Source organism: Kitasatospora sp. NPDC096147 (assembly GCF_044763225.1).
In the GTDB taxonomy this organism is placed as follows: Bacteria; Actinomycetota; Actinomycetes; order Streptomycetales; family Streptomycetaceae; genus Kitasatospora.
Map to the genome: position 1 here is coordinate 492,068 of NZ_JBIWFX010000001.1, position 55,366 is coordinate 547,433.

Here is a 55,366-nt window from a genome sequence, read left to right on the forward strand (position 1 = left end):
AGCGTTGGCCACGTTCGCCCCCCCCCTCCCCCCGTCGCACGCCCGCGCCCCCGCCCTGCCACCCCGCCCCGCCCCGGGCCCCCCCCCCCGGGGGGGGGGGGGCGCCCCCCCCCCCCCCCCCCCACCACGATGGTCAGGACCTCGCGAGCGCGTTCTGGAAGGCCAGTGCGTAGCGGTCGGTCCCGATGCCGTTCGGATCAGCGAGTCCGGGCGCCCCGGCACCTGGGCCGACGGCGGCCAGGCGCCTGGACCTACCGTCCGGCATCCACCGGCGGACTACTCCCGACTGCCCCGGCCGGCAGTGCACCGACCGTGCCCGGAAGCATCGCAGCGGCTGGCAGCAGGGCGATCCACCATGGGCGGCGTCTCATATAGTCCCCCAGTTCCGAATTGTTCGATTCGATCGGCGGCGAACCGGCCGCCGCTTTCCTTGACAGGGACACGGAGACGGTCGCGGTGCGACGTACCGAGCCACCCCCTCGGTGCGCGCCGATCAATCTAGGGGCCATGCCCACTCCGACGCCACACCTTTCGTGCACACTGCACCAATGATTTCCTGACGAACAGTCTGACCAGCGCGTTCACCACGGGCTCCCGGCAAAGCCCGCAAAACGGTCATCGCGACACCATCAGGAGCTACCCCTCCTTTCCGTCCGAGCGGAGCATCGAATTCCGGATGACCCCGAACTACCCCCTCCCCGAGGCGACTTGACAGCGCCGACACGGCCGTGATGAGAATCCGTCCGCCGACCGGGCGCCGCCCGATCGGCACCGTGTGCGATCGAGTAATTCAATGACGAGCAACGGGGGGAATACCCATGACTGTCGAAAGCCTCAGCACCGACCGACCGAAGACCGGGCAGCGGGCCGCACGGGCCCTCGGGGTGGCGCTGGCCCTGTCAGCGCTGGCCATGCCCATGGTCACGGCCACACCCGCCGGCGCCACGACCGTCACCCAGTACGTCTCGGACAATTGCGCCACGGCGGGCAGTTGGGACTGCTACAACGGGATCAACGTGCTGAATGTCCAGTACAGCCCCACGAATTCCGACGGCTCGGGCGGCGGGGCCTGGGCGAAGTTCCTCGGAAACGTCAGCGACTACAACGGCGCCTACGGGGCGGGGGACGGAATGGTCACCTATTACGCCTACCGTTTCGGCAATTACGGCTCCGGCGTGGGCCAGCCCGTGCGGAACAATGCGGCGTCCGCCATGGGCTGCGGTTCACGGGCCAACTACCGGATCTACTACAGCCCCGGATACCAGGGGAGCTCGCAGTACATCGAAGGCTCTTACGGCTGCGAACACGGCGTCAACCTGGCGTCGTGGCTGCGCAACGACAACGCCTCCCAGCACTGGGCCTGACCGCATTTCCGCCGCCGGTCCGCCGAGACGTCATCACGCCCTCCTCGGTGGACCGGCCCGGCTCGTCGACCATTCCGTCGCTCACGAAAGCAGTGGGACTCATGACCGGCACCAACGCGGTTCCCCGATCGGCGCACCGCACCGCCCGGGCGGTGCCGTCGGCACTCCTCGGCTGCCTGCTCCTCGGACTCACCGCGTGCAGCGGCTCCTCCGGTTCCGCCTCCCCCACCACCCCGGCGACCGGCAGCGCCCCCGCCCGGGCCACCCCCTCGGCCCGGGCGAAGGCGACCCGCCAGCCACCCCCCGCCGTCCCGCAGAACGGGCTGGCCAAGGGCCTCTCGCTCCCGCTCTCCGCCTACATGCGGACGTACCCGGAGGCGGTGACCGTCGACGCGGCGATCACCCAGCTCACCCGGGAGTGCATGACCCGGTTCGGCTTCACGCTCGACCTGCCGAATCCGACCACCGGCTACTCGCCCAGCTACGACGACACCAACATGGCCCGCCGCTACGGGATCACGGACCGCGAGCTGGCCGCGAAAGCCGGCTACGGCCTGGGCGACGACGACGCCTCCCCGCCCTCCTCGCCCCGGATGAGCGACGCCGAGATCGCCGTCTTCAGCGGCCACGTGGCCATGAAGCCGGGCGCCGCGGTGGCACCGTCCGCGGCCAACGGAATGCCCATTCCGAAGGACGGCTGCCAGGGTGAGGCGCTCGGCAAGGTCGGCGGCCGGGTGGACAGCACACTGCCTTCGAAGTTGGACAGCGAAAGCCTGAACCGCTCGCAGGCCTCCCCGGCCGTCCAAGCCGCACTGCGCCAGTGGTCGGCCTGCATGGCGGGCCTCGGCTACAAGGTGGACCTGCCGTACGACGCCGTGAAACTCACCTCGAACGGAAACGCGCCGGGCACGGGCGCCTCCGGCGTCACGATCGCGCTCGCCGACATCGACTGCAAGGAGAAGTCGAATCTGGTCCCGATCTGGTTCAAGGCGGATTCGGAGATCCAGCGGCAGTTGATCGAGAAGAACCAGCTGGCGCTGAACGACGTCCGCGCCCGCATCACCGCAGCCGTCAAGTCCGCGACTGCGGTCGTGGGTTGAGCAGCACCCGTGACGGCCAGGAGGAAGGACCGATGAGTCAGGTGCAGGCGAGCCCGCCTCCCCCACAGCCCCTCGTCCGGCCTGACGCACCGTCGGGCCCGCCCTCCGACGCCGGGCGGCGGCTCCGGCGGCGACGGCGGGCGCTGGTGCTGGCCGCGATCGGCGCCGCCCTGGTCTCGGGGGGCGGTCTGGTGGGATCGACCTTCGTGCAGTCGCCGGCCCAGGCGGCGGCGGACACCGAGGCACCTGCGGCGAGCCTGATCACCGCCCCGGTCACCTCCCGGGTGCTGCAGAGCACCGTGGTGCTGCGCGGCACCTTCTCCGACGGCCGGACGGTCTCCGCCACCCCCACGGCGGTCGCCGCGACCGCCGACAATCCGGGCGGGGGCAGCTCGGTGGTGACCGAGGTCTTCGCCAGGCGCGGCGAGCAGGTGAAGGCCGCCGTCCCACTGCTGGAGTACTCCGGTCGGCCGGTCTTCGCCCTGCCGGGGAGCCTGCCGGCCTACCGCGACCTGATGCCCGGCATGACCGGCCGGGACGTCACCCAACTGCGCGCCGCGCTGGAGTCCCTGGGCCACGACTGCGGCCCGGACGCTCCAGGGGTGTTCGGCACCGGGACCAAACGGGCCGTCAGCCGGCTGTACGCGGCGATGGGGTACCCCGTGCCGGTGACCGGCGCGGCCACCGCCGCCGCCGTCAAGGCGGCCCGGCAGGCGGTCGACCAGGCCCGGGCCGCGCTGAAGGGCGCCGAGGCCCCGCCCGTGCCCGCGACCCCTCCCGGCGCCCCTCCCGGCGCCGCTCCCGGCGGAAGCCCGGCCCCCGCCGCCGCCCCCACCGGGCCGGCCACCGGCCGGGCGGCCGGCCCGGACCTGGGCGGCCTCCGCAGGCAACTCGCGGATGCCCAGCAGGAGTTGGCCAAGGCCGAGGCCGCCGACGGCCCCATGCTGCCGGCCTCCGAGGTGGTCTACCTGCCCTCGCTGCCGGGCCGGGTGGTCGCCCTGCCGCTCGCGGCCGGTGACCCGGTGAAGGGACCGGTGGTCACCCTGGCCCGGGACGACATGCAGCTGAGCGGGATGCTCGACCCCGCGCAGGCCGGTCTGGTCGGGGCCGGTGTGGCCGTCCGGATCACGGCCGAGGCCCAGGGGCTCCAGGCGACCGGCACGGTGGAGTCGGTCGGCACGCTGGTGGTCCCCGGCGGCCCGGACCCGGCGGCGGCCGGGCGGACCGACGCACCACCGACCGCGCAGGCCAACGGCGGGGCGCCGTACCTCCCGCTGGCGATCCGGCCCGACCAGCCGTGGGAGGCCGGGTGGGCCGGCCAGAACGTCCGGATCACCATCACCTCGGCGAAGACCTCCGAGCCGGTGCTCGCCGTCCCCGAGGCCGCGATCTTCGCCGGTGCGGACACCCGGACCAACGTCACGGTGCTCTCCCCCGGCGACGGCGGCCAGCGCGTGGTGAACGTGCAGGCCGGTCCGTCGGCGGACGGGCTGGTCCAGGTGACACCGGTCGACGGCGGCCGGCTGGCCGAGGGCGACCGGGTGGTGATCGGCCAGTGACCGTCACCACCCCGACCGGGTCGGCGGCCGGGCCCGCACCGGCTCGGCCGGCGACCGCACCCATACCCGCACCCGCGCAGCCGGTGATCGAGCTCCTCGGCGTGGCCCGGTCCTACCCCGGCTCCCCGCCGGTCCAGGCCCTCCACCCCACCGATCTGACGGTCGGTCAGGGTGACTACCTGGCCGTCACCGGCCCTTCCGGCTCCGGCAAGTCGACCCTGCTCAACCTCCTGGGCCTGCTGGACCGGCCGACCTCCGGTACCTACCGGCTGTCGGGGATCGACCTCGCCGGTCTGCGCGACGCCGAACGCACCGCGCTGCGCGGCCGGCGGATCGGCTTCGTCTTCCAGTCCTTCCACCTGATCGCCCACCGCACCACGGTGGAGAACGTCGCGCTCGCGCAGCTCTACGTCACCACCAGGCGGCACGGCCGCCGCAGCACCGCCGAGGAGGTGCTGCGGCGGGTCGGTCTGGGCCACCGGCTGGACGCCCTGCCCACCACCCTCTCCGGTGGGGAGCGCCAGCGCGTCGCGATCGCCCGCGCCCTGGTCAACGAGCCCGATCTGCTGCTCTGCGACGAGCCGACCGGGAACCTCGACTCCGCCACGGCGCACTCCGTCATGGACCTGATCGACGAGCTCCACGCGGGCGGCGTCACCGTCGTCGTGATCACCCACGACCCGACCGTCGCCGCCCGCGCGGCCCGCCGGATCACCATCCTGGACGGCCGGCTTCAGACCCGGCCCGACGCGACGCGCGAGGAGGCCGCGTGACCGGCCGGTCCGACGGCAGCGGCGGCGGCGCCGACGGCGACCACCGCCGGGGCCCGGTCCCGCTGCGCCGCCGCAGGCGCGTGGTCCGACTCACCCGGCTGGGGCCGCGGGACCTGATCGGCGAGGCGCTCACCGGCCTGATCCAACGGCCCGCCAGATCCGTCCTCACCATGCTCGGCACCGTGCTCGGCGTCGGCGTCTTCGTCACCGTGCTCGCCCTCACCAGCACCGCCACCGGACAGATCGGCAAGTCCTTCAGCGTGCTGCAGGCCACCACCGTCACCGTCACGGACGCCCGGCCCCCGGACCGCAGGGACCCGTCCCCGGCCGACCGGTCGGCCGACCGGGCCCGGACCGGCTTCCCGGAGGACGCCGACGCGCGGCTGGCGGGCCTGAACGGCGTGGTGGCCGGCGGCGTCTGGTGGAGCGTGCCGCTGCGCAGCCCGGTCATCAGTGCCCGGCCCGGCGGCTCGGACCCGGCCCGGCGCAATCCCGGTGCCAGCCTCGGCCTGTACGCGGCCACCCCGGGCGCGCTCACCGCGATGCAGCCCACCCTGCAGAGCGGTGTGCTGTTCAACTCCTTCCACCAGGAGCGCGGGGAGCCGGTCTGCGTGCTCGGTGCCGCCGCCGCACGGCTGCTCGGGATCACCCGGGTCGACAACCGGCCGGCCGTCTTCGTCAACGACACCGCCTACAGCGTGGTCGGCATCATCGCCGACACCCAGCGCCTCCCGGAGACCCTGCTCGGCGTGATCATCCCGGCCGGCACCGCACTGACCGCGTACGGCCCGCCGTCCGACCGGCCCGCCCAGGCGGTCGTCCACGTCCGGCTCGGCGCCGCCCAGCTGATCGCCCGTCAGGCCCCGCTCGCCCTGCGGCCCGACCAGCCGCAGCTGCTCTCCGCCGCACCACCGCCCGACCCGCGCTCGCTGCGCGACCAGGTCGACACCGACCTGTCGGGGCTCTTCCTGCTGCTCGCCGCGATCTGCCTCGCCGTCGGGGCACTCGGCATCGCCAACACCACCCTGGTGGCGGTGCTGGAACGCACCTCCGAGATCGGGCTGCGCCGCTCCCTCGGTGCGCGCTCCCGGCACATCGGGGCGCAGTTCCTGGCCGAGTCGACGGGGCTGGGGCTGCTCGGCGGCCTGATCGGCACCGGTCTGGGCGTCCTCGCGGTCGTCACCATCTCCCTGGCGAAGCACTGGACGGCGGTCATCGAGCCCGCCACCGTCCTGCCCGCCCCGGCCATCGGCGGTCTGGTCGGCCTGCTGGCCGGCCTCTACCCCGCCCTGCGGGCGGCCAGGATCGAGCCCCTGGAGGCCCTGCGCAGGTAGGCGGGGACGGAGGCCGGCGGTCGGGCGGGGCGGCTACGGGACCCCGAGTCCTCTGGGATCATCGCCGCATGACAGCTGACCACCGCACCGAGCCCTCCACCACGGCCGGCGACCGCGCCTCGCTGACCGGCTTCCTCGACTACCAGCGCGCCACCCTGGAGATGAAGTGCCGGGGCCTGACCGCCGAGCAGCTGAAGCGGCGGGCGGTGCCGACCTCCGAGCTGACCCTGCTCGGCCTGGTGCGCCATCTGGCCGGGGTGGAGCGGGGCTGGTTCCGGATGGTGCTGAGCGGGGAGGAGCGTCGGCCGCTCTGGCCCGGGCCGGACGGCGAGAGCACCGACTTCCGGGTGGACGGGGCCGACGTGGACGAGGCGTTCGCCCGTTGGCGGGAGGCGTGCGAGCTGTCCCGGGCCACCGTGGCGGCGGCCGGATCGCTCGACGACACGGCGGAGTTCCGGGGCGAGGTCTTCTCGTACCGCTACGTCCTGACCCACATGATCGAGGAGTACGCCCGCCACAACGGCCACGCCGACCTGCTCCGCGAGGCGATCGACGGCGAGGTCGGCGAGTAGCGCCCGGCCGGGGAACGGCCGGGCGCCGGACCGGCCGCTCAGGGCTTGCGGGCGACGCCTCCGGCGATGCAGCGGCGGCCCGCCGTCCGGGGGCCGTGGTAGGGGGTGTCCGGCCACCAGTCGGCGCAGGGCACCAGGCCGGGGTGCACCATCTCCAGGCCGCCGAAGAGGCGTTCGAGGTCGGCCCGGGTGGAGAAGGTGCCACTGCCCATCATGCTGTGCAGGAAGGCCTGCTCCAGCTTCCGGGCGGTGGCGCCGTACTCGTCCTCCGGGTCCAGGAAGTGACTGATCACCACGTACGAGCCGCTCGGCAGCGCGTCGACGTACGCGCGCACCAGGTCCCGCCGGGGGCGCAGCGCCTCGTCGGTGTAGTGGTGCAGGGTGCCGATCTGGAGCAGGGCGATCGGTGCGGTCCAGTCCAGGGCGGACCGCACCCGCCCGTCCCGGAGCAGCGCCTCCGGGTCGAAGATGTCGGCGTCGACCATCCAGGTGCGCTCCTCGCCCGCCAGCAGGGCGCGGCTGTGCGCGAGCACCGTGGGGTCGTTGTCCACGTACACCACCCGCGCGTCGGGGAGGGTGCGCCGCACCACGGTGTGGGTGTTCTCGGCGGTGGGCAGGCCGGATCCGCAGTCGAGGTACTGGGTGATGCCGGCCCGGGCGGCCAGGAAGCGGCAGGCGCGGATCAGGAAGGCACGGTTCTCCACCGCCAACTCCGCTGCTTCCGGAGCGACTTGACGCACCTTCCGCAGCACTTCACGATCCACCTCGTAGTGGTCGGTGCCGTTCAGGAAGGCGTCGTAGACCCTGGCGATGCTCGGCTTCGTCGGATCGACGGGGGCAGGGACGGGCTCGTCGGACGTCGTGTCGGACATGTCCGGTGACTCTAGTGCGAGGGGGCGGCCAGGCCGGGGTGCCGACGCCCTTCGGCTGCCGAAACCCACTCGTTCGTGGGACGCCCCGATCCCCCGGGCCACCCGGGGGCGGTTAACCGAGCGGTTAACCGAACATACACCCGACCACCCCCGGTTCTTCAGCAGTGATCATCCACCTGGTCACGCGACCGCTGGAGCCTCACCGAGGCGGAATTCTCCCGTCCGATTTCCCGCTCCACCGAGAAAGGCAACCAGGTGGACCTCCCCGGGTTCCGGGTCTCCCGTCGCCGCGCCGACGAGATGACCATCGCCGAGCAGTACGACTACTGGCAGGACGTCAGGAAGAGCGTCACCCGCCGCCGCTTCCTCCAGGCGAGCGCCGTCGGCGCAGCCGCCGCCGCGGTCGGGCCGACCCTGCTCAGCAGCTCCGCGCACGCCGCCCCCGGCGACGCCGTCACCCCCTTCGGCCGGCACCTGGCCTTCGGGAACGACCCCACCCAGCAGATGCGGGTGGCCTGGCAGGTCCCGGCCGCCGTGAGCAACCCCGTGCTGCGGCTGGGCACGTCGGCGAACGACCTGAGCCAGCTGGTGCAGGCCGACCTGCGCTCGCTGCACAGCGAGTACGGCACCGCCGCCCCGCTGGACCAGTTCTACGGCCACGCCGCCCTGGACGGTCTGGCCCCCGGCACCACCTACTACTACGCGATCGGCCACGACGGCCTGGAGGCCGCGTCCGGCCCGGTGAACAGCTTCACCACCGCCCCGGCCGGTGGCGCCGGCTCGCTCAAGCCGTTCACCTTCACCGCGATGGGCGACCAGGGCGCGAGCACCCAGGCCGCCCTGGAGAACGCCCAGATCCTGGCTCAGAAGCCGGTCTTCCACCTGCTGGCCGGCGACATCTGCTACGCCGACTCCAGCGGCCGGGGCACCCTCACCGACTCCTACAAGCCGCTGGTCTGGGACAGCTACCTCCAGCAGATCGAGCCGGTCGCCCAGTCGATCCCGTGGATGGTGGCCACCGGCAACCACGACATGGAGCCCTGGTACTCCGCCAACGGCTACGGCGGCCACGCCAAGCGCCTGGACCTGCCGACCAACGGCCCGTCCAACTGCCCCTCGGTGTACTCCTTCACCTACGGCAACCTGGCCGTGCTCTCGCTCGACGCCAACGACGTCAGCAACGAGATCCCGGCCAACCGCGGCTACTCGGGCGGCACCCAGACCACCTGGCTGGAGCAGACCCTCAAGGGCCTGCGGGCGGACCCGGCGATCGACTTCATCGTGGTCTTCTTCCACCACTGCGCCTACGCGGTGACCACCAGCCACGCCTCCGAGGGCGGGGTGCGCACCTCCTGGACCCCGCTGTTCGACAAGTACAACGTCGACCTGGTGGTCAACGGCCACAACCACATGTACGAGCGGACCGACCCGATCCGCAGCGGCACCCCGACCCGCACCGTCCCGGTCGGCGGCACCGTCGACCCGGTCGCCGACGGCACCGTCTACGTGGTCGCCGGCGGTGGCGGCGCCAGCCTCTACAGCCTGCCCGCCAACGGCCCGGAGAGCTACGCGGGGAACGTCAACGACTCGGCGGGCGTGGCCGGTTACGCCTGGAACGGCTCCGGCGGCAAGAGCACCGAGACGGTCGCCTGGTCCCGGGTCCGCTACCGGGGCCACAACCTGATCGCGGTGGACGTCACGCCCGCCGCGCCCGGGCAGAAGGCCACCCTGACCATGCGCGGCATCTCGGTCGAGGGCGCCAAGACCGGCACCGAGATCGACCGGGTCACCATCGTCCGGACCACCCCCGTGGTGGACACCCCGGCCTTCGGCATGCCGGCCGTGCTGACCGGCACCGCGCTGGCCGCCGGTGCGGGCTACCTGGCCTGGCAGAAGCGCCGCAGCGGTCTCGAGGTGCCGTCCTCCTGATGGACAGTCAGAGTCACGGCCCGGCCGGGGCGCACCGCCCCGGCCGGGCCCTGCGGGCCCACGTGTTCGCGGGCACCCGGCCGGAGATCGTCAAGCTCGCCCCGGTGGTCCTCGCGCTGCGCGCGGCCGGGGCCGAGGTCCGGCTGATCGCCACCGGGCAGCACCACGACCAGCGGATGGCCGGGGACTTCTTCACCGGTCTCGGCGTCGAGCCGGACGAGCGCTGGTCGCCGGCCGGGGACGAGTCCGAGCGGGTCGCCGCGCTGCTCGGCCACGCCCTGGCCCACTTCGCCGCCGACCGCCCGGACCGGCCCGACCTGGCCCTGGTGCAGGGCGACACCTGGACGGTGCCGCTCACCGCGATGGCCGCCCGGCGGCACGGCGTCCCGGTGGCGCACGTCGAGGCCGGGCTGCGCTCGGGCAATCCGCTCTCCCCGGAGGAGTCCAACCGGAAGGTGGCGGCGGCGCTGGCCACCGTCCACCTGGCCCCCACCGAGGGCGCGGGCGCCAACCTGCGCGCCGAGGGCGTCCCGGCGGACGCCGTCCACCTGGTCGGCAACACGGTCTGCGACGTGCTCCGCGCCTCCGGCGTCCCGGCCGTGGCCCCCGCCGACCGCTCCGGTGTCCTGGTCACCGCGCACCGGCCCGGCACCGTGGACACGGCGGAGCGGCTGACCGCCCTGGTCACCGTGGTCCGCGCGCTGGCCGACCGGCACGGGCCGGTGGTCTTCCCCGTCCACCCCCGCACCACCGACCGGCTGGCCGCCTTCGGCCTGACGGACCGTCTGGCCGGGCACCCCGGGATCACCCTGCTGCCGCCCCAGCCGCACCGCCGGATGCTGGAGCTGATCGCCGGCTCCACCCTGGTGGTCACCGACTCCGGCGGCCTCCAGGAGGAGGCCGGCTGGTTCGGCGTCCCGGCGGTGGTGCTCCGGGAGAGCACCCCGCGCCCCGAGGGCGTCGCGCTCGGCCAGGCCGTGCTGGCCGGTCTCGACCGCGGCCGGGCGCTGGCCGCCGCCACCACCCTGCTCGCCCCCGCCGAGCAGCGCCGGATCGCGGCCATGCCCTGCCCGTACGGCGACGGCCGGTCCGCCGAACGGATCGCCGCGCTGCTGACCGACCGTCACCGCCGGGGCCTGCTCGCCCTCCGCGAACCGGGCCGCCCCACCCCCGAGGAGACCTCCGGATGACCCGCGTGCTGGCCGTCGGGGCGCACCCCGACGACATCGAACTCGGCTGCGGCGGCACCCTGCTGCGTGCCCGCCGGGACGGCGCCGAGGTGACCATGCTGGTGCTCACCGACGGCCGGCGCGGCCCGGGCGATCCCGGCCTGCGGGCCCGGGAGCAGCGGCAGGCCGCCGAGTACCTGGGCGCCGAGCTGATCGTCGGGGGCTTCCGGGACGGTGAACTCGCCTGCGGCCCGGCCCTGGTGGACCGGATCGGCGAGGTGCTCGCCGAGGTCCGCCCGGACCTGGTGCTGACCCACGCCCCGAACGACTCCCACCAGGACCACCGGGCCGCCGCCGAGGCCACGGTCGCCGCCGCCCGGCTGCTGTCCGGCGTGCTGCACTACGAGTCGCCGTCCACCCTGGAGTTCCACCCCACCGTGTTCGGCGACGTGACGGGGCTGCTCCCCGACAAGCTGACCCTGCTGCGCCACCACGTCTCCCAGGTGATCGGCGCCGGCCGGGTCGATCTGGAGGCGCTCGCCGCCCAGGCCAGGTTCCGCGGCTTCCAGGGGCGGGTGACCGAGGCGGAGGGGTTCTCGGTGACCCGCGCCCTGCTGGACGTCCGCAGCCTCGCCGTCCCCGGGCCCCGGTACGCCGCCGACGCGGAGGGCCTGGTGTGAGCGGCGACCGGGCGCCGCTGGGCGTCCTGCTGGACCTGGACGACACGCTCTACCCGCAGGCCGAGTTCCTCGCCCAGACCTGGACGGCGGTGGCGGCGGCCGGGGCGGAGCTGGGCCTGGACGGCCCGGCGCTGCGCGCCGCGCTGCACCGGGCCGCCGGAGCGGGCAGCGACCGGGGCGGCCTGATCGACGCGGCACTCGCCGAGCTCGGCGCCGACCCGGCGTCAGCTCCCGCCCTGGTCGGGGTCTTCCGTGCGTTCCGCCCCACCCGGCTGACCCCGTACCCCGGGGTGGCCGAGCGGCTGGCGGCGCTCGCCGCGCTGGTGCCGGTGGTGCTGATCACCGACGGGAACCCCGACCAGCAGCGGGCCAAGCTGGCCGCCACCGGGCTCGGCCCCGCGCTCCGCGCGGTGGTCTGCACCGACGAGCCGCACGGCCGCGGCCACCGCAAGCCGCATCCGTCCGGCTTCCTCCACGGCCTGGCGCTGCTGGGCTGTCCGGCCGAGGACGCGGTGATGCTGGGTGACCGTCCGGAGAAGGACGTGGCCGGTGCGCAGGCGCTCGGCATCCGGGCCCTGCGGGTCCGGCAGGGCGAGTACGCCGACCGTCCCGACCCGGACGGGCTCTGGCGGTCGGCCGCCTCCACCGCCGAGGCCCTGGACCTGCTGATCGCACTCTGCACCCCGGGGGCCGCCCGGTGACCCGGCTGCCCCGGCCGACCCGAACGGCCGTGCTGCGGTTCGGCGTTGCGGCCCTCCTGGTGGTGGTCCTGCTGCTCGCCCCGCTCTGGGTGCATCGGCTCGCGGTGGCCGCGCTGACCGCCGTGTTCGCCGCCTACCTGCTGCGCCACCTGGTCTTCCTGACCGCCGCGCTGCGCCCGGCCCCCGCCGACCCGCCGCAGCCCCAACACCCGCCCCGCGTCACGGTGCTGGTGCCCTGTCACAACGAGGCCAGGGTGGTCGACGGCCTGACCACCGCCCTCGCCGCCCTCGACCACCCGGCCGAGCTGCTCCAGGTCGTCTTCGTGGACGACCGCTCGACGGACGGCACCGGCGACCTGCTGGAGGCCGCGATCGGCGACCGCCCCGGCTGGCAGGTGCTGCGCCGGGCCGCCGACGCGGTCGGCGGCAAGTCGGCCGCGCTGAACGACGCGTTGGAGCTGGCCACCGGCGAGATCGTGGTGGTCTTCGACGCCGACCACCAGCCCGCCCCCGACTGCCTGCGCGAGCTGCTGCGCCCGTTCGCCGATCCGCTGGTGGCCGCCGCCCAGGGCCGCTGCGTAGTCCGCAACCCCGGCGACAGCGTGATCGCCCGCCTGGTCGCGGTCGACTACCTCTGCGGCTACCTGGTCAACATGGCCGGCCGGGCCCGGGTGTTCGGCCTGCCCGCCTACGGCGGCGCCAACTGCGCGGTGCGCACCGAGGTGCTGCGCGAGCTCGGCGGCTGGAACGTCGCCTCGGTCACCGAGGACACCGACCTCTCGGTGCGGATCTGGCTGAGCGGCCGTCGGATCGGCTACGCCGAGCGGGCCCTGGACACCGAGCTGGCCGTCACCGGCCTGGGCGCCTACTACCGCCAGCGCTACCGCTGGGCCCGGGGCCACCAGCAGGTCTGCCGGGACTACCGGCGGCAGCTGCTGCGCACCCCGCACCTGGGCCTGCTGGAGAAGGCGGAGGCCTTCCTGTTCCTCTACGTGTTCCACGTGCCGGTGCTCTGCGTGGCCGCCGTGCTGCTGGCCGGGATCGAGCTGAGCGTGCCCGGCCTGTCGGTGGTCGGCGTGCTCTGGCCGGTCGCCCCGCTGATGGCGGCCGGGCCGGTGCTGGAGATCGGCGGCGGACTGGTGCGGGCCGGGGCGGGCCGCCGCGAGGTGCTGCCGCTGCTGCTCTTCCCGCTGCTCTTCGTGGTCTCCATGCTGCTCTGCACCCGTGCCCTGCTGGACGGTTGGGCGGGCTCCCGGTACTCCTGGGTGAAGACCGAGCGCACCGCGCAGGCCCCGAACGCCCGGGGAGCGGTCACGTGACCGCCGCTCCCTCCCGCCCGCGCACCGCCCGCCGGGTGCGGCTCGGCCACCCGCTGCTGCGGGTGCTGGCGGTCGTGCTGATCACCGTGCTGCTCGGCTGGTACGCGGCCGGTCCGGTGACCGAGCTGGAGGCCGCCGCCACCGCCCGGCTGGCTGGCTGGACCGGGCTGGAGCTGACCCGGGCGGTGCCCGGCACCAACCTGGTCCGGGGCTTCCACGGCCACCAGCCCTTCTACATCCGGGTCACCCCGTCCTGTTCGGCCCTGACGGTCGGTGCGGCGGCGGCCGGGGTGTCGCTGCTGATCCTCGGCGGCAGCCGGCGCCAGCGGATCGGCGGCGCGGTGCTCGCGGTCGCCGTGCTGGCGCTGGGCAATCTGGTCCGACTGGCCGCCGTGCTCTGGGTCGGCCGGGGCGCCGGCCTGCCGGCCATGGTCACCTTCCACGACTGGGGCGGCACGGTCTTCTCGTACGCCCTGCTGCTGGCCGCCGTCCTCCTGCTGATCGCCGTCCGGCTCCCCGGCCGCCGGCGCACCTCCCCCACCTCCCCCGCCTCTCCCGAAGGACCCTGACCATGGACCTGACCGACCGTCCGCTCACCCTCACCGCCGACCCCGCCCTGGCCGGCCTCCGGGTCCTGGTGACCGGCTGCGGCGGCCCGGCCGGCGTCGCCGTGGTGCAGGAGCTGGCCGCGCTCGGCGCGGTCCCGGTGGCCGCCGACTGCGACCCGTACGCGGCCGGGCTGCACCTCGGACACCCGGCGGTGCTGCTGCCGTTCGCCGACGCGGCCGACTATCCGGAGCGGCTGCTCGCGGCGGCGGTCGCCGAGCGCTGCACGGCGGTGGTGGTGACGGTGGCCGAGGAGTTGCTGCGGGTGGCGGGCCGGGAGGCCGAGTTCGCGGCGCACGGGGTGGCGGCCTGGTTCCCGGCGGCGCGGGCGGTGGCCGACTGCCTGGACAAGTGGGCCTTCGCCGGGCGGATCGGCGCGGCCGGGGTGGCCGGGCCGCGGTCGGCCCTGGGCGGTCCCGAGGACCTGCCGGGCCCGTGGATCGTCAAGCCCCGGGCCGGCCGGGGCTCCCGGGACGTCCACGCCGTGGACGACCCGGCCGACTTCCCCACCCTGCTGCGGCGGGTGCCGGAGCCGCTGGTGCAGACCCGCCTGACGGGCCGTGAGTTCACCGCCGACTGCCTGATCGGGCGGGACGGCACGGTGCTCGGCGCCGTCCCCCGGTGGCGTTCGCAGACCCGGGCCGGGATCTCCACCCGGGGCACCACCTTCACCGACCCCCGGGTGGACGAGCTGGTGGCCGGCCTGGCCGCCGCGCTCGGCCTGACCGGGGTCTGCAACGTGCAGGGCTTCCTGGACGAGGACGGCCCGGCCCGGGTGGTGGAGGTCAACCCGCGCTTCTCCGGCGGCCTGCCGATCTCGCTGGCGGCCGGCGCCGACCTGGTCGGCCAGTACCTCCGCGCCACCCTCGGTCTCCCGGTGCACGCCGAGGCCCTGCGGGCCGAGCCCGACGTCACCACCGTCCGCTGGTTCGCCCAGCGCACCGCGCACCCGGCGCCCGTCCCGGCCCTCGCGCACTGACACCGGGTCAGCCACCGCATCGGCCACCGCTCCGAGCAGGCCGCCCGGGACACCGGGCGGCTCCGTCCGGATCGGCGCACGGTCCGGACGGCGGGCCGCACCGGATGTCCCGGCCACCCCGGCGGCCCGCTGCACCGCCTGCGGGTCAGCCCACCGGGACGACCGGGGTCAGCGCGGGGCGGCGGGCGCTGCGGCCGTCGCCGGACGAGCGGCCCCGCAGGCGGCGGCCCAGCCAGGGGCCGAGGAAGCCGGCCGCCCAGCGGAGGTCCGCCGCGGTCGCGCGCAGGCCGGCGGGCAGCGGCTGCGGGGGCAGCGGATCGGCCCAACTGCCGTCGCTGCCCGGCAGGGAGAGCGCCTCGGCGACGGCGTCGGCGATGCAGCGGTGGCCGAGCGGCGAGGCGTGCAGCCGGTCGGCGGCCCACATCCGGGGATCGGTGGACGCCTCCGGCAGGCCGGTCTCGGCGACCACCACGCCGTGCCGGGCGGCAGCCGCCCGGATGTGGTCGTTGATCTCCAGGATGCGCGGGCGCAGCGGCTTGGCGAGCGAGACGATCCGGGTGATGTCGGGGAAGGTCACGGTCGCCACCCGGGCGCCGGCCGCCGTCAGCGCGGCGAACATCTCCTCCAGCTCGGCGGCCGTCCGGGCCGCCTCGAAGCCGGGCCGCAGCAGGTCGTTCACCCCGGCCACCACGGTGGCCAGATCGGGCTTCAACTCCAGGGCGGGGCCGAGCTGTTCGGCCCGCACCTGACCGGCCAGCCGCCCGCGCACCGCGAGGTTGGCGTACTGGAAGCCGGGCTCCAGCGCGGCCAGCTTCTCGGCCAGCCGGTCGGCCCACCCGCGCAGGCCGGTGGTGTCGTCGCCGTCGCCGACGCCCTCGGTCTGGCTGTCGCCGAGGGCGACGTAGCGCAGGTAGGGGCGCTGCCCGGCCGGCTCGATCGGCCCGGTCTGCTCAGCTGTGTTCGGCACGGCTCTCCTCGCGTGCTCGCAGGACGGCCGCGATCCGCAGGCACCAGTCCCTGGTCTCCCGTTCGAACGCCACACCGCGCAGGCAGGTCAGGTACGGCCCGATCCGCTCGCCGTGGCGCAGGTACTCGTCCTCGTCGGCGCCGCCGCGCAGGGTGTGCAGCAGCTCCGTCAGGAAGTCGATCTTCGAAGCGGCCATCTCGGCCCGCTCGTCCAGCTGGGCCAGCACCGCCGCGGTGCCGATCCGGTCGGCGGCCTGCACCTTCACCATCAGGTCGTCCCGGATGAAGGAGGGCTTGGCCACCGTCTCGGCGAAGGCCTCCAGTTCGGCCCGGCCGGCTTCGGTGACCTGGAACAGCCGCTTGTTGGGTCGGCCCTCCTGGAGCACCTGACGGCCCGACACCAGGCCGTCCTTCTCCAGCTTGGCGAGCTCGGCGTAGAGCTGCTGGGGCAGCGCGTGCCAGAAGTTGGCCACGCCGATGTCGAACGCCTTGGCCAGCTGGTAGCCGCTGTACTCGCCGTCCAGCAGTGCTGCCAGTACCGCGTGCCTGAGTGCCATCCGGCCACCCCTTCCGTTCCGAGGTCCGCCACTGCATCATACTCAAGAAAATGACTAGTCAGATCGATGACTATCGAGAGGGCCCCGCCATGCCGCTGCACCCCACCGCCGAACGCTTCCGCGCCGCCGTCGAGAAGAACGACCACGCCGCCCTCCTGGACCTGTTCGGCGAGGACGTGCGCTTCTTCAGCCCGGTGAAGTTCACCCCGTTCGAGGGCCGCCCGCTGGTCCTCGGCCTGTTCGGCGTCCTGCTGGAGACCTTCGAGGACTTCCGCTACCTGGGCGAGTTCGACGGCACCGCCGAGCCGACCGCCGGCGGCGAGCCGGGCCGCTCGGCGATCCTGCCGTTCCGCACCACGGTGGACGGCAGGCAGATCCACGGCATCGACCTGCTGCACTTCGACGAGCACGGCCGGATCGACGAGTTCACCGTGATGGTCCGCCCGCTGTCCGCCGTCCAGACCCTCTCCGCCGCCGTGCTGCGCGGCCTGGTCGCGGCCGGCCTGGTGCCGGACCCCGCTGCTACCGCCTGACGGCCTCCCGGCTAGGGTCCTCCGTACCAGGAGCACGACGACCCCGGGGGGCACCGATGGCCGTGACCGAGCAGGAACTGACGACCCCTTGGGAGGCCCTGCTGGTCGGTCCGGCCGGCGGGGGTGCCGGCACCGGCGCGCTGGTGCTGGGCGGCTCCAGCGGGCGGGTGAACCGCGTCCGGGCCCGGCTGCTCGCCGAGCAGGGGGTGCTGGCCCTGGCCGTCCGCTGGTTCGGCGGGCCGGGGCAGGTACCGGGGGTGTGCGAGGTGCCGTTGGAGACCTTCGTCGCCGCCGTCGACCTGCTGAAGTCGCACGGGGTGGAGCGGATCGTGGTGCTCGGCACCTCCAAGGGCGCGGAGGCGGCGATGCTGACGGCCGTTCACGACCCGCGGGTGGACGCGGTGGTGGCCTTCTCCCCCACCCCCGTGGTCTGGTGCAACGCCGGTCCGGGCCTGGACGGCCGCAACCGCCCGCTGCGCTCCTCCTGGACCTGGCGCGGCGCACCCCTGCCGTTCGTCCCGATCGACGAGGAGTGGCGCCCCACCGAACCCGAGGGCACCCCGGTGGCCATCCTCGGCTGGTACGAGCTCAGCGAGCGCACCTTCGCCGACCGGCTGCCGGCCGCCGCCATCCCGGTGGAGCGCACCCGCGCCGAGCTGCTGCTGATCGCCGGAGCCGCCGACGCGATGTGGCCCTCGCTCCGCTACGCCGGACAACTGGCCGCCCGCCGACGGGAGTCCGGGCTGCCGGCCACCGTGATCAGCCACCCGGAGGCCGGCCACGGCACCCTGCTCCCCGGTGAGCCCGCGCCCGCCCCCTCCACCGTCTACGCCTACGGCGGCACCCCGGCCACCGACGCGGCACTCGGCCGCGCCGCCTGGCCGGAGATCCTCAAGTTGCTGGCGCCGTCCACCTGATCGCGCGCGGTCCGGGCTCCGGCCGGACGCGGTCCGGGCACGGCCCGGGCTCAGGTCGGCTTGCGCCAGACCGAGACGTGCCGGGTGGACTCGCCGGTGAACGGCGTGCCGTCCCAGTCCGCCACCCGGCGCTCCAGCTCCAGCCCGGCGATCCGGGCCATCAGGTCCAGCTCGGCCGGCCAGGCGTACCGGTGCCGGGAGTTCTCCCGGCGGTAGCGGCCGTCCTCGCCGTCCCGGGTGAAGTGGTGCGAGACCAGGATCTGGTCGACCAGGTCGAAGGTGTCGAAGCCGACGTGCTGCCCGGAGACGTCGAACGGCACCGCGATCTGGGTCGGCGGCAGCAGCCGCAGCGGCGGCAGCCCCAGCTCGATCACGAACCGGCCGCCCGGCGCCAGGTGACGCGCGGCGTTGCGGAAGCACTCGACCTGTTCGTCCTGGGTGAGCAGGTTGGTGATGGTGTTGTAGACCAGGTACACCAGGGCGAACTCGCCCGGCACCACGGTGGTGGCCATGTCCCCGACGGTCACCGGGAGGACGCCCTCGTCGGCCTTGCGCCGCAGCACCGCCGCCATGTGTTCGGAGTACTCGATGCCGGCCACCGGCACACCCCGCTCCCGGAGCGGGACACCCACCCGGCCGGTCCCGATGGCGAACTCCAACGCCCGCCCGTCTCCGGCCAGTTCGGCCAGGAAGTCCAGGGTCGGCGCCAGGGCGGCGGGCGAGGAGTTCTCGGCCTCCTCGGCGTCGTAGCGCTCGGCGGTCTCGAGGTCCCACAGTTCACTGGTCGTCACGGGCGGCCACTCTGCCGGGCGCCGGGGCCGGTGTCGACCGGATTACGCCAGATCGGCAACGGCCAGTCCGGCAGCTCGTACGGGGTCACCGCCGGCCCGGCGCAGCAGCGCCTCGACGTCCCACGCGACCCCACCCGCACCCACCCGGAGATCCGGGCCGAACCGCTCCCGGTACACCCCGGCCCCCGACTCGGGTGCCAGCCGCGCGAGTTCGCACACCAGCGCCCAGGCGAGGGCGTCCAGCCTGCCCCGCTGCTCCGGGTCGCAGGCCCGGACCGCCGCGCTGACACCCGGGTCGTCGGGGTCGTAGTCCTCCAGGTACGGCAGCAGTTCGGGGACTCCCAGGATCTCCGCCGCCGCGAAGGTGTGCACGTGCGCACCCTCGGGATCGGCCAGCAGCTCGGCCACCAGGGCGATCGCGCCCGGATCGTGGCGCCGGGCCAGGCCCCGGATGCCCTCCTCCCGGACGTCGGGGAAGTCGTCGGCGGTCCGTTCCCACAGCACGGCGCGGACCTCGACGGTGTCGAGCTCGTACAGGAAGCCGAGGGTGAAGGTCGCCCAGTTCCGCACCTCCGGGTCCCGGTCGCGGGTCAGCGCGATCAGCGCGCGGACGTCCGGTCCGTCCGGCAGGCCGGTGGCCAACGAGGAGAGGGAGCAAGCCACTTCGCGCCGAATCACGGCCTCGGAGTGCCCGGCGAGGGCCAGCACCGCCGGCAGCGCGCGCCGGTCCTCGGTCTGCCCCAGCGCCCGGGGCAGCACTGCCGGCACCGCGTCCGCCGTCTCCCGCCCGGCGAGTGCGAGCAGCACGGTGGCGGCCTCCGCGCCGAGCCCCTTCTCATGGTCGGCCGCGTCCCCCACCAGGGCGGCGCCCACCTCGCGCTCGATCGCATCCGCCGAGCCGGTGAGCTCCCGGCCGAGCGCCAGGGCCGACGCCGCGTCAGCAGCGGCCCGCCACAGGGGCTTCCGGTACTCCTCCCCCGCCCGCGCCGCCGCCAACGCCCACCCGACCACCGCCCCGACCGTCTCCATCCCGGCAGTCTGCCCGGCCGGGCCGCCCGGGCGCACCCGGGTTTCCGCTGCTCAGCGCGGTGCGCTCACAGCACGTCGGCGAGGAACTGCCGCAGCCGCGGGCTCTCCGGTGCGCCGAACACCGCCTCCGGCGGGCCCGACTCCACCACCACGCCGCCGTCCATGAAGGCGACGCCGTCCGAGACCGAGCGGGCGAAGCCCATCTCGTGGGTGACCACGACCATCGTCATGCCCTCCTTCCCCAGGTCGGCCATCAGCGCCAGCACGCCCTTGACCAGCTCCGGGTCCAGCGCGGAGGTCGCCTCGTCGAAGAGCATCACCCGGGGTCGCATCACCAGGGCGCGGGCGATCGCCACCCGCTGCTGCTGCCCGCCGGAGAGCCGGCCCGGCCGGACCTCCGCCTTGTGCCGCAGCCCGACCAGGTCCAGCTGCTCCAGCGCCTGCTCGGCCGCCTCCTCCCGGGAGAGGCCGCGCAGCTTGCGCAACGGGAGGGTGAGGTTGCGCAGCACGCTCAGGTGCGGGAAGAGGTTGAACTGCTGGAACACCATGCCGATCTGATGGCGCAGCAGGTCGGGGCTGCCGCCGAGCACGCTCTCGCCGTCCAGCAGCACGTCGCCCCGGTCGGGCTCCAGCAGCCGGTTGACGGTCCGCAGCAGGGTGGACTTGCCGGAGCCGGAGGGGCCGATCACCGAGACGGTGTGCCCCTTCGGGACATCCAAGTCGACGCCGCGCAGGATCGCGTTGCCGCCCAGCGAGAGGTGCAGGTCACGGGTGGCCAGGCTGACCGGCGAGAAGGCGGAGGTGGTGGTGTCAGGCACGTGCCGCTCCTTCGGGGACGGGGGCCGGCTCGGCGGCGTCGGGCTCGACCACCGCGCGGCCGTCGCGCAGGCGGCGGTCGACCACGTTGACCAAGTGGGTCAGCGGCACGGTGAGCAGGAGGTAGAAGAGTCCGGCCAGCACCAGGGCGGATTCGTTGCCGGTGTTGGCGGCGGCGTCCTGGCCGATCCGGAACAGGTCGCGCTGGTCCGCCATCAGGCCGAGGAAGTAGATCAGGCTGGAGTCCTTGATCAGGGCGATCAGCTGGTTCACCCAGGCCGGCAGCACCCGCCGGACCCCGAGCGGCACGATCACCAGCCGCATCGCCGCCCCGTAGGAGAACCCGAGCGCCCGGGCCGCCTCCAGCTGGCCCGGCTCCACGCTCTGGATGCCGGAGCGGAAGATCTCGCCGAAGTAGGCGGCGGCGATCAGCGAGAGCGCCAGGATGCCGAGCGGGTACGGGTCCGGCCCCCAGATCAGCATGCCCTGCGGGGCCAGCCCGACCCCGATCAGCAGGATGGTGACGGCGGCCGGCAGGCCCCGGAACACGTCCGTGTAGATCCGGGCCGGCCACCGCAGCCAGCGGGTCCGGGCGATCCCGGCGACCGCCAGCAGCAGGCCGAGGACCGTCCCGACGACGGCCGAACTCACGGCGAGGATCAGCGTGTTGGGCACGCCGGTGGTGAGCAGGTCGGGAATCGCGGCGCGCATCGACTCCCAGTTGAAGAAGGTCTCCGCCAGCGTGCCCAGCTGGTCCACGTCAGTCTCCGGTCCTCTGTGTCGTCAGTGGTCGCGGGTGATCAGGAGGCCGGCAGCGGCGGGAAGGCGACCGAGCCGCTGCCCGGCTTGAAGCCCTCCGGGATCGGACGGCCCGGGTAGTACTGCGCCTGGAGCTTGGTCCAGGTGCCGTCCGTGATCACCTCGTCCAGCGCCTTGTTCAGCGCGCCGAGCAGCTCCGGGCGGTCCAGCGCGACGGCGAAGGCGGTCGGCGAGGAGCTGAGCTGCTTCTGCGCCAGCACCACCTTGCCGCCACTGTCGTTGGCGCTCTTCTCGCCGATCTCGGCGGGCGAGATCCACGCCTCGGCGGTGCCGGTCTTCAGCTGGTTGAGCGCGCTGTTGTAGTCCGGGACGCGGACCGGGTCGAGCTTGTTCTTGGTGGCGTAGTCGTCCTGGACGGTGCCCTGCACGACCACCACGCGCTTGCCGGCGAGCTGGTCGAAGCTCTTGATCGGGGAGCCGGCGGGCACGTCGAGGCCGAAGTAGCCGAAGTCGTAGCCGTTGGTGAAGGCCACCGTCTTCTTCCGGGCCTCGGTGATGGTGATGGACGAACTGCCCACGTCGAACTTGCGGTTGGCGACCTGGGAGAGCAGCGCGGAGAAGTCCGTCGAGGCGTACTCCACCTTCAGCCCGGCCTTGGCGGCCACGGCGTTGAACAGGTCGTTGTCGAAGCCGGTGAACTTGCCGTCCTTCAGGTAGACGTTCGGCGGCGCGTCCGAGAGCGTGCCGACCCGGACGGTGCCGGGGGTGGTGAGCTTGTACGGGTTGTCGGCGGCCTTGTCCGAGGACCCGGCGGAGGAGCTGCACGCGGTGAGCGGAGCCAGGGCGAGGGCGGCGGCGAGGGCGGCGACGACGTAACGGCGCGAGGACACGGGGGCTCCAGACATGGCGAAGCGGGGATCGGCAGGAGGAAGACCGCGCGCCGACGGACCGGCCGCGGTCGTGAGCACCGGGGCGGGACGGAGGCAGCGCGGGGCACGCGGGCCCAGACGCGGGCACACGGGTGCGGGTGGTGCGGAGGGGAGGAGGAACGCGGCGGGCGGTCGGCGTCAGCGCCGGGAGTGGGCGCGCGTCAGCAGCTGGGGCGACAGCTCATCGCCGTCACACGGCGCAGGTCGATGTGCCTGCGCGAAACGAGGTATCCAGCCATGCGGGGAACTATGCGTGGTGATCCTCGCCGTAGTCAAATCACATAATCGAAGGCCGTCAGACTCCGTGACCTGGCGATTCCTGACGGACCGTCCTGTCGGAGGCACCTGACAGCATCCCCGGCATGACACCCCTCCTCCTCACCGACATCGAACGGGCCGTCCGCGCGTCCTGGACCGCCGAGACCTGCACGCCCGAGTACCGGGCCCGCTGGACGGCCGAGAACCCGGCCCGCGACCAGTGCGGCGTCACGGCGATGGTGGTGCACGACCTGCTCGGCGGCGAGCTGCTGCGGGGCGAGGTGCTGGTCGACGGCGAGCGGGTGGACTTCCACTGGTGGAACCGGCTCGGTGCCGGCGTCGAGATCGACCTGACCCGTGAGCAGTTCGGCCCGCACGAGCTGGTCACCGAAGGCACCGTGGTGCCCCGTCCGCCCTTCGACGAGTGGCGCCGTCCCAAGCCCGAGTACCTGCTGCTGCGCGAACGGGTGCTGGCGCGGCTGCGCCGCCGCTGAGCCGGACACCAGGCCCTGACGTGCCAGGATGCCGGGATGACCGACACCCTCACCCCCCTTGCCCCTCGCGCCGACCAGCCCGTGCTCGATCTGCCGCCGGCCGGCCCGGCCGTGCTCGGCGGCCCCGAGCTGCGGCCCTGGCGGGCCACCGACGCCGCCGCCCTGCTCGCGGCTGGCCGGGATCCGGCGATCCGGCAGTGGAACCTGTTCGAGGTGGCCACGGCGGACGAGGCCCGTGGCCGGATCGCCCGGATGCAGGACCGCTGGCAGGCCGGGACCGGAGCCGTCTGGGCCATCGCGGACGGCCCCGAGGTGCTCGGCCTGATCGGCTGCAACGACCTCGAACTCGACCACGGCACGGCTGAGTTGGTCTACTGGCTGCTGCCCGCCGCCCGAGGCCGGGGCCTCGCGGTCGCCGCCGTCCGGCGGGTCACCCGCTGGGCGGTGCAGGAGTACGGCCTGCACCGCCTCCGCCTCTGCCACTCCACCGCCAACCCGGCCTCCTGCCGGGTCGCCGAGAAGGCGGGCTACTCCTTCGAAGGCACCATGCGCGGCGCCCTCCGCCACGCGGACGGCTGGCACGACCAGCACCTGCACGCCTTCGTCCTGGGCGACCCGCTCGACGGTGCCCCCGCCTCGTGACGGACCGTCAGCACCACCTCCGCCACCACGGTGCAGCGGGTCGGGGCCGCCCCGGTCCGAGCCGCCGTCGGGGTCCGGCGTCATCACGGCGCGGACGCCCGGACGACGACGGAGCGGTGGCCGACCGGCTCTTCGCCCGAACGGGAGCAGCCGCGCGGCCACCCGGCTCCGGCAGCGGCAGCGGCAGCGGTCCGGCGCTCTCCGAGAAGGGCCACCGGCAGGCCGAGCGAGCCGCCGAGGCACCGGCCTCGCGGGGCACGCTCCAGGCCGTGATCAGCCCGGCACCTGACGACAGCTCCACCGCAGGGCCTGCCCGGGTCCGCCGGTGACCCGCGCGGCCACCCGGCATCGGCAGCGGCAGCGGTCCGGCGCTCTCCGAGAAAGGCCGCCGGCAGGCCGAGCGAGCCGCCGAGGCACCGGCCTCGCGGGGCACGCTCCAGGCCGTGATCAGCCGGGCACCTGACGACAGCTCCACCGCAGGGCCTGCCCGGGTCCGCCGGTGGCAGCGCTACCCGGTGCGCTCCGGTCCGGCCAGGCGGACGACCGCCGTGCCGGCCTGGCACTCGCCGAACTCCCAGCCCGCGACCAGGAGATGGCCCGCCGCCGCCAGCGACTCGGTGGCCGCCGGCCAGGTCTCCGCCGCCCGGTACCGGGCACCGTACGCCCTGGCGTCACGCGCGGAACGGGAGAGGTGGCGCAGCCGTCGCCGCACGGCGGCGTCGGGGACGACGGCCAGGGCGTCCTGCCACGGGTCGGCCGCACTCGGCTCCCGGTCCTCACCGGGGAGTCCGGCCCACTCGGCGGGGGTGCCGGTGGTGAAGGTCGCCGCCCGCATCGCGTCGTCCAGCGTCCCGTCGCAGTCGACCCTCAGCACCACCCCCAGCCAGCCGTTGAGCGCGCCGACGGAGGCCAGCTCGACGCCGTACCGGGTCAGCAGCGCGGCCAGTTCGGCGCCGCGGACCAGCACCTCGCCGCCCTCCTCCGGCTCCACCCCGACGGCCCGGACGGCGGCGCCGAACCCGGCGTCGAACGGCCGGGGTCCCTTGTGGCCGTCCTCCCCCCAGGGGCCGGTGCCGTCCAGCAGCATCGGGTCGAAGCGGAACAGGCTCTCCGCCGGGAGGAACCTCCGGCCCGCCGCCCCGAGGACGTACTCGTCCTCGCCGTAAGGGAGTTCGCGCGGCGCGGGATCGGCGAGCACCTCCGCCCGGCACCACGCGTTCGGGAACAGGAACTCATCCAGCGAGTCGTCGGCGTGGAACACCGCGTACTGCGCACCGAATTCCACGCCGTCACCGCTGCCGCCACCGAGCAGGACGGCGAACGCCCCCGCCAGGACCGCATCGAAGCGGGCGGGGGCGGGGGCGGAAGGATCGGCGGTCATGGGGGCGGACTCCTCGGGCCGGGCCGGTGCGGACACCGGGCACTCTACGGCCCGGGCCCGACGGCCTTGCCCCCGGCCCGTCCTGACGGAGCGTCAGACCGGCGCGGCCTGCTCGTCCGGGGCGCTGGAGCGCAGGCCGATCGCCGAGCGGAGCGCGCTGTCGGCCTCGCTGTTGGCGCTCTCGCCGAGGGCGTCGTAGGCGTCGTAGAGGGCGTCCACGTCCTCGTCCTGGGTCTCGTGGAGCTTCCTGCCCTGGGCGATGACCTCGTCCAGCTCGGCCAGCAGCTCCACCATCGGCTGCCGGTTCGCCTCGCTCCACACCACCTTGGCCAGGCCCGACTTGGCACCGGTCGCGGCGGCGGAGACCTTCCGGCCCCACTCCTGGTACTCGTCGACGGCATCCTCGACGGACAGTGTCGGCTCCGCGTCCAGGGCCATGTCCAGCTCCCGGGTCGCCGCCAGGTAGCCCGACTGCTCGGCGGTGAAGCGGGACTGGTCCTGCCGGAGGGTGCCGGTGCGGGTCTGCTCGGAGTCGAAGAGGCAGATCGCCCGCTTGGTGGCCGCCCAGGCCTTCTGCTCCGGGTAGACGGTGGTGGACTCGACGCTGCGCGGCACGCTGAGGTAGTCCGGGGTGTAGGCGTACTGCGGGCCGATGCACTCCAGCGCGGAAAGCTGCTCCAGCCGGGCGGTCCCGGGGTAGTCCGCACCGGGCAGGTGCGCCACGCCGAACACCTCTCCGTGGTGCGGCTCGCTGCACGGCACCAGGGTGAAGCGCGGCCGGACCTGCCGGTCTCCGGTCGGCTCCTTCATGCAGTCGCCGGCCTTGAGGTCGAAGACCGCGACCCGGTCGCCGGCGGCCAGGCCCTCCTTGAAACCCTCGTACACGTACGGGCTCAGGGCCAGCGTCACCAGGCCCCAGCAGGTGGACAGCACGATGCCGGCCACCGCCAGGCCCCTGCCCCGCTGCGGTCGGCGTCTGATCTGGCGCAGCGCCGCGATGCCGAGCCCCAGGCCCACCGTCCAGGCCAGGCAGAACAGGCCGAGCACCCCGACCACCAGGGAGGCGATGGCCATCCCGTTGGTCCCGGTGGCCGGCGGCACCGGTCCCTGCCAGTACCCGCCCCCGCCGTACGGTCCACCAGGATGGGGAGCACCGCCGTAGGGAGCACCGCCATAGGGAGCGCCGTACGGAGCACCGCCGTACGGCGGGCCCGGGTACGGGGCGGCACCTGACGGGTCGTGGGACGGCGGGGCGAAGGGATCGACCACCCGGGGCGCGGCGAACGGGTCCGCGGCCTGCGGCGGCACGGGGGCGGCCTCGGCTGCGCCTGCGGCGGTGGGGGGCGGGCTCGGCCGGTCGGGCTCGGACGACAAGGGGCTCTCCCTGAAGACGTGGTTCCGTCGACGGGGACGGCTGCGCGAATATAGCCGATCGTCAGATCGTCCTCCCAACAGGATTCCCGATCACCGCCAATGCTCCCCCCGGACCCGCCGGACCGGTTGTCGGTGCCGGGCCGTACGCTCACGTCCCATGGACGGGAACCGGGCGGAGCAGGGCTGGACGGCGACGGGGCTGCGCTGGCGCGAGGGCGTGCCGCGGCTCACCGCCGCCCGGGGCGCGGAGGTGCACCACCGCGAGGTCGGCGCGGGCACCCGGATCGGGTGGGAGCTGACCGGCCCGCGCCGCTGCACCGGCATCCGCACGGCACAGCGCCACCACCCCTGCCCCACCTCCGCCGAGCTCGACCCGGCCGGGAAGGCCGGGCAGTGTCCGGCCTGTCAGGACGCCGACCAGGGCCTGGCGCTGGCCCGCGACCGGGTGGTGGACGACGGCCGCACCTACCACCTCTACCTGGCCTGGTTCGGCCCCGGCCTGGCCAAGATCGGCCTGACCGCGGAGCAGCGCGGCACCGCCCGCCTGCTGGAGCAGGCCGCCCCGGCCTGGACCTTCCTGGCGCGCGGGCCGCTGCCGGGCGTGCGGCGGGCGGAGCGGACGGTGTCCCAGTCCGGCCTGGCCCGGGAGCGCTTCACCACCAAGGCCAAGAACCAGGGGTGGTGGCACCTGCCCGGTCCGCGCGAGCGGGCCGCCGCCGTCCGGGCGCTGCGGGCCGAGGTGCTGCCGGTGCTGGCCGGGCACGCGGTCGAGCTCTTCCCAGAGGGGCCGGTGGTCGACCAGGTGGCCCTGTTCGGCCTGGCCGACGGGCCACCACCGGCCTACCGCGAGGTCACCGCGCTCTCCGACGGGGCCCGGATCAGCGGCGTGCTGCGCGCGCCGGTCGGCCAGCAGCTCTTCCTGACGCCCGATCAGCTCCCCGCCGCTGCCACCACCGCCACCGCCACTCCCCCCGAGGTCCCGCTGCTCCTCGACACCCGGCTGCTGACCGGTTGGACGCTCCGCCCGTGCGCCCCGGGCCCCTGCACCGGCCTCACCGAGCGCCCGCACGTCCGCCCGGCGGAGCAGGCCGCCCTCTTCTGAGACCGCCTGACCACGCGCGCGTCCCGCCGCACCGGCCGCCCGCGCCCCCGTGCGCCCCGGCGTACCACCGCCCGTACCCCGGCGCCGTTGTGACGGGGTGACGGCACCGGGAAGCATGTCCCGGGTCTGGACCACTCCCGGAGGCCCCCGAACATGCGCATCGCGTACCTGCACGACGGCAGCATCCCCGCCGAGCACGCCGCGGGCGTCCGGGCCGTGCGGATGTGCGACGCCATGGTGGACGCCGGTCACCAGGTGATCCTCTACGCGCGCCCCGGGTCGGTGCCGGCCGACGACCTCTACGCCTACTACGGCACCCGCAACCGCTTCGAGGTCCGCGTCCTCCCCCAGCCCGCCGTCCCGCTGCTCGGCCCCTGGCTGCGCGCCCGCCGGGTCCGGGCCGAGCTGCGCCGACGGGCCGAGCCGGACCTGCTCTACGGGGACGACCGGCTCGCCCTGCTGGCCTGCGCCGCCGTCGCCCCGATGGTGCAGGAGACCGACCGGGTGCCGACCGCGCGGTTCGACCGCGCCCTGGAGCGCCGGCTACTGCGGCGCCGGCGGCTCCACCGGGTGGTGGCCGCCTCCCGGACGCTGGCCGAGGAACTGCTGGCGGCCTTCCCGTACCCACCGGCCCGGAGCACCGGGACAGCCGCCGTCACACCCGCCGTCACACCGGCCGCCGCACCGACCACCACACCGGCGCCCGACCCGGCAGCCCCGCCCCGGACCCCGGACACCCGGGGCCCCGGTCGGGAGCTGCCGGGGCCCGACCTGATCACCGCACTGCCCGGCGCCGACCCGGTCCTTCCGGACGGTCCGGCGGCCGAACTCCCGGGCCGGGCAGGCGCCTTGCGGATCGGCGTGGTCGGCGGCCTGTCCGCCGGCCGGGGCACCGGCCTGCTGCTCGCCCTGGCCGACCGCTTACCGGAGGCGGACTTCCACCTGGTCGGCGGCACCGAGGCCGAGGTCCGCCACTGGCGCGACCGCTGCCGCTCCGTCAACGTGCACTTCCACGGCCACTGCCCACCGGCCCAGGTCACCCGCTACCTGCGGGCCTTCGACCTGGTGCTCGCACCGCACCAGCAGCTCGCCGACGGCGCCGCCCGGCGCACCGTGCCCACCGCCCTCGCCGAGTACCTCGCCCACGGTAGGGCGGTGATCGCCTCCGACCACCCGCTGCTGCGCGAGCTGCTCACCGACGAGGTCGACTCCCTGCTCTGCCCGCCCGACGCGGTGGAGGACTGGATCAAGGCCGTCCGTCGCCTCACCGAGGACCCCGAACTCCGCGAGCGCCTCGCCACCAACGCCCTGCGCGGGCACCTCACCCACCACACCTGGCAGGCCCGCGCCGCCCGGGTGCTGGCCGGCCTGCCCACCGACCACCGCCCCTGGCGCTAGCAATTCGCTTGCCGGGCCCACCCGGTGGGGCCATGCTGACCCCGTGCCCGGACAGCGCAAGCGCAGACGCAAGCAGCAGGAGGAGCGGCAGCGGCGGGCCGCCGAGTGGGACGCGCGCCCGTCGGGCCGTTGGGAGGTGCTGCTGAGCACCCAGGACCCGGAGGAGCAGACGGCGTTCCTCCGGGACCTCCTCACCGCACGGCCCGAGCTCGACCCGAGCGAGCTGCGGGGGGACATGTTCTGCGGACGGGGCGTCTTCCCGACCACCTACCAGCTGAGCGTCTTCGTCCCGGACGACCCGGACCCGACAGACCCGCCACCGGACCCGGACCCGCCGCTGGACCCGCCGCCGGACGTCAGCCGGTGACGCCCTTCAGGTAGGCGGCCAGCCGGGTGATCGCCGAGGGGTTGCGCGGGCTCTCCACCAGGTCGACGTACGAGAGCACGAAGATCCGGTCGTTCTTCACGGCGGACACCTGGGCCAGCGGCGGGTAGGACTTCAGGAACTGCCGCTTGGCCTCGGCACCGGTGTCGCCGTAGTCGTTGATGACGATCACCTCCGGATCGCGGGAGACCACGGCCTCCCAGCCCACGGTGGTCCAGGAGTCGTCCAGGTCGCCGAAGACGTTCTTCCCGCCCGCCTTGGTGATGATCTGCTCCGGCGCGGCGAACCGGCCCGAGGTGAACGGCTTGTCCTGGCCGCTGTCGTAGAGGAAGACCTTCGGCTGCCGCCCGCCCGCCGCGCCGGCCTCCGCCTTCGCCACCTCCGCCTTGAACTCCGCGGTCAGCTGAGCCGCCTTCTCCTCCACCTCGAAGATCCGCCCGAGGTTGGCCAGGTCCGCGTAGAGCGCGTCCAGCGGCGGCATCACACCCCGGGCCTTCTCGTTGCCGTTGCGGCAGGACTCGGTCAGCGTGTACGTGCCGACGCCCAGCTTGCCCAGGCCCTCGGGGGTGAGGCCGGCGGTCTCGTTCCACCCGTAGTTCCACCCCGCGAAGACCAGGTCGGCCTTGGCGTCCAGCACCAGCTCCTTGGTGATCTCCTTCTTGGAGAGCCACGGGGCGCGCTCGTACTCCTTGGCCCACGGCACCGCCGCGAGGTCGCCCTTCTCGTCCGGCATGACGTACCCGGCCATCCGGTCGGCCAGGCCGAGGGCGAGCATCAGCTCGGTGATCCCGATGTCGTTGGTGACCACCCGGGCGGGCTTCTGCTGGTACGTCGCCTGACGACCGCAGTTGTCCACCGTGACGGGGTAGTGCGCGGACTTCGCGGTCTCCGCCGAGGGGACGACCTCGGCGCCGCAGCCGGCCAGGCCGAGCGAGAGGGTCAGGGCGGCGGCGCCGGCCAGGGCGCGGCGGGGTGCGGTGAACAACGTGGTACTTCCTCAGGAATCGGTGGAGAGACGGTCGAAGAGCAGTTGGACGGCCCCGGTCACGGGGTGCCGGACGGGGTGCGCGCGCACCCCGAAGACCTCGGCCAGCAGCCCGGCCGAGAGCACCTCGCCCGGCGGACCGGAGGTGACAATCCGACCGCCCTCGATGACGTGGAGCAGATCGCAGTGGGCGGCGGCCAGGTTGAGGTCGTGCAGCGCGGTGAGGACGGTGAGCCCGCTGTCGCGGACCAGCGCCAGCACCTCCAACTGGTGCGCGATGTCCAGGTGGTTGGTCGGCTCGTCCAGCACCAGCACCTGCGGGCGCTGCACCAGCGCGCGGGCGATCAGCACCCGCTGCTTCTCACCGCCGGAGAGTTGGAGGAAGCCCCGCCCGGCCAGGTGGGCGGCACCGACCTGCGCCAGCGCGGCCTCGGTGCCGACGGCGTCCTCGGGCGACGGACCGCCGAAGCCGCGCCGGTGCGGCAGCCGGCCCATGCCCACCACCTCGGCCACCGTGAAGTCGAACTCGGACACCGTCTCCTGCGGCAGCGCCCCGACCCGGCGGGCCCCCTCACGGGCCGTCAGGCCGTGCAGGTCCTCGCCGTCCAGCAGCACCCGGCCGGCGCTCGGGCGCAGCGCCCGGTAGACGGTCCGCAGCAGCGTGGACTTGCCGCTCCCGTTCGGCCCGACCAGCCCGATCACCTGGCCGGAGTCGGCCGCCAGGCTCGCCTCGTGCACCAGCCGTGCCCCGGCGATCTCCACCGACACCGCGTCGATCTCGACCTTCACGCCCGTCCTCCCACCGGAACGGCGGCGCCCCGCACGCCCGTCCCCGCCTTCGTCCCCACTGCCGTCTCCGCCCTCGTGTCCGTCCCCGCGTCCCTCCCCGGCCGTGTGCCGCGCCGCCGTTGAGTCCCCATCAGCGGCCACCGAAGCTGTACGAGCGGCGCCGCATCAGCAGCAGGAAGCACGGCACCCCGAGCACCGCCGTGATCACCCCGACCGGCAGTTCCGCCGGGGCGAGCAGCAGCCGGGAGACGATGTCCACCCACACCAGCAGCACCGCGCCGAGCAGCGGAGCCACCGTCAGCACCCGTCGGTGCCCGGCCCCGACCAGCATCCGGGCCAGGTGCGGCACCATCAGCCCGACGAAGCCGATCGCCCCGCTCACCGCCACCACCGTCCCGGTGACGGCGGCGGTCACCAGGAACAGCGCCCGTCGCAGCCGGGACGCGTCCACGCCGAGCGCCGCCGCCGTCTCGTCGCCCATCGCCAGCGCGTCCAGGCTCCCGGCGGCGGCCAGCAGGTAGACCAGCCCGGCCAGCACCGTCGCGGCGGCGATCGGCACCGAGGCCCAGGTCGCCCCGCCCAGGCTGCCAAGCAGCCACATCATCGCCGTCCGGGCCGCCTCGCCGCGCTCCGCCGAGAAGACCATCAGCGAGGTGACGGCGGAGAAGCCGTAGGCCAGTGCGGTGCCGGTGAGCACCAGCCGCAGCGGTGTCAGGCCCTGAGCGGTGCGGGCCACCGCGTACACCAGCACCATCGCGGCCAGCGCCGAGCTGAAGGCCGAGAGCGAGAGCGCCCAGACGCCGAGCGAGGCGAAGGCGCCGAGCAGCAGCACGGCGTTCGCCCCGACCGCGGCGCCGGAGGAGATGCCCAGCACGAAGGGGTCGGCCAGCGCGTTGCGGACCATGGCCTGAACGGCCACGCCCACGGCGGAGAGCCCGGCGCCGACCACGGCGGCCAGCACCACCCTGGGCAGCCGAATCTCCCAGACGATGGCGTAGCCGGCCGCCTGGTCGGCGTGGATGCGCCCGCCGGTCAGCCCGGCCTGGAGGAAGTGGGTGACCTGGCCGAGGCTCAGCCCGGAGGACCCGAGGGCGACACCGCAGAGCAGCGAGACCAGCAGGACCACGGCGAGACCGACGGCCAGGGCACCGGTGCGCAGCGGTGGCCGGGTGGGCGACGCGGGGCCCGGCGGGCTGGTGGCGCCGCCGGGACGTCCGGTGGCGGTGGTCGCGGTGGTCGCGCTGCTCAACGGGCCGGGCCTTCGGTCGGGCGCCGGGCGTACGGGGGCGCGACCGGTGGAGCCGGCTGCGGCGGTGGCGGACGACGGGCGTCCGCACGCCGGGCGGGCGCGCCGTTCGACTTCCCCTCGCAGTCCGCGGCGAGTTCTCGGGAGGACAGCGCCGCCGGGGGCGATCGGACTCACGGCCCGTCAGGGGCCGTTCCACCGTTGCGGGTCAGCGCCGGGTTCTCACCGGACTTCTCCCTCGGGACGCCTTGGCAGCATAACAAGGCTCCCCTTACCGGTAAGGGTCCCAGCCCTGTGGCGCCCAGCACACCCGCCCCGATGCGGTCCCGCTCCCCAGGGGCCGTCTCCCGTCCTCGTTACGGGGGACAGCCCCACCCCGGGCGGGGTGCTGGCCGGGTACCGGCCCCGGGCCGCCCGCCCGTAGCGTCCTCACCATGACCACCGACCCGCAGAACTCCCGCTCCACGTACGGCCGTTCCCGCAGCCGACGGGCCCTCGCCCTGGCCGCCGCTGCCCTCCTGGCGGTCGGCGTCGCGGCGCCCGCCAGCGCAGCCGCCACCACCCGCACCACCACGGCCGCCGACTCGGCTGCCACCCCCACCACCGGTCGGGGTGCCCTGCTCTCCGTGACCCCGCTGGAGCGGCTGAGCACCGCTCAGCTGACCGCCTTCGCCGGGAACTTCGGCGTGGACACCGGCACCGTCCGTCACGGCATCACCGCCTACCGGCTGACCTACCGCACCGTCACCCCGCAGGGCGCCCCGACCACCGCCACCGGTCTGTTCGTGCTGCCGCAGGGCGGTCCGCGCCGCCTCGCGGTGGTCTCCGACACCCACGGCACGATGGTGCACCGGGACTACGCGCCGTCCACCGCCGAGGACTTCGGCAAGCTCTCCCCCTACCTGCAGTCCTCGGCCGGGCGCGCGGTCGCCGCCCCCGACTACCTCGGCCTCGGGCTCGGCCCCGGCCTGCACCCCTACATGGACACCCGCTCCGCCGTCTCCGCCTCGCTCGACCTGCTGCGCGCCGCGGACGAGGCCGGCCGTCGGCTGGGGCGCCCGCTGACCGGGGACGTGTACGCCACCGGCTTCTCCCAGGGCGGCCAGGTGGCCATGGCCCTCGGCCGGGAGCTGGCCAGGATCTCCGACCGGCACCTGCGGCTGCGCGGGCTGGCCCCGGTGGCCGGGCCGCACGACGTCCGGGGCGCGGAGCTGCCGGGCATCCTGGACGGGCGGGTGGACGAGCGCTCGGCCGTCTTCTACCTCTCCTACTACCTGACCGCCGCCAACCGCCTGCACCCGCTCTACCGCGATCCGAGCGAGGTGTTCCGGGCTCCGTACGCCGCCGTGGTGGAGGGGCTCTTCGACACCCGGCACACCGAGGAGGAGGTGGTCGCGGCCCTGCCGGGCACCGTCCGCGAGCTGCTCACCGACTCCTTCCACGACCAGCTCGGCGCGCCCGGCCCGGGGCTCTCGGCAGCGCTGGACGCCACCGACGGCGGCTGCGACTGGCGCCCCGCCGCGCCCGTCCGGCTGTACGCCGCGAACGGCGACCGCGACGTGCCGATCGCCAACTCCCGCTCCTGCGCGGCCGATCTGGCCAAGCACGGGGTGCGGGCCGCCGTGCTCGACCAGGGCCCGGTCGGCCACTTCGACACGCTGCGGCTGGCCACGCCGCAGATCATCCGCTGGTTCGACGCCCTCGACCGCTAGGGTCCGGCCACGGCGGCGCTGGTCCGCCCACCGCGGCCCACCGGACCGGTCCGTCGGTGTGCCGACCCGGCGTGGGACGGCGCCGCCGGTCCGACCGGCTCGGCTACGGTGGGCGGATGAGCGCCGACGACCGCACCCGTCTGACCGTCCTCGTCCACGGGCTCGTCCAGGGCGTCGGCTTCCGATGGTCCGTCAGGGAGCGGGCCGCCGCGATCGGCGGGCTGACCGGCTACGCCCGCAACCTCGCCGACGGCGGGGTGGAGGTGCTGGCCGATGGTGGCCGGGCGGAGTGCACCCGCCTGCTGGAGTGGCTCCGGTCCGGCGACACCCCCGGCCGGGTGGGCACGGTGGCCGAGCAGTGGGACGACTCCCCGGCCACCGGGCCCGCACACCAGGGCTTCACGATCCGCTGATCGCCCCGCTCTTCGAGTCGGCCTCGGCCTCACCCTTCGCCTCGCGCGCCCGCTGCTTGCCCTCCCGCTCACCGCGCTTGCGCTGCCCGTGCACCACGCCGAGCAGCACCACGAAGGCCGCCACGCCCAGCGAGAGCGACACCACCTCGCGGTTCTCGTCGTCCGTGAACATGTAGCCGATCACGAAGACGATCATCGCGATGGCCGCCCAGGTCAGCCACGGGAAGAGCCACATCTTCACCGTCAGCCCCTCCGGCTTCTCCCGCAGCAGGATGCCGCGCATCCGCAGCTGGGTGCAGCAGATCACCAGCCAGACGAAGAGCGCGATCGCCCCGGAGGAGTTCAGCAGGAAGCTGAAGACGGTGTCCTTGAACTGGTAGTTGAAGTACACCGCGACGAAGCCGAAGACCACCGAGCCGAGGATCGCCGCCACCGGCACGCCGCGCCGGTTCACCCGGGCGAAGGAAGCGGGCGCGTCGCCGCGCTCGCCCAGCGAGAAGGCCATCCGGGAGGCGGTGTAGAGGCCGGAGTTGAGGCAGGACAGCACCGAGGTGAGGATCACCACCTCCATGATGGTGCCCGCCTGCGGGATGCCGATCGAGTCCAGCGCGGCGACGTACGAGCCCTTCTCGGTGATCGCCGGGTCGTTCCACGGCAGCAGGGTGAGCACCACCAGGATCGAGCCCAGGTAGAAGACCGCGATCCGCCAGATCACCGAGTTGGTGGCCCGGGTGACGGCCCGTCGGGGGTCGGCCGACTCGCCGGCGGCCAGCGTGACGATCTCGCTGCCCATGAAGGAGAAGACCACCATCAGCACACCGGTCAGCACCGCCCCGGCCCCGTGCGGGAAGAAGCCGCCGGTGTCGGTCAGGTGGGCCAGCCCGGCGCCCGGGTTGTCCGAGCCGGGCAGCAGGCCGAAGACGGCGAGCAGGCCGACCACCACGAAGGCGGAGATCGCCACCACCTTGATCCCGGCGAACCAGAACTCGAACTCGCCGTAGGAGGCGACCGAGCCCAGGTTGGTGACGGTCAGCACCGCCATCACGATCAGCGCCCAGGCCCACTGCGGGACGGCCGGGACCCAGCCCTCCAGGATCACCGCCCCGGCGGTGGCCTCCACCGCCAGCACCACCACCCAGAAGAACCAGTACAGCCAGCCGATCGAGAAGCCGGCCCAGCGGCCCAGCGCCCGGTCCGCGTACGCCGAGAACGAGCCCGGGTCCGGGCTGGCCGCCGCCATCTCCCCGAGCATCCGCATCACCAGCACCACCAGCACGCCGACCAGCAGGTACGACAGAAGGATGGCCGGCCCCGCCTTGGCGATCCCGGCGCTCGACCCGACGAACAGACCGGCGCCGATCACCCCGCCGATCGCGATCATCGACAGGTGACGGTTCTTCAGACCGGCGTGCAGGCCCTCCGGCGAGCCGGCCGGGTCCGCACCGGGCGGACGGCCCGTGGTGGGGTCGTCCTGCGGGGGGCGGGTTCTGGTGGAGTCCATGGGCATGTCCTTGCGGTTCAGGCCGCCGGGGCCACCCGGGGTCCCCGAGCGCGCCGACGGCTGGGTCCACGATCACGTGGCAGGCACATGCTGCCCCGCTCCCGGCCGCCCCGGTAGCAAGTCCCCGGTGTCTCCGTCAGGTCCCCACCCACCCGCCACGCCGTTCTGAGCAGCCTCTGAGCATCGCCGCACGCCCCTGCCGCACGACCCCGCCACGCACCCCACTGCGCGCACCCCACGGCACGACGTACCCCCGCCCGTTCCGCGCACGGCCCTCAGTCCGTCGCATCCACCCCCGACACCGTGGCCGGATCGGTGTTCGCCCCGCAGAGCACCACGCAGACCCGCTCCCCCTCGGCCGGCCGGTACGCACCGTGCCGCACCGCCGCCCAGGCGGTGGCCGCCGCGTGCTCCACCACCAGGCGGTGCTCCTCCCACAGCGCCTGCCGCGCCCCGGTGATCGCCGCCTCCGGCACCAGCACCGACCGCACCGACGCACCGCCCCGCCCGGCCACCGCCAGCGCCTGTGCCGAGACCCGCCGCGCCCCGAGCGAGTCGGCGGCCACCGACTCCACCGGGACGTCCACCACCGCCCCGGCCTCGATCGCGGCGTTCAGCGCCCGGCAGTTCTCCGGCTCCACCGCCACCGTCCGGATGCCGTGCTCGGCCGCAGCCGTGGCCACGCCGGCGAACAGTCCGCCGCCGCCCACCGCGACCACCACCGTGTCCACGCCCGGCAGCCCGGCCCGGATCTCCTCCAGCAGCGTCCCGGCCCCGGCCGCGATCAGCGGGTGGTCGTAGGCGTGCGAGGCCAGCGCCCCGCTCTCCGCCGCGTACTCCTGACAGGCCGCCAGCGCCTCGGCGTACTCCCGCCCGGCCAGCCGCACCTGCGCTCCGTACCCGCGCAGCCGCTCCACCTTCACCGCCGGCGCGTTCACCGGCAGGAAGACGGTGGCCCGCACCCCCTGCTGTCCGGCCGCCCAGGCGCAGGCCAGCCCGGCGTTGCCACCGGAGGCGATCGTCACCCCCGCCTCGGGGAGGGTACCGGCCTCCCGGTGGGCGCGGAGGAAGTTCTGCGCGCCCCGGGCCTTGAAGCTCCCGGTGTGCTGGAGCTGCTCCAGGGCGAACCACACCCCCGCCGTCCCCGTCGGCACCACCCCGACCGGCCGCACCGCCCCCGCGATCCGCGCACCGGCCGCCCGGACGTCCTGGTACCCGATTCGGCTCACGTCACCGCTCCTCACCACCCGCCCGGCTGACGGGTCCTCACCCCGGCACGGTACGCCGCCGGGTCCGGCTCGGCGGGCCGCGGGGTCCGTCACGGCGGGCCGCGAGGTCCGTCACCCCTTCGCGCGGCCCTTGCGCCACCACACCAGCGCCCCGACGGCAGCTGCTGCCAGCAGCAGCGCCCCGAGGTGGTTCGGCCCCTCGCCCGGCTGCGCCACCGTGGCCACCGGACTCCCGGACGCCGTGGCCGACGGCGCCGCCGTCCCGGTGGGGCTCCCTGTCGGCTGCGCGCCGGGGGTGGCGCTGGGGTCCGCACTCTTCTCGGCGCCCGGGACCGGCACCCGCCACACCTCTGAGCCCTTCCCCTCGCTGCCGAACATCAGCGCCGAGCCGTCCGCCGTGAAGGTGACCGACTCCCCCTGCCGCTGGAACGGCACCGACACCGACTTCTCCGCCCCCAGCCCACCGCCCGTCCAGTCGTACAGCTTCGCCCAGAAGTACCCGCGCAGGACCACCCGGCGACCGTCCGGCGAGAACGCCCCGTCCGTCACCCACGGCACGTCACCGACCGGCCGGAACACGTTGACCGCCGTGCTCGACAGGCTCTCCGGCCCCTCGTAGAGGTGCCCCTCCCGCTGGTCCTTGCTGGCGATGTACACCCGCCCGGTCACCGGGTGCACGAGCAGCGCCTCCGCGTCGCGCGGCCCGTCCGCGTACCGCACCCGGTACTTGGTGACCTGCACCGTCTGGTCGGCGAGCCGGGCCGGCTCCTCGAAGGCGTAGAGCCAGACCTCCGGCCACTTGCCGTGGAGGTTGTCCCCGATGTCGGCCAGGTAGAGCCGGCCCTCCGGTCCGAGCGCGATCGCCTCGACGTCCCTCGGCTTCACCCCGCGCAGCGTCAGCGTGGCCACCGTCCGCCCGGTGGCGGCGTCCACCCCGTAGACGTAGGGGCCGTCGTCGCTGTCGTTGTGGGTCCAGTACACGCCGGGGTGCCGCTGACTCGCCGTCAGCCCGCTGGACTCGGTGATCCGCTCGTCCCGGACGGTGAACTCCCGGCGCGAGCCCTCCGCCGCCGCCGCCGGCCCCACCGCCGGCCCGGCCACCAGCAGGACGGCCAGCAGCGCCACCACCGCCCGCCGCGCCGCCCGCCGCACCGCCCGTTCCGTCGTCCTCGCCACCCCGCGATCATCGCACGGAGCCGCCCCCACGCCCCGTCCCACCACCGGCCCGGGGTGGTGCCGCCCCGCACGGGTCCCGTCAGGGCCAGAGCAGCGACCGCCGCCACCCCTCGCTCCCCCGGCAGTACGCCAACCGCACGTGCTGCCGCCCCGCGTCCCCCTGCCAGAACTCCACCGTGTCCGCCCGCAGCAGATACTTCGTCAGCCCCGGCACCGGCCCGTCCGGATCGACCGTCGCCAGGGCCAGCGCCCGCTCCCAGAGCGGTCCGAACTCCGCCAGCGACCCCAGGTCCTCGCTCTGCCGCCCGACCAGCGCGGCGGCGTGCGCGGCGGGGCTGACGCTGCGCTCCGCCCTCGGCGCGTCCTGCTGGTCCACCGCCACCACCGGCCCGCGCAGCCGCACCTGCCGCCCCGAGGCGGGCCAGTACGAAGTCATCGCCGCCCACGGCGCGGTCGCCAGCTGGTGTCCCTTCGGGCTCCGCCGGTCCGCCACGAAGCTCCAGGTGCCCGCAGCCGGATCGATGTCCCGCAGCCCGACGATCCGCGCGTCCGGCCGCCCGTCCCCGTCCACCGTGGAGAGGGTCACCAGCTGTGCATCCGGCACCCCGGCCCGCAGGGCCTCCAGCAGCCAGGCCACGTGCAGTTCGGCCGGCTCCGCAGGCACCTCCGTCACGTCGAAGCCCGGCAGCTCGCGGGCCATCGGCGGCCGGGACCGCAGCACCTCCCGCAGCTCCGCCAGCCGCCCGTCCCGCTCCCGCGCCACACCCTCATCCATCCCGGCCTCCTGACACCACGTCCCCCGACGGGTCTGCCCGCCACCCGACGGTCATTCTGCCGTGCCCGGAGCACACTCCTCGCCGACCACCTCCCCGGGCCGGTCCGTCGGTGGCCTGCCCGGACCGCTCGGCGCCGGACGTCCGGCGCGACGACGGCCCCTCCGGGCCGGGCACCAGCAGCCCGTGACCCACCGTCAGCACGAGGACCGCAACGGTCGGAGCACACCGAACGCCCGCCGCCCGGTACGAGGCCCCGCACCCCCGTGGCCTTCACTGCCCTGCGACCCCGGTACGGCACCGGCGGGACACTTCCCCGTCACGGCCTCCCGTTGCCCTCCGGGCCCGCCCCCGGATCCCCCGTGCACCACCGTCCGGTCCTCGACTACCGGCGGCCCAACCCAGCTGCCTCTCCCGAGCCGCCCGCCCCTGGGCCAACTCGCTCCCGCCCAGAGCCACTTCACGCGGAACCGCTCCCACCTGTATACCCCCGCCGCACTCGAGACCCGTCCGACCGACGGCCCGGTGGCTGTTTCACGACTGCGGCGATCACCGAGTCGCGCCGTACTGGGCCGACCGGGCCGCCGACTGGTCGGACGTAGCCGTCACGCGACTGAACTCGCCTCACTTGCCCGCGAGTTGCGGCCCTGCGCCGACGGGCCGCGAATGCCCGGACCGCGATGAGCCGGACAGGGCGCTCCGAGGCGGCACCCTCAGGTGCCGATCAAGGACGGATCGCCGGCGGCGGCGACGGCGTCGGACAGCGCCGGGAAGAACGGTCCCGGCCAGCTGTCCTCACGGGCGTGTGCGTCGTTGACCGCCCAGTCGGCGGCCCGCAGCATGACCGCGGTCATTCCTCGTGCGGTCGCGCCGCTGAGTTCGTCGCCGCCACCGTCGCCCACGTAGAGGCACTCACCGGCCGGTACACCAAGGTCCCGGGCGACCTTGCGGAACAGCTCCGGGTCCGGCTTCCTGCGCCCCTCCTCGCAGGACAGGACGACCGCGTCGACCAGCGGGGCGAGCGGCAGCGTCGGCCAGGTCTCGGCGAGTTCGACCGTGCAGTCGCTCAGGACCCCGATCCGAAGGCCGTCACGGCGAAGGCGCTCCAGGGTGTCGAGCGCGTCCTCGCGGAGAGTGAACAGTTCGCGCTGGCACGCGAGTCTGGCCGCCGTCGCGGCCGCCAGCGCCTCGTCGTCCGGGTCGACTCCGCAGCGCCCGGCGAGGGTGCGGATCGTCCGAGGCAGATCACCCAGCGCCCCGACGGCCCGTTCCGGGAACGATGCGTCCAGTGCCCGACGCCACTGCCGGACCGGGATCCCGAGCGGGGCCGCGCTGCGGGCCGCGTGTTCGTCCCAGATCTCCGTGGGCGTGCTCGGCGTCAGGGTGCCGAAGAAGTCGAAGATCACAGCGGAGAAGGGCATGACCGAGACCCTATCGGCCTCACCGGTACGACATCCGGCCGAAGTTGCGCGCCGTGACGCTCCAGCGGCCGGCCGAATGCCCTGATCGGCTGGGCTACGTACCCGTGGCGACGTCCTGGCCGAATTCCCGGGACACCGGTCAGCGACAGATCCAGGCCCAGGTCCGCATCCTCCGACCCACCCCGGCCACCCGTGCAGTCACCACCACCGGGAAGGCGCGGCTAGGAAGAATCCGGAGCGAACTACCCATCCCCAGCTCACACTTCAGCACCTCTACCACTCCTTGCTTCTCATTTGGCCTCCCACAGGTGCCATCTGATCCAATCACCCCATGCATCCCCTCCTCCTCCGCACATTCCGAGCGCTGGACCGCTTCCACTCCACCCACCCCTGGGACCACAACGCCCACTACCACCGCCGGATCCTCCGTCACCTCCCGAAGCAGTTCGGCAGCGCCCTCGACATCGGCTCCGGCAGCGGCGACCTCGCCCGGCTCCTGGCCACCCGCGCCACCACGGTGCACGGCATCGATGCCGACCCCGCCATCGTCGCCCGGGCCCGGGCGCTCACCCCTCACTCCGGCGCGGTGACCTTCACCGTCGGCGACGCCCTGCTCGACCCGCCCGCCGCCGGCCAGCACGACGTCATCACCTGTGTGGCCGCCATCCACCACCTGCCCTTCGGGGAGGCCCTCACCTGCTTCCGCCACCAACTGGCCCCGAACGGGACCCTGGTGGTCGTCGGCGTCTACCGCCCGCACACCCGCAGCGACTTCCTGATCGACGCCATCGCCATCCCCGCGAACCTGGCCATGGCCTGGCTCAAGAACAAGGGCCGCACAGCACCCCGGCCAACGGCGATGACCGCACCGACCGCACCCGCGACGATGACCTTCACGGACATCACAAGCGAGGCCCACCGCATCCTTCCCGGCGCCCGCCTGCGCCGCCGACTGTTCTGGCGCTACACCCTGGTGTGGCACCGACCCTGACCAGCAGCGAACGAACCCTCTCTCGCCGCTCCGCACGACCGACTCCTCGTCACCATCGGTGCGGGGTCCGCAGATCAGGTTCAACGTGCCTTCGCCACGGCCTCGGTGTACAGCTCCGTCGTCAAGTCACCTACGTGGATGCCGAGTCCGGCGAGCGCGGAACGTACCGCTCCCAGGGCAGAGGCCACCTCGCCCTCCGCCACCACGGCCTCGATTTCGATGAACGTCCCGTTCAGCTCCGGGACCCGTACCAGCGTCGCCAGCAGGTCCCAACCGCTCTCCCGCAGCGCGTAGTTCCGGCAGTGCTTCTCGAACCGGATCACCGGCCGGTACCCGAGCCCACGGACGATCGCATCCACCGCCTTCGCGTCCGCCACCTCCGTCTCGTACTCCGGCTTCGCCTCGGAGGCCCCGTCCAGTCGGGGCCCCTTGTACGTCAGCACCGTCCGTACGCCGCCGCTCCCGACCACCGTCCGGACCCGAAGTTCACGATCGCCCCGGCCCAACTCCTCGCCCTGGCCGTCGTAGTAGGTGTCCCGATAGATCTCCTCCCGCCCAGGCCCACACATCCCCTCCAGCCGGGCCGCCACCGCCGCAGGCTCCCGCACCACCGCCTTGAGCTCCACCTCGACGGACATGCAGACGCCTCTCTTGTCGCTGTGGGAGTACCACTCAACGGTGGTGACAGGGGCGATACATAATGCCGGATTCGTCGTCGGCGCCGCCCCATCAGACCGGCTGGGCACCACGAGGTGACCTGACACCGCAGGTGGATCGCGACAGCTCCAGACGGTCCGTCAGGACGGTAGTCTGACCGTTGAACACAACATCTCCAGAATGCGAGCAATGTCCGACTTCCCGGAAGTTGCACAGAACGCCTCCAGGCGCTGACATCACCCCAGCTCACAGAGTCTGCTCCCCGCACGCGCGAGGCTGCCCACTCCGCGAGCAGGGCTTGAGGCTTCCGGTCAGTTGCTCACCACACCGCCCAGAGGCAGTGCCCCATGCACCCCAAACCGCCGCCCACCCTCAATCACTTGACGCTCCGGCAGATCCCGCCGACCACCCTCACCGCTGCCCCGGCGCCGCTTCCCACCCCTGCAGCTTCTCCGGATTCCGCACCGCCCAGATCCGCGCGATCCGCCCGTCCCCGTCCAGTGCGAAGGCCGCCACCGTGACCGTGGTGCCGCCGAGGAGCGAGACCAGCCCGGGCCGGCCGTTGACCGAGTACTCCCGCAGCGTCTGGCCCGGTGAACGGTCGGCGATGCCCAGCAGGGCACCCACGATCTGCCCGGCACCGACCAGCGGTTGGAGGGCGGAGCTGACCAGCCCACCCCCGTCGGCGGTCAGCACCGCCCCGGGGGCCAGGAGCGCGACGAGAGCCGCTATGTCCTTCCGCTCCCAGGCGTGCTTGAAGTCGCGCACCACCCGCGCCTGATCCGCCGTCACCCCCGCCTCCGCACCGCTCGACAGCTCGGCCTGCCGGACCCGTCGCCGGGCCGAGGCGGTCAGCTGCCGGCACGCCGCCGCCGTGCGGTCGAGCACCACCGCCACGTCGCCGAAGGGGTAGCCGAAGACGTCGTGCAGGACGAAGGCGACCCGCTCGGCGGGGGTCATCGTCTCCAGGACGACCAGCAGCGCCATGTCCACCGACTCGTCCAGGGCGATCCGCTCCGCCGGGTCCTGGTGGCCGTCGCCGGGCTGGGCGGCGGGCCATTCGGTGCGGTCGGGCACCGGCTCGGGGATCCACTCGCCGACGTACCGTTCGCGCCGGGCCCGGGCCGAGCCGAGGAGGTCGAGGCAGATCCGGCTGGTGACGGTCGCGAGCCAGGCGTCGGGCGTCCGGATCGCCTCCTGCTGGGCGACCGGGAGGGCGTACCAACGGGCGTACGCCTCCTGGACGGCGTCCTCCGCCTCGGTCAGGGAGCCGAGCAGTCGGTAGCCGATGTTGAGGAGCCGGTGGCGCGCACCGTCCAACGTGGTCGTGGTCATAATCCGGCTGGCTCCTTGACAGTGGCGCTTCCCGACGGCGGCTCAGAACCCTGCCATGATCCACTGTCCGTCCCGCCGGGGCGAGACCCTTTCCGGGACCGGCACGAGGTCCGGGCGTCCCCCTGCACGAACGATCCGGGAGACAGCAGGATCAGCCGTCCTCCAGCGGCGAACCTCGCGCAACCACCCTCGCCGCGACCACCGACCTCACATTCCGGCGAGCCGTTTCGTCAGAAGGGTGAGCGACCGGGACGGACCCCCGGCGCCGAGTACAGGTGAGAGGACGGACGGCGATGGCCACCCTGACGATGACGACCCATCACACCCCCACCCCCAGGTTCCAGCCCTTCGTGCGGGTGGCGGTCGGCCTCCAGACCGCGACCATCCTGGCCCAGGCGATCAGCGCCGGCCTGGCCTTCACCACCTCCTACGGCGAGTTGCTGCACTCGGTGGGCGCCCGGGTGACGTACGGAGCGACGATGCTCTACGTGCTGGCCGCCGTGCTGGCCTGGCGGCCGGGCGGTGGGTCGGCGCGGCCGGTGCTGTACGCGACCGGGTTCCTGCTGTTGTCGTCGTTGCAGGTGGTGGCGGGGGTGTCGCACTGGGCGGGCCTGCACGTGCCGCTGGGTGTGCTGATGTTCGGCGGCAGCCTGCTCCGCCTCGGCCTGGACCTGGCCCGCTACCGCGCCGACGCGGCAGCGGCCGGAGACGGCGGGGTGTCGCGCACCTGACCGGACACGGTGCAGGGAGCAGCGAGCAGGGAGCAGCACAGCGAGTGGCACCCGCGACGGCCCTCACCTGCACCTACCCGCCCAGCGACTAGGCTGGCGCCCCATGAGACGCCGCCCCGCCGCCCCGCCCTCCCCCCTGCCGCAGCGGCTCGGCGTCGACCCCGTACGGCGTCGGCTCCCGGCTGCGGACCGGGGCGAGGACGGGGGCGAGGACGGCGGCGGCTGGCTGACGGTCCGTGACTACCTGCGCGAACTCCTGCCGGTGGATGCGGAGTCGGTGGACGCGCTGTTCGAGGGCGACGGCCCCGGCGACGGTGTCCACGGCACGGACGGCCGCCTCACGGCGGACTCGCCGTTCGTGCCGGAGGCGTGGATCTGGTACCACCGGGACCTGCCGTCGGAGGTGGAGGTGCCGTTCCCGCTCACGGTGGTGCACCGGGACGAGCGGATCGTCGTCGCGGACAAGCCGCACTTCCTCTCCATCGCTCCGCGCGGCAAGCACGTCACCCAGACCGCGCTCGCCCTGCTCCGACACCGGCTCGGCCTCCCCGAGCTCAGCCCGGCGCACCGCCTCGACCGGCTGACCGCCGGGCTGGTGCTGTTCGTGGTGCGGCCCCAGGACCGGCGGGCGTACCAGGAGCTGTTCGCCGAGCGGCGGGTCCGCAAGGAGTACCGGGCCGTCGCGCCGTACCGTCCTGGGCTGGAACTGCCGTGCACGGTGGAGAACCGTCTGGTGAAGGAGCGCACCGAGCTGACGGCCCGTGAGGTGCCGGGCGAGGCGAACAGCCGGAGCGTGGTGGAGCTGCTGACCCGGGACGGACGGTGGGGCGGATACCGCCTGCTGCCCGAGACGGGCAAGACCCATCAGCTCCGGGTCCACCTGGCCGGCCTGGGCATCCCGATCGCGAACGATCCGCTCTACCCCTGCGTACTGCCCGAGCAGGCACCGGACGACTTCCGCGATCCGCTCCAACTCCTGGCTCACACGCTGGAGTTCACCGACCCCCTGACCGGATCGGAGCTCCGCTTCGAGAGCACCCGACAGCTCGCCCACTGGCCCGGCCGACCCGCCTCCGACCCGGCCTTGTGAGCAAGATCACCCACGGGACTCCGTCACCTACGGTCGCGTAAGGTAGTTCACAAGGTGAACTATCTCCTCCATGGCTGACACACAGGAGACCCTTGACCTCAGCTCGTACGTGGCACTCGGCGACAGCTTCACCGAGGGCCTCAACGACGCCCGCCCGGACGGCGCGTACGCCGGCTGGGCCGACCGGCTCGCCCGACTGCTGGCCGCCCAGCGCCCGTTCGGCGACTTCCGGTACGCGAACCTGGCGGTCCGCGGTCGGCTGCTGGACCAGATCGTCGAGGAGCAGGTGCCCCGGGTCGCGGAGATCCGCCCCGACCTGGTGACGATCTGCGCCGGCGGCAACGACATCCTCCGGCCGGGCAGTGACCCGGACGCGGTGGCCGAACGGTTCGAGGCGGCCGTGGTGGAGCTGGCCCGGCACGCCGGGACGGTGCTGATCTGCACCGGTTTCGACACCCGCGGCATCCCGGTGCTCGGCATGCTGCGCGGCAAGATCGCCACCTACAACGGCCACCTCCGGGCCATCGCCGACCGGCACGGGCTGACGGTGGCCGACCTCTGGTCGCTGCGCTCGGTGCACGACCGCCGCGCCTGGAGCGAGGACCGGCTCCACCTCTCCCCCGAGGGCCACCAGCGGGTGGCCCTGCTGGCCGCCCGCTCGCTCGGCCTGCCGCTGGGTCCGGACCAGGACCCGGAGGCGCCCTGGCCGGCCGTGCCCGAGCCGACCACCGCCGAGCAGCGCCGGGAGAACCTCCAGTGGGCGCGCGAGTTCCTGGTGCCGTGGGTCGGCCGCCGCCTGCGCGGCGAGTCCTCGGGGGACAACGTGGAGGCCAAGCGCCCGGAGCTGCTCCCGCTCTGACCCGGCGTCGAGCAGCCGGCACCCAGCCCGCGTCCCACCAGTCACAGTCGTCGGCCGTCGGCCCGGACCTCGCCCCACGAGGCCCGGGCCGAGCCGTCCGACCACCCCGGCCGGCTCAGCCGGATCCGAACCGGAGCCGAAGCCGGAGCCGCCACGGCCAGCCCGTCAGATCACCCCGGCACGGCGGAGCAGCCAGCGGTTGGTCCGGCCCACCAACCCGGCCCGGTCGAGGACACCGATCGCCTTCGCCGCCATCTCGGTCTTGGTGGCCCGCCAGTGCGGGTTGCGCCGGGCCGCGGCTCGGCCCGCCTTCGGGTCGATGCCGACCGCCGCGTAGAGCCGGGGGTTGATCAGGCCGAGGGTGGAGCGGTGGATGATCAGGCCGATCAGCAGCTGCTCGTAGCAGCGGCGCAGCCGGCCGACCCGGGTGCGGACCAGCTCCTCCCTGGCGTAGGTGATGTGCCGGGACTCCTCGATCACGTGGATCCGGGAGACCTGCCGGGTGAGCGGCTGGAGCGATTCGTCGTTCATCAGCTCGCGCTGGAACGCGTCCAGGATCTCCTCCACGTACATGGTGCCGCCGAAGGTCTGACTGTGCGTCGAGATCGCCTTGAAGATCCGGCCGAGCTCGTGCGAGAGCCGTCCCGGGCCGTAGTACGGGACGCCCATCCAGGAGATCATCTTGGCGAACATCACCGAGTGCCGGCACTCGTCGGCGATCTCGGTGAGCGCGTACTGCACGTGCGCGCTGGTCGGGTCCCGGTCGAAGGCGTGGCGCAGCAGCATCTGCATCAGGATCTCCTCGAACCAGATCCCGAGACTGGCCACGCTCGCCACCTCGTGCTTGCTCAGCTCGATCCGCTGCTCCTCGTCGAGGCCCTGCCACAGCTCGGTGCCGTAGAGCGAGAGCCGGTGCGGCCCGCAGTAGTAGCGGCCGGGGATCGGCGGGGCGTCCCAGTCGACCTCGGTGAGCGGGTCGAAGGAGAGCCGGGCCGAGGAGGCGAGCAGCCGCTCGGCGGTGCGGCGGCGCTCCTCGGGCCAGGCTTCGGGGGCGGTCCGGACGGCCTTGGTCATCGGCCCTCTTCCTTCCTCTCGGCTGACGGGCGCTCACACGCGGCGCGCGCACCCTCTCGCCGGACGGTAGGCCCTATTAGACACACCGTCAATACTTCTCACCGCACCTCCCGCTCCGCCGCCCCGCGCCCCGTCACCTTCCGCGCCCCGCCGGGCAGTTGGAGACACCGGTCCGACCGCGCCGCACGGAGCCCGGCACCGACTGTCGGTGCACCGTGCGAACGTGCGGCTCATGATCGAAAACCGCGAGGGCACCGACTGGTCGTCCCTCAGCCACGCCTACGGCCGAGCCGACGAAGTGGCGCACTGGCTGGAGCAGATGGGTTCGCCCGACCCCGAGGTCCGGACTGAGGGCTTCAGCCGCTTCTACAGCTCGGCCCTCCACCAGGGCACGGTGTACGACTCCACCACGGCGAGCGTGCCGCACCTGTTCACACTGGCCGGGGACGCCAGGACACCCGACCGGGCCGCCGTCGTCAGACTGCTGGTCGCCATCGGCAGTTCGGCACTGGAGCACCTCACCTTCTACTCCGAGGGCTACGACCCGGCCGTCCACGGAGCCACGCCCGATTCGGAGGCGGCGGCACAGCTCCGCGAGCGCGCCGGTGACTTCGTCCGGTACTCGGCGGCCCCGGACCCGGAGCTGCGCCGGGCCGCCATCCCGGCGCTGGGCCACTTCCTCGACGACGGTGACCTGGCGATGGCCCTCCTGCGCGATCGGCTGTCGGCCGCGACCGACACGGCGGAACGCCTGCTGGTGGTCGAGGCCGCCGCGTCCCTGGCCGGACGGCTGGCCTCCGCACTCGCCCCGGTGACGGGCTGGCTCGGCACCCTCGCCGCCGACCCGGTCTCGGACGCCGGCCTCCGGCTCGCCGCCCTGGTTCACCGCGCGGAGTGCGCACCCCAGACGATCGACGCCACGCTCGTCCCCACGGCGATCGACCTGCTCGGGCGTTTCCCCCTCGACCCCGGGCCCGCACCGGCGCCCGGCGCACCGGCGCCCGGCGCACCGGCGGCGGCCACCGGCGCCGCCGCCTGCGAGCAATGCACCTGCACGGCCGAGGACGACGACCAGGCGGCGGCAGCCGCGCCCAGGCCGAGCAGCAACCCGCAGCTGGACGCCATCCTCGCCACCCTGGACCGGCAGGGCCAGGCCTACTCGCCCACCACCGAACCGCTGATCACCCTGCACCGGCTGGTGGACTCCCGGGTCTCCGACCGGACCGCCCTGCTCACCGCACAGTTGCGCAGCGCCGACCGCGCCATCCGCTACGACGCCATCGGCATGGCCCACTCCCTGGTCCGCTCCTGGCGCGGTGACCACACCGGCCTCGTCCTGCTGCTCGCCGACTGCCTGCTGCCGCACGACCCGTACACCACGGCCGAGGCCGCCACCGCCCTCGGCTCACTCCCCGCCACCATCGCCGAACCCGCACGCGAAGCCCTCGCCGCCCTGGTCGCGGCGGACCGGGCGACCCACGGGCCGGACGTCTGGTGCGCCCGGCAGCCCGCGCTGCGCCGGGCCCACCAGGAGGCGGTCACCACGCTGGCCGGGCTCGGCGACGAGCGCGCACTGCCCAGCCTGCTGACCGCACTGGACACCGGCACCGACGACTGGCGTGCCCTCCGGGCGGTCGGCCCGCTCGGCCGAGCCGCCGACGAGCTGCTGCCGAGGCTCCTGCCCCGCCTGGCCGGGATCGACTTCACCGAGGAGTGGTTCTGGTCCGACGCCTCGTCACTGATCGCGGCCCTCGGCGATTTCGGCCACCCGGCCGCCGTGCCGGCGCTGATCTCGGGCCTGACCGAGGCCATCCGTCAGGAGCAGTGGGCCGGCGCCAGGTCCATCATCCACGCCCTCACCCTCATCGGCCCCGACGCCGCTCCCGCACTCGCCACCATCCGACCGCTCGCGGAGGCCGCGGACCCGGCCCTCCGCCTCGCCACGGCCCGGTCCCTCTGGGACATCGCTCACGACCCCGCCGCAGTCCCCCTGCTGATCGCCTGCATCGACACCCCGGAACACGAAGGCGCCACCGAGGTCCTCGCCCGGATCGGCGCGCAGGCGGCCGATGCTCTGCCCCGTCTGCGGCACACGCTGGAAGCCAGCCACCTGTGGCCCCGGATGCACGCCGCGACCGCGATCCAGGCCATCGGCGGCCCGGCCGAGTCCGAGACCCTCCTGCCCACCGTGCTGGAGCTCTGGGCGGAGAACGACGTGACCGCCCTCGACGTCGTGCGCTGCCTGCAACGGATGGGTCCGGCCGCCGCACCCGCCCTCCCCCTGCTCCGGGCCGAACTCGACCGGCCCGAACGCGGCGGCGGCTTCTTCGGGAGCATCGAGAGGGACGAGGAGCTGCAGCACGCCTGTCGCGCCGTCATCGCCCGGCTCGGCTGAGTCCGCCCGGCCCCTCGGGGGCACACCCAGGAGCCGGATCCTCAGGCCGAGCCACAGCGAACTCGCTTTTACAGCACGACAGTTCAAGATGCTCGGCGGTGGACTGACACCGCACCTCTCCCCCGGAGGTTGACGGAGCGGGGCGGTGAGGCGTTCAACGCCTCACCGCCCCGTACCTGACTGCCCTCCTCGGGCGGAGCCGACGGTCAGTCAAGGGCCTTCCGCTTGGCGGCGGCGGAGATGCCGGCGGCCGTCCAGTAGTCCGGGTCCGCCGGGGCGCGCCGGGCGAGGTCCTCGCGGACCTGGTCGGCGAGCCTGCGGGTGTCGCGGCGGTTCATGGTGGCGCCGAGGCCGGCGCCGATCAGCAGCGGGGTGAGGGAGGGCAGCTTGCGCAGCGTGCTGCGGGTGAGGCGCTTGCGCAGCTTCGAGCGGACCTCGGAGCTGACCGCCATCGCCGCCAGACCGGCCGGGCGGACCAGCACGGCCCGGTCGATGCCCCGGCCGTCCGCCCAGGCGCTGACGTAGGCGGTGGCGCGCTGCGCCATCGTGCCCTCGGCCGGCACGCCGTAGATCTCGTGCAGCTCGGCGATCAGCTTGATCTCCACGGCGGCCACCGACAGCGTCTCGGCCGCGATCTCCACCGGCATCGCGGGCGGCACCGGCATCATCGCGGCCGCGCCGGCCCCGGCGCCGAGGGCGGCGGAGGAGCGGCAGGCGCCGAGGGTGATCAGCTCGGCCAGTTCGGCGGGGGTGGCGGCGTTCGGGTGCTGGGCCCGGAGGGTGGCCAGGCTGCGGACCGGGATCCGGGGTGCGGCGTCCAGCAGCCGGTCGGTGAGGGCCTTGCCGCCGTAGCCGGCGCCCTTGGCCGCCGCCTTCCCGCCCCGGGCCAGCGCGGTGGCGAGCGAGCCGACCAGCGCACCGGCCCGCTGGCTGCCCTTGCGCCGGTACCACGCCTCCCGGACGGCCGGGGCGCTGTCGGGCAGGCTGCGCTCCATCTCGGCCGAGAGGGCGGCCAGCTGCCCGGCGACGTCCCCGCCCCCGCCGCCCGCACTCCCCTTGTCCGGCCCGGGATCGGGCTGCCCGGCTCTCCTCCGTCGGATGATTCCCATGAAATGCGCGTACCCGCTCCGCTCCGCCGCCACGCCGCCCGGTGACCCCGATCTCCCCCTGGTACCGCTCCGGTCTCGGTTCGGGCATGCCCACGCCCACGAACGAGCTCCGCCCGCCACACTGGGTACGGCCGGTCTGACGGGGCGTCACGGGGGCAAACGCCGGACCCGGCCGGGCCCAGGCACCGGTGCACTCGGAAGCGCGCCTCGACGTGCTCGCCGATGTCCGCACCGGTGCCCGCTCCGCGCTGCTCCGTCCACCACGCCCCCCTGCCTGCGCACCACGCTCCGTTGCACCGCGCTCGGCTGCACCAGCGCGCTGGTGCGCCGCGCGCTGGTGCACCATGACGAGGGGACAGTCCGTGCGGACCACCGAGAGACCCCGTGCCACGCACCACCGGACCGATCTGCACCTGGCGGCCCTGCTCGGCGGTGCCACCGCCGTCCTCGACCTCCTCCTGCTGCTCGTCGTCACCGAGGCCGGGCACCTGCTGCTCGCCTTCCACGCGGGCGGCGCCACCGTCGCCGCCGTCCGGGCGCTCTGGTACCCGGCTCCGGCCGCCCGCCAGCTGCGCCGACTCGCCGGCTGGCTGCTGACCAGCCAACTCGCTGTCGTGGCAGCCCTCCTGGCCACCCTCGTCGCCGTCCACTGGGCGCACCGCGGCACGCCCTGACGCACGGCCGGGACAGAGCTTGAACAGACCTTGAACACCTCCCGACGGTCCCGGACGGTTCGGTGGGTACTGTGGGCGGGTCCTCCCTCGAAAGGCTCCCTCCCCCATGGCCAAGAACGCCGCCGGATCACCTGCCAAGGCCCCGAAGGCCCTGCTGCAACTGACCGGCGTCAGCCGCTCCTACGGCGACCGGGAGGTGCTGCACCCGATGAGTCTCTCGCTGGCCCCCGGCGAGTGCGTCGCACTGCTCGGCCACAACGGGTCGGGCAAGTCCACCCTGCTCCGGGTCGCGGCCGGGCGGGACGCGCCCAGCAAGGGCACCGTGCGGTTCGACGGCCTCCCGATGGACCAGAACGACCCCCGCATCCGGGCCCGGGTCGCGGTGGTCGGGGACACCGTCGCCTGCTACCCCGATCTGACGGTCCGGGAGCACCTGCTGCTGGTGGCGGTCGCGCACGGGGTCGCCGACGCCGCCGACTGGATCACCGAGGTGCTGGCCCACCGCAACCTCACCGAACGGGCCGATGCCCTGCCCTCGGCCCTCTCCTCCGGCCAGATGCAGGCCCTGCTGCTGGCCTGTGCCATGGTCCGGCCCCGTGACCTGCTGTTGCTGGACGAGCCGGAGCAGCGGCTCGACCCGGAGGCCCGGCATGACCTCGCCGAGCTGCTGAAGGGCGAACTCGCGGACGGCGTCGCGGTGTTGCTGGTCACCCACCACACCGATCTGGCCCTCGACGTGGCCGACCGGGTGGTGGTGCTGGAGGACGGCCGGGTGGTCAGGCAGGGCAAGCCCCGCCAGGTGCTCGCGGCCGAGCACGCCGCGCGCACCGCCGCCGCGACGGCGAACACCGCCACCGACGGCCCCGGCGCCGACGCCGGAAGCGGCTCGGGCTCCGGCCGCGCCGCCCGCTCGGGGGGCACTCGATGAGCACCGCGACCCCCACCAGCCCGGCGGCGGCCGAGCCCGACACCGCACCCGAACCGTGGTCGCCGGACGACGACTGGACGGACGAGACCCTCGCGCTGCTGCGCGCCCTGCGCGCGCCGCACCGCCGCAACCGCGCCAAGTCCGTCGGGTTCGCGCTCTACTGCGTGCTGCTCGGTCTGGTGGTCTGGGGCGGTGTGCCCAGCCTCGGCCTCTTCCTCCAGGCGTCGATGGGCGCCGACTACACCGGCCATGGCGGTGACCTGCTCGCCGCGATGCCGGCGGGCATCACCGCCATCGGGCTGACCACCTTCCTGCTCCTGCTCCGGGACGGCCTGTGGCGCGGCCCGGTGGTGCCGCCCCGGGCGGCGATGGACTGGCTGCTCACCCACCCCGTCCGGCCGCGCCCGGTGCTCCGGCCGTGGTTCTGGCTGTCCTGCGCGGTGGCCGCCTTCCCCGGGCTGGTCGCCGCGGTCGGCGGGATGGTCGCCCTCGGACTGACCGTCCGCACCGGCCTGCCCGCCGCCCTCGGCTGGTGCCTGCTCGGCGGGCTCGGCGTCCCGCTGCTGGCCACCTGTGCGGCCCTGGTGGTGGAGCGCAGCGACCGCGCCGCGCACTGGGTGCGCCGCCTCACCCCCTACCTCACCGCGCTCGTGCTCGCGCTCACCGCGCAGACCGTGCTCACCGTGGCCGGGCACCCGGTGCCGTGGCTGGAGCGGATCGAACTCTGGTCGGGTCCGTGGGGCTGGGCCGCGCTCGCCGCGCTGGCGCCGACCCCGGCCGCCGTCCCGGGCGGCTGGGTGGCCGCCGCCCTGCTGGTGCTCTCCACCGCCGCCGCCCTGGTGGCCGCCGACCGGACCGCCGCCACCGTCCCGCTGGCCCGCCTGCGCGAACGGGCCCGGACCGCCGCCGGTGTGCTCGCCGCGCTCCGCACCGTGGAGCTGCGCAGCGCCCGACTGGCCGTCAACAGTGCCAACGGCAGCACCCGGCAGTTCCGGCTCCGGCTCCCGGCACCGCGACGGCCGTGGCTGGTGGTCCCGTGGCGGGACACCCTGGCCCTGCTCCGCTCCCCCGCCCGGCTGGGCCGCGCGGTCGCCCTGGCGGTGCCCGCACCGTTCTGCGCCGTCCTGGCCCACGGCGCGCAGGGCCTGCTGTCCTGGCTCGCCACCGCCGTCGCCCTGGTCTTCGGCTACCTGGCGGTGGCCCAGCTGCTGGAGCCCGCCCGGATCGAGACCGACGACGTCCGCCGGGCCTCCTGGTCCCCGTACCCGTTCGCGGGCCTGATGCTCCGTCACGCCGTCGTCCCGACCGTCGCCGCCCTGCTGCTCGGCCTCGCCTGCGCCGCCGCCCTGGCGGCGGCGGGCGCCGGGGCGGTGGCCTGGCTGGCACCGGCCGCGGCGCCGGCGCTGGTCGCGGCCGGGATGGTGAACGCCTGCCGGGGCGTGGTGCGCAAGGACCTGCTGTTCTCCCCGGCCCAGGGCGCGGGTGGCGGCACCGGCCCGCTGGTCTTCGCCGCCTGGTACGCGGCCGGCCCGGCGGTGGGGATCGCCGTACTGACCCCGCTGTTCTCCTCGGCCCTCCGCGCCGGCACCGGCCCGGCGGTCGCCAGGGCCGCGCTGATGGCGGCGGTGGTCGCGGTCCTGCTGCTCCGCTGGGCCCGGGCCCGGGCCGCTCGGATGGCCACGGCCCGGGTCGGCGAGGGCGCGGCCTGACCACCTCCCATCACCGGTCGGCGGGCTGCTTCTGCTGCTTCTCCTCGTGCGCAGCCCGTCGGCCGGGACCGGTCCGCTCAGCCCAGCGCGCGTTCCATCCGGCCGAGCACCGTCCGCAGCACCCCGTGGCGGTCGCCACCCGGCGGGAGCTGCGGGAGCAGGGCCCGGAGGCGACGCGCCGCGTCGAGGCGGACGTGCCCGACCCCGCTCACCGTGATCAGCGCGTTGATCGCGTGGATGGCCCAGTACTGGCTGAAGCCCAGCGGCTCCGCGAGCGCCGCCTCGACCAGCTCCGGCCAGTACTCCAGCTCGGGCTTGGCGTACAGCCGGGCGTAGGCCGCGAGCCGCACTCCGGCGTCGGTGGATCGCAGAGCCGTGGCCGGGTCGAAGGCGTCGAGCCCCGGGGTGATCCTGGCCAGCTCGACGAAGATCTGCTCCTGCTGGTAGGTCCGCGCCGGCCCGGACGGTTCGCGCCGCCGGAGGTCGGTGAACTCCGCGATCAGCGCGGCGAGTTCGGTGCCGCCACGGACACCCTCCCCACCCGCCGCCGCCAGCGCCACGCGGGCCTGCCGACTGGCGTCGTCGCCCACGGACCGGGCCTGGGCGGCCTGCAGCTCGACCGCCTCCACCCGTTCCTGCAACTGCCGGTACTGGAGCTTGGTGCCGCCGGGGAGCTCGATGCTCTCGAACAGCTCGCCCAGCCACGGCACCACCGCGACCACGGCCAGCACCACCGTCACGGCGTCCACCTTCAGCTCCGGCCGGACGGTGTGCAGCACGCCGATCCCGAGGGCGCCGAGGGAGACGAGCGAGGCGATCAGCTGCCTTCGCCGACTCCCGGCCGGCTGCGGCTGGTTGTGCGGTTCCTGGTCCGCCATGGTGTCATCGTCCCAGATCCGCGCGGGAGTTGCACCGACCGGGTTCCGGGGCGCGGCAGGCTGCGGAACCGCCCCCCAGCACCGGCCCGGCCGGTGCGTACCACATCGACTGGCCATACCGCTGGAAACCGTCTGAATTCCGGCGTCCCCGACGCCAACGGACCTAAGGTGACCGCCAGGTCGCCACGTTCTGCTGGCGCAGCGGTTCGGCACAGGGAGGTCCATCCATGGCCAACGAGTTCCAGCGACGCAAGCTCCGCAACGTCTTCGCCGCCTTCGACGCGGACGGGGACGGCTACCTGCGGAAGGCGGACTTCGAGGCGCTGGTGGTCCGCTGGAGCCAACTCCCCGCCGTGCAACGGAGCTCAGAGCTGCACGCCCGGGTCGAGGCGTTCCTGCTGGG

General features: G+C 74.3%; 54 protein-coding genes and 1 riboswitch (1 of these 55 only partly in view). Of the genes, 31 read left to right on the plus strand and 23 right to left on the minus strand.

Annotated elements, in window-relative coordinates:
* The first annotated feature begins 818 nt into the window (after nucleotides 1–818).
* From ACIRBX_RS01825 to ACIRBX_RS01850, 6 genes are all read left to right on the plus strand, one after another.
* Entirely contained in the window at nucleotides 819–1,364 is a 546-nt protein-coding gene (locus ACIRBX_RS01825) for a hypothetical protein (RefSeq protein ID WP_402293127.1), read from the plus strand.
* A gap of 101 nt (nucleotides 1,365–1,465) precedes the next feature.
* The gene (locus tag ACIRBX_RS01830; protein ID WP_402293128.1) at nucleotides 1,466–2,464 is read left to right on the plus strand and encodes a hypothetical protein; all 999 of its coding nucleotides are present in this window, start codon (nucleotides 1,466–1,468) and stop codon (nucleotides 2,462–2,464) included.
* A gap of 32 nt (nucleotides 2,465–2,496) precedes the next feature.
* Complete coding sequence (locus ACIRBX_RS01835) at nucleotides 2,497–4,023, plus strand: peptidoglycan-binding protein (protein ID WP_402293129.1); 1,527 nt, start codon at nucleotides 2,497–2,499, stop codon at nucleotides 4,021–4,023.
* The gene (locus ACIRBX_RS01840; protein ID WP_402293130.1) at nucleotides 4,020–4,796 is read left to right on the plus strand and encodes an ABC transporter ATP-binding protein; all 777 of its coding nucleotides are present in this window, start codon (nucleotides 4,020–4,022) and stop codon (nucleotides 4,794–4,796) included. Before ACIRBX_RS01835 ends, ACIRBX_RS01840 begins: the two co-directional genes overlap by 4 nt.
* Nucleotides 4,793–6,130 carry an ABC transporter permease gene (locus ACIRBX_RS01845; protein WP_402293131.1) on the plus strand — a complete coding sequence of 446 codons (1,338 nt, stop codon included), beginning with the start codon at nucleotides 4,793–4,795 and terminating at the stop codon, nucleotides 6,128–6,130. Before ACIRBX_RS01840 ends, ACIRBX_RS01845 begins: the two co-directional genes overlap by 4 nt.
* Before the next feature lie 68 nt (nucleotides 6,131–6,198).
* A complete protein-coding gene (locus tag ACIRBX_RS01850; RefSeq protein ID WP_402293132.1) occupies nucleotides 6,199–6,702 on the plus strand; it encodes a DinB family protein in 504 nt (167 codons plus the stop codon).
* Between the two features lie 38 nt (nucleotides 6,703–6,740).
* Here ACIRBX_RS01850 and ACIRBX_RS01855 read toward each other — a convergent pair whose 3' ends face one another.
* On the minus strand, nucleotides 6,741–7,574 hold the full coding sequence (locus tag ACIRBX_RS01855) for an SAM-dependent methyltransferase (protein WP_402293133.1): 834 nt from the start codon (nucleotides 7,572–7,574) through the stop codon (nucleotides 6,741–6,743).
* Between the two features lie 255 nt (nucleotides 7,575–7,829).
* Between ACIRBX_RS01855 and ACIRBX_RS01860 the strand changes: the two genes are divergently transcribed.
* From ACIRBX_RS01860 to ACIRBX_RS01890, 7 genes are read left to right on the plus strand one after another with little or no spacing between them, the layout of a single operon-like run.
* Nucleotides 7,830–9,503 (plus strand): purple acid phosphatase family protein, encoded by a 1,674-nt coding sequence (locus tag ACIRBX_RS01860; protein WP_402293135.1) that lies wholly within the window; start codon nucleotides 7,830–7,832, stop codon nucleotides 9,501–9,503.
* Nucleotides 9,503–10,693: a non-hydrolyzing UDP-N-acetylglucosamine 2-epimerase gene (gene wecB, locus ACIRBX_RS01865; RefSeq protein WP_402293136.1), complete on the plus strand. Its 1,191-nt coding sequence runs from the start codon at nucleotides 9,503–9,505 to the stop codon at nucleotides 10,691–10,693. The genes ACIRBX_RS01860 and wecB overlap by 1 nt, the downstream gene beginning before the upstream one ends.
* A complete protein-coding gene (locus ACIRBX_RS01870) occupies nucleotides 10,690–11,352 on the plus strand; it encodes a PIG-L deacetylase family protein (RefSeq protein WP_402293137.1) in 663 nt (220 codons plus the stop codon). Before wecB ends, ACIRBX_RS01870 begins: the two co-directional genes overlap by 4 nt.
* Nucleotides 11,349–12,053, plus strand: coding sequence for an HAD family hydrolase (locus tag ACIRBX_RS01875; RefSeq protein WP_402293138.1), 705 nt, complete (start codon nucleotides 11,349–11,351; stop codon nucleotides 12,051–12,053). Before ACIRBX_RS01870 ends, ACIRBX_RS01875 begins: the two co-directional genes overlap by 4 nt.
* Nucleotides 12,050–13,372: a glycosyltransferase gene (locus ACIRBX_RS01880; RefSeq protein WP_402293139.1), complete on the plus strand. Its 1,323-nt coding sequence runs from the start codon at nucleotides 12,050–12,052 to the stop codon at nucleotides 13,370–13,372. Before ACIRBX_RS01875 ends, ACIRBX_RS01880 begins: the two co-directional genes overlap by 4 nt.
* The gene (locus tag ACIRBX_RS01885; RefSeq protein ID WP_402293140.1) at nucleotides 13,369–13,941 is read left to right on the plus strand and encodes a hypothetical protein; all 573 of its coding nucleotides are present in this window, start codon (nucleotides 13,369–13,371) and stop codon (nucleotides 13,939–13,941) included. Before ACIRBX_RS01880 ends, ACIRBX_RS01885 begins: the two co-directional genes overlap by 4 nt.
* Nucleotides 13,942–13,943: 2 nt before the next feature.
* On the plus strand, nucleotides 13,944–14,957 hold the full coding sequence (locus ACIRBX_RS01890; protein ID WP_402293141.1) for an ATP-grasp domain-containing protein: 1,014 nt from the start codon (nucleotides 13,944–13,946) through the stop codon (nucleotides 14,955–14,957).
* Between the two features lie 145 nt (nucleotides 14,958–15,102).
* Here the strand turns inward: ACIRBX_RS01890 and ACIRBX_RS01895 are convergent, their stop codons facing one another.
* Together ACIRBX_RS01895 and ACIRBX_RS01900 are read right to left on the minus strand one after the other, a co-directional pair.
* Nucleotides 15,103–15,924 carry an SGNH/GDSL hydrolase family protein gene (locus ACIRBX_RS01895; protein WP_402293142.1) on the minus strand — a complete coding sequence of 274 codons (822 nt, stop codon included), beginning with the start codon at nucleotides 15,922–15,924 and terminating at the stop codon, nucleotides 15,103–15,105.
* Entirely contained in the window at nucleotides 15,908–16,480 is a 573-nt protein-coding gene (locus tag ACIRBX_RS01900) for a PadR family transcriptional regulator (protein WP_402293143.1), read from the minus strand. Before ACIRBX_RS01900 ends, ACIRBX_RS01895 begins: the two co-directional genes overlap by 17 nt.
* 50 nt (nucleotides 16,481–16,530) lie before the next feature.
* On the opposite strand from ACIRBX_RS01900, the gene ACIRBX_RS01905 reads away from it, so the two are divergent.
* Together ACIRBX_RS01905 and ACIRBX_RS01910 are read left to right on the plus strand one after the other, a co-directional pair.
* Nucleotides 16,531–17,013 (plus strand): nuclear transport factor 2 family protein, encoded by a 483-nt coding sequence (locus tag ACIRBX_RS01905; RefSeq protein ID WP_402293144.1) that lies wholly within the window; start codon nucleotides 16,531–16,533, stop codon nucleotides 17,011–17,013.
* 56 nt (nucleotides 17,014–17,069) lie between these two features.
* Complete coding sequence (locus tag ACIRBX_RS01910; protein WP_402293145.1) at nucleotides 17,070–17,930, plus strand: acyl-CoA thioester hydrolase/BAAT C-terminal domain-containing protein; 861 nt, start codon at nucleotides 17,070–17,072, stop codon at nucleotides 17,928–17,930.
* 50 nt (nucleotides 17,931–17,980) lie between these two features.
* Here ACIRBX_RS01910 and ACIRBX_RS01915 read toward each other — a convergent pair whose 3' ends face one another.
* The 5 genes from ACIRBX_RS01915 to ACIRBX_RS01935 all read right to left on the minus strand — a co-directional run bounded on the left by ACIRBX_RS01915 (nucleotide 17,981) and on the right by ACIRBX_RS01935 (nucleotide 22,215).
* Complete coding sequence (locus ACIRBX_RS01915; RefSeq protein ID WP_402293146.1) at nucleotides 17,981–18,721, minus strand: class I SAM-dependent DNA methyltransferase; 741 nt, start codon at nucleotides 18,719–18,721, stop codon at nucleotides 17,981–17,983.
* Nucleotides 18,722–18,763: 42 nt separating this feature from the next.
* On the minus strand, nucleotides 18,764–19,750 hold the full coding sequence (locus ACIRBX_RS01920) for a HEAT repeat domain-containing protein (RefSeq protein ID WP_402293147.1): 987 nt from the start codon (nucleotides 19,748–19,750) through the stop codon (nucleotides 18,764–18,766).
* Nucleotides 19,751–19,815: 65 nt separating this feature from the next.
* Nucleotides 19,816–20,568 (minus strand): amino acid ABC transporter ATP-binding protein, encoded by a 753-nt coding sequence (locus tag ACIRBX_RS01925; protein ID WP_402293148.1) that lies wholly within the window; start codon nucleotides 20,566–20,568, stop codon nucleotides 19,816–19,818.
* The gene (locus ACIRBX_RS01930) at nucleotides 20,561–21,325 is read right to left on the minus strand and encodes an amino acid ABC transporter permease (protein WP_402293149.1); all 765 of its coding nucleotides are present in this window, start codon (nucleotides 21,323–21,325) and stop codon (nucleotides 20,561–20,563) included. The genes ACIRBX_RS01925 and ACIRBX_RS01930 overlap by 8 nt, the downstream gene beginning before the upstream one ends.
* 41 nt (nucleotides 21,326–21,366) lie before the next feature.
* Entirely contained in the window at nucleotides 21,367–22,215 is an 849-nt protein-coding gene (locus tag ACIRBX_RS01935; protein WP_402293150.1) for an ABC transporter substrate-binding protein, read from the minus strand.
* 401 nt (nucleotides 22,216–22,616) lie between these two features.
* Between ACIRBX_RS01935 and ACIRBX_RS01940 the strand changes: the two genes are divergently transcribed.
* Both ACIRBX_RS01940 and ACIRBX_RS01945 read left to right on the plus strand, forming a co-directional pair.
* A complete protein-coding gene (locus ACIRBX_RS01940) occupies nucleotides 22,617–23,006 on the plus strand; it encodes a hypothetical protein (protein WP_402293151.1) in 390 nt (129 codons plus the stop codon).
* A 36-nt stretch (nucleotides 23,007–23,042) separates the two neighbouring features.
* A complete protein-coding gene (locus ACIRBX_RS01945) occupies nucleotides 23,043–23,648 on the plus strand; it encodes a GNAT family N-acetyltransferase (protein WP_402293152.1) in 606 nt (201 codons plus the stop codon).
* A 508-nt stretch (nucleotides 23,649–24,156) separates the two neighbouring features.
* Here the strand turns inward: ACIRBX_RS01945 and ACIRBX_RS01950 are convergent.
* Nucleotides 24,157–25,029 carry a hypothetical protein gene (locus tag ACIRBX_RS01950; protein ID WP_402293153.1) on the minus strand — a complete coding sequence of 291 codons (873 nt, stop codon included), beginning with the start codon at nucleotides 25,027–25,029 and terminating at the stop codon, nucleotides 24,157–24,159.
* Nucleotides 25,030–25,122: 93 nt separating this feature from the next.
* Nucleotides 25,123–26,403: a DUF4190 domain-containing protein gene (locus ACIRBX_RS01955; RefSeq protein WP_402293154.1), complete on the minus strand. Its 1,281-nt coding sequence runs from the start codon at nucleotides 26,401–26,403 to the stop codon at nucleotides 25,123–25,125.
* Between the two features lie 157 nt (nucleotides 26,404–26,560).
* Between ACIRBX_RS01955 and ACIRBX_RS01960 the strand changes: the two genes are divergently transcribed.
* From ACIRBX_RS01960 to ACIRBX_RS01970, 3 genes are all read left to right on the plus strand, one after another.
* Complete coding sequence (locus ACIRBX_RS01960; RefSeq protein WP_402293155.1) at nucleotides 26,561–27,505, plus strand: hypothetical protein; 945 nt, start codon at nucleotides 26,561–26,563, stop codon at nucleotides 27,503–27,505.
* A 153-nt stretch (nucleotides 27,506–27,658) separates the two neighbouring features.
* On the plus strand, nucleotides 27,659–28,903 hold the full coding sequence (locus tag ACIRBX_RS01965) for a glycosyltransferase family 4 protein (RefSeq protein ID WP_402293156.1): 1,245 nt from the start codon (nucleotides 27,659–27,661) through the stop codon (nucleotides 28,901–28,903).
* Between the two features lie 43 nt (nucleotides 28,904–28,946).
* Nucleotides 28,947–29,270 (plus strand): hypothetical protein, encoded by a 324-nt coding sequence (locus tag ACIRBX_RS01970; RefSeq protein ID WP_402293157.1) that lies wholly within the window; start codon nucleotides 28,947–28,949, stop codon nucleotides 29,268–29,270.
* On the opposite strand, the gene ACIRBX_RS01975 is transcribed toward ACIRBX_RS01970, so the two are convergent.
* From ACIRBX_RS01975 to ACIRBX_RS01985, 3 genes are all read right to left on the minus strand, one after another.
* Nucleotides 29,260–30,273: an ABC transporter substrate-binding protein gene (locus tag ACIRBX_RS01975; RefSeq protein ID WP_402293158.1), complete on the minus strand. Its 1,014-nt coding sequence runs from the start codon at nucleotides 30,271–30,273 to the stop codon at nucleotides 29,260–29,262. The genes ACIRBX_RS01970 and ACIRBX_RS01975 overlap by 11 nt on opposite strands.
* A gap of 12 nt (nucleotides 30,274–30,285) precedes the next feature.
* The gene (locus tag ACIRBX_RS01980) at nucleotides 30,286–31,062 is read right to left on the minus strand and encodes an ABC transporter ATP-binding protein (protein WP_402293159.1); all 777 of its coding nucleotides are present in this window, start codon (nucleotides 31,060–31,062) and stop codon (nucleotides 30,286–30,288) included.
* 130 nt (nucleotides 31,063–31,192) lie between these two features.
* Nucleotides 31,193–32,221, minus strand: a complete 1,029-nt coding sequence (locus tag ACIRBX_RS01985; RefSeq protein ID WP_402293880.1) for a FecCD family ABC transporter permease — start codon at nucleotides 32,219–32,221, stop codon at nucleotides 31,193–31,195.
* A 230-nt stretch (nucleotides 32,222–32,451) separates the two neighbouring features.
* Nucleotides 32,452–32,596: riboswitch (cobalamin riboswitch) on the minus strand.
* 146 nt (nucleotides 32,597–32,742) lie between these two features.
* Here ACIRBX_RS01985 and ACIRBX_RS01990 point away from each other — a divergent pair.
* Together ACIRBX_RS01990 and ACIRBX_RS01995 are read left to right on the plus strand one after the other, a co-directional pair.
* Nucleotides 32,743–34,020 carry an alpha/beta hydrolase gene (locus ACIRBX_RS01990; RefSeq protein WP_402293160.1) on the plus strand — a complete coding sequence of 426 codons (1,278 nt, stop codon included), beginning with the start codon at nucleotides 32,743–32,745 and terminating at the stop codon, nucleotides 34,018–34,020.
* Between the two features lie 116 nt (nucleotides 34,021–34,136).
* Nucleotides 34,137–34,433: an acylphosphatase gene (locus tag ACIRBX_RS01995; RefSeq protein WP_402293161.1), complete on the plus strand. Its 297-nt coding sequence runs from the start codon at nucleotides 34,137–34,139 to the stop codon at nucleotides 34,431–34,433.
* Here the strand turns inward: ACIRBX_RS01995 and ACIRBX_RS02000 are convergent.
* From ACIRBX_RS02000 to ACIRBX_RS02020, 5 genes are all read right to left on the minus strand, one after another.
* The gene (locus tag ACIRBX_RS02000; RefSeq protein WP_402293163.1) at nucleotides 34,420–35,940 is read right to left on the minus strand and encodes an amino acid permease; all 1,521 of its coding nucleotides are present in this window, start codon (nucleotides 35,938–35,940) and stop codon (nucleotides 34,420–34,422) included. The two genes, ACIRBX_RS01995 and ACIRBX_RS02000, sit on opposite strands and share 14 nt — an antisense overlap.
* A gap of 269 nt (nucleotides 35,941–36,209) precedes the next feature.
* On the minus strand, nucleotides 36,210–37,163 hold the full coding sequence (locus ACIRBX_RS02005; RefSeq protein ID WP_402293164.1) for a serine/threonine dehydratase: 954 nt from the start codon (nucleotides 37,161–37,163) through the stop codon (nucleotides 36,210–36,212).
* 111 nt (nucleotides 37,164–37,274) lie between these two features.
* Nucleotides 37,275–38,339 (minus strand): WD40 repeat domain-containing protein, encoded by a 1,065-nt coding sequence (locus tag ACIRBX_RS02010; protein WP_402293165.1) that lies wholly within the window; start codon nucleotides 38,337–38,339, stop codon nucleotides 37,275–37,277.
* 79 nt (nucleotides 38,340–38,418) lie between these two features.
* On the minus strand, nucleotides 38,419–39,114 hold the full coding sequence (locus tag ACIRBX_RS02015; RefSeq protein ID WP_402293166.1) for a pyridoxal 5'-phosphate synthase: 696 nt from the start codon (nucleotides 39,112–39,114) through the stop codon (nucleotides 38,419–38,421).
* A gap of 711 nt (nucleotides 39,115–39,825) precedes the next feature.
* On the minus strand, nucleotides 39,826–40,533 hold the full coding sequence (locus tag ACIRBX_RS02020) for an HAD family hydrolase (RefSeq protein ID WP_402293167.1): 708 nt from the start codon (nucleotides 40,531–40,533) through the stop codon (nucleotides 39,826–39,828).
* 331 nt (nucleotides 40,534–40,864) lie between these two features.
* Between ACIRBX_RS02020 and ACIRBX_RS02025 the strand changes: the two genes are divergently transcribed.
* Complete coding sequence (locus tag ACIRBX_RS02025; RefSeq protein WP_402293168.1) at nucleotides 40,865–41,524, plus strand: class I SAM-dependent methyltransferase; 660 nt, start codon at nucleotides 40,865–40,867, stop codon at nucleotides 41,522–41,524.
* 80 nt (nucleotides 41,525–41,604) lie between these two features.
* On the opposite strand, the gene cyaB is transcribed toward ACIRBX_RS02025, so the two are convergent.
* Entirely contained in the window at nucleotides 41,605–42,288 is a 684-nt protein-coding gene (gene cyaB / locus ACIRBX_RS02030; protein ID WP_402293169.1) for a class IV adenylate cyclase, read from the minus strand.
* Between the two features lie 304 nt (nucleotides 42,289–42,592).
* On the minus strand, nucleotides 42,593–43,516 hold the full coding sequence (sigJ, locus tag ACIRBX_RS02035; RefSeq protein ID WP_402293170.1) for an RNA polymerase sigma factor SigJ: 924 nt from the start codon (nucleotides 43,514–43,516) through the stop codon (nucleotides 42,593–42,595).
* A 293-nt stretch (nucleotides 43,517–43,809) separates the two neighbouring features.
* Here sigJ and ACIRBX_RS02040 point away from each other — a divergent pair, with 293 nt between their 5' ends.
* The 3 genes from ACIRBX_RS02040 (at nucleotide 43,810) to ACIRBX_RS02050 (ending at nucleotide 46,196) form a co-directional block, all read left to right on the plus strand.
* Nucleotides 43,810–44,247: a hypothetical protein gene (locus ACIRBX_RS02040; RefSeq protein ID WP_402293171.1), complete on the plus strand. Its 438-nt coding sequence runs from the start codon at nucleotides 43,810–43,812 to the stop codon at nucleotides 44,245–44,247.
* A gap of 103 nt (nucleotides 44,248–44,350) precedes the next feature.
* Nucleotides 44,351–45,337, plus strand: coding sequence for a pseudouridine synthase (locus ACIRBX_RS02045; RefSeq protein ID WP_402293172.1), 987 nt, complete (start codon nucleotides 44,351–44,353; stop codon nucleotides 45,335–45,337).
* A gap of 70 nt (nucleotides 45,338–45,407) precedes the next feature.
* Nucleotides 45,408–46,196 (plus strand): SGNH/GDSL hydrolase family protein, encoded by a 789-nt coding sequence (locus ACIRBX_RS02050; protein WP_402293173.1) that lies wholly within the window; start codon nucleotides 45,408–45,410, stop codon nucleotides 46,194–46,196.
* A 165-nt stretch (nucleotides 46,197–46,361) separates the two neighbouring features.
* Here ACIRBX_RS02050 and ACIRBX_RS02055 read toward each other — a convergent pair whose 3' ends face one another.
* Nucleotides 46,362–47,270 carry a diiron oxygenase gene (locus tag ACIRBX_RS02055; RefSeq protein ID WP_402293174.1) on the minus strand — a complete coding sequence of 303 codons (909 nt, stop codon included), beginning with the start codon at nucleotides 47,268–47,270 and terminating at the stop codon, nucleotides 46,362–46,364.
* 232 nt (nucleotides 47,271–47,502) lie between these two features.
* On the opposite strand from ACIRBX_RS02055, the gene ACIRBX_RS02060 reads away from it, so the two are divergent.
* Nucleotides 47,503–49,665, plus strand: a complete 2,163-nt coding sequence (locus ACIRBX_RS02060) for a HEAT repeat domain-containing protein (RefSeq protein WP_402293175.1) — start codon at nucleotides 47,503–47,505, stop codon at nucleotides 49,663–49,665.
* A 206-nt stretch (nucleotides 49,666–49,871) separates the two neighbouring features.
* Here the strand turns inward: ACIRBX_RS02060 and ACIRBX_RS02065 are convergent, their stop codons facing one another.
* Nucleotides 49,872–50,774 carry a hypothetical protein gene (locus tag ACIRBX_RS02065; protein WP_402293176.1) on the minus strand — a complete coding sequence of 301 codons (903 nt, stop codon included), beginning with the start codon at nucleotides 50,772–50,774 and terminating at the stop codon, nucleotides 49,872–49,874.
* Nucleotides 50,775–51,136: 362 nt separating this feature from the next.
* Between ACIRBX_RS02065 and ACIRBX_RS02070 the strand changes: the two genes are divergently transcribed.
* The 3 genes from ACIRBX_RS02070 (at nucleotide 51,137) to ACIRBX_RS02080 (ending at nucleotide 54,085) form a co-directional block, all read left to right on the plus strand.
* On the plus strand, nucleotides 51,137–51,448 hold the full coding sequence (locus ACIRBX_RS02070) for a hypothetical protein (protein WP_402293177.1): 312 nt from the start codon (nucleotides 51,137–51,139) through the stop codon (nucleotides 51,446–51,448).
* A 106-nt stretch (nucleotides 51,449–51,554) separates the two neighbouring features.
* Nucleotides 51,555–52,376 carry an ABC transporter ATP-binding protein gene (locus ACIRBX_RS02075; RefSeq protein ID WP_402293178.1) on the plus strand — a complete coding sequence of 274 codons (822 nt, stop codon included), beginning with the start codon at nucleotides 51,555–51,557 and terminating at the stop codon, nucleotides 52,374–52,376.
* Nucleotides 52,373–54,085, plus strand: a complete 1,713-nt coding sequence (locus ACIRBX_RS02080; protein ID WP_402293179.1) for a hypothetical protein — start codon at nucleotides 52,373–52,375, stop codon at nucleotides 54,083–54,085. Before ACIRBX_RS02075 ends, ACIRBX_RS02080 begins: the two co-directional genes overlap by 4 nt.
* Nucleotides 54,086–54,162: 77 nt before the next feature.
* Here ACIRBX_RS02080 and ACIRBX_RS02085 read toward each other — a convergent pair whose 3' ends face one another.
* Nucleotides 54,163–54,963 (minus strand): hypothetical protein, encoded by an 801-nt coding sequence (locus tag ACIRBX_RS02085; RefSeq protein WP_402293180.1) that lies wholly within the window; start codon nucleotides 54,961–54,963, stop codon nucleotides 54,163–54,165.
* Between the two features lie 227 nt (nucleotides 54,964–55,190).
* Here ACIRBX_RS02085 and ACIRBX_RS02090 point away from each other — a divergent pair, with 227 nt between their 5' ends.
* Nucleotides 55,191–55,366 carry the 5' end (the start) of an EF-hand domain-containing protein gene (locus ACIRBX_RS02090; RefSeq protein ID WP_402293181.1) on the plus strand. Its footprint extends 367 nt past the window's final position, so the window shows 176 of its 543 coding nt (coding positions 1–176); its start codon is at nucleotides 55,191–55,193; the stop codon falls past the right edge of the window.

Bases quoted from the DNA above. Each gene is read 5' to 3' on its own strand.
- ACIRBX_RS01825 (WP_402293127.1), top strand. From the start codon at position 819: ATGACTGTCGAAAGCCTCAGCACCGACCGACCGAAGACCGGGCAGCGG.
- ACIRBX_RS01830 (WP_402293128.1), top strand. From the start codon at position 1,466: ATGACCGGCACCAACGCGGTTCCCCGATCGGCGCACCGCACCGCCCGG.
- ACIRBX_RS01835 (WP_402293129.1), top strand. From the start codon at position 2,497: ATGAGTCAGGTGCAGGCGAGCCCGCCTCCCCCACAGCCCCTCGTCCGG.
- ACIRBX_RS01850 (WP_402293132.1), top strand. From the start codon at position 6,199: ATGACAGCTGACCACCGCACCGAGCCCTCCACCACGGCCGGCGACCGC.
- ACIRBX_RS01855 (WP_402293133.1), bottom strand. From the start codon at position 7,574: ATGTCCGACACGACGTCCGACGAGCCCGTCCCTGCCCCCGTCGATCCG.
- wecB (WP_402293136.1), top strand. From the start codon at position 9,503: ATGGACAGTCAGAGTCACGGCCCGGCCGGGGCGCACCGCCCCGGCCGG.
- ACIRBX_RS01870 (WP_402293137.1), top strand. From the start codon at position 10,690: ATGACCCGCGTGCTGGCCGTCGGGGCGCACCCCGACGACATCGAACTC.
- ACIRBX_RS01890 (WP_402293141.1), top strand. From the start codon at position 13,944: ATGGACCTGACCGACCGTCCGCTCACCCTCACCGCCGACCCCGCCCTG.
- ACIRBX_RS01900 (WP_402293143.1), bottom strand. From the start codon at position 16,480: ATGGCACTCAGGCACGCGGTACTGGCAGCACTGCTGGACGGCGAGTAC.
- ACIRBX_RS01905 (WP_402293144.1), top strand. From the start codon at position 16,531: ATGACTAGTCAGATCGATGACTATCGAGAGGGCCCCGCCATGCCGCTG.
- ACIRBX_RS01910 (WP_402293145.1), top strand. From the start codon at position 17,070: ATGGCCGTGACCGAGCAGGAACTGACGACCCCTTGGGAGGCCCTGCTG.
- ACIRBX_RS01920 (WP_402293147.1), bottom strand. From the start codon at position 19,750: ATGGAGACGGTCGGGGCGGTGGTCGGGTGGGCGTTGGCGGCGGCGCGG.
- ACIRBX_RS01940 (WP_402293151.1), top strand. From the start codon at position 22,617: ATGACACCCCTCCTCCTCACCGACATCGAACGGGCCGTCCGCGCGTCC.
- ACIRBX_RS01945 (WP_402293152.1), top strand. From the start codon at position 23,043: ATGACCGACACCCTCACCCCCCTTGCCCCTCGCGCCGACCAGCCCGTG.
- ACIRBX_RS01950 (WP_402293153.1), bottom strand. From the start codon at position 25,029: ATGACCGCCGATCCTTCCGCCCCCGCCCCCGCCCGCTTCGATGCGGTC.
- ACIRBX_RS01960 (WP_402293155.1), top strand. From the start codon at position 26,561: ATGGACGGGAACCGGGCGGAGCAGGGCTGGACGGCGACGGGGCTGCGC.
- ACIRBX_RS01965 (WP_402293156.1), top strand. From the start codon at position 27,659: ATGCGCATCGCGTACCTGCACGACGGCAGCATCCCCGCCGAGCACGCC.
- ACIRBX_RS01990 (WP_402293160.1), top strand. From the start codon at position 32,743: ATGACCACCGACCCGCAGAACTCCCGCTCCACGTACGGCCGTTCCCGC.
- ACIRBX_RS01995 (WP_402293161.1), top strand. From the start codon at position 34,137: ATGAGCGCCGACGACCGCACCCGTCTGACCGTCCTCGTCCACGGGCTC.
- ACIRBX_RS02000 (WP_402293163.1), bottom strand. From the start codon at position 35,940: ATGCCCATGGACTCCACCAGAACCCGCCCCCCGCAGGACGACCCCACC.
- ACIRBX_RS02015 (WP_402293166.1), bottom strand. From the start codon at position 39,114: ATGGATGAGGGTGTGGCGCGGGAGCGGGACGGGCGGCTGGCGGAGCTG.
- ACIRBX_RS02020 (WP_402293167.1), bottom strand. From the start codon at position 40,533: ATGCCCTTCTCCGCTGTGATCTTCGACTTCTTCGGCACCCTGACGCCG.
- ACIRBX_RS02025 (WP_402293168.1), top strand. From the start codon at position 40,865: ATGCATCCCCTCCTCCTCCGCACATTCCGAGCGCTGGACCGCTTCCAC.
- sigJ (WP_402293170.1), bottom strand. From the start codon at position 43,516: ATGACCACGACCACGTTGGACGGTGCGCGCCACCGGCTCCTCAACATC.
- ACIRBX_RS02040 (WP_402293171.1), top strand. From the start codon at position 43,810: ATGGCCACCCTGACGATGACGACCCATCACACCCCCACCCCCAGGTTC.
- ACIRBX_RS02045 (WP_402293172.1), top strand. From the start codon at position 44,351: ATGAGACGCCGCCCCGCCGCCCCGCCCTCCCCCCTGCCGCAGCGGCTC.
- ACIRBX_RS02050 (WP_402293173.1), top strand. From the start codon at position 45,408: ATGGCTGACACACAGGAGACCCTTGACCTCAGCTCGTACGTGGCACTC.
- ACIRBX_RS02055 (WP_402293174.1), bottom strand. From the start codon at position 47,270: ATGACCAAGGCCGTCCGGACCGCCCCCGAAGCCTGGCCCGAGGAGCGC.
- ACIRBX_RS02060 (WP_402293175.1), top strand. From the start codon at position 47,503: ATGATCGAAAACCGCGAGGGCACCGACTGGTCGTCCCTCAGCCACGCC.
- ACIRBX_RS02065 (WP_402293176.1), bottom strand. From the start codon at position 50,774: ATGGGAATCATCCGACGGAGGAGAGCCGGGCAGCCCGATCCCGGGCCG.
- ACIRBX_RS02075 (WP_402293178.1), top strand. From the start codon at position 51,555: ATGGCCAAGAACGCCGCCGGATCACCTGCCAAGGCCCCGAAGGCCCTG.
- ACIRBX_RS02080 (WP_402293179.1), top strand. From the start codon at position 52,373: ATGAGCACCGCGACCCCCACCAGCCCGGCGGCGGCCGAGCCCGACACC.
- ACIRBX_RS02085 (WP_402293180.1), bottom strand. From the start codon at position 54,963: ATGGCGGACCAGGAACCGCACAACCAGCCGCAGCCGGCCGGGAGTCGG.